This is a genomic window from Daejeonella oryzae DSM 19973, assembly GCF_000422945.1.
Classification (GTDB): Bacteria; Bacteroidota; Bacteroidia; order Sphingobacteriales; family Sphingobacteriaceae; genus Daejeonella; species Daejeonella oryzae.
Map to the genome: position 1 here is coordinate 57,672 of NZ_AUHA01000002.1, position 57,671 is coordinate 115,342.

The 57,671-nt window shown below is 37.5% G+C and carries 54 protein-coding genes and 2 tRNA genes (2 of these 56 cut by a window edge); 41 read left to right on the forward strand and 15 right to left on the reverse strand.

Features of this window, described 5'->3' with window-relative positions:
• Positions 1 to 378: the beginning of a M48 family metalloprotease gene (locus G521_RS0100325; protein WP_026896733.1), read on the reverse strand. Its footprint begins 1,089 nt before the window's first position; only the first 378 of its 1,467 coding nucleotides appear in the window; it begins with the start codon at positions 376 to 378; its stop codon lies beyond the left edge, outside the window.
• A 243-nt stretch (positions 379 to 621) separates the two neighbouring features.
• Here G521_RS0100325 and G521_RS0100330 point away from each other — a divergent pair, with 243 nt between their 5' ends.
• The 5 genes from G521_RS0100330 (at position 622) to G521_RS0100355 (ending at position 6,996) form a co-directional block, all read left to right on the forward strand.
• Complete coding sequence (locus G521_RS0100330) at positions 622 to 1,131, forward strand: GNAT family N-acetyltransferase (protein ID WP_026896734.1); 510 nt, start codon at positions 622 to 624, stop codon at positions 1,129 to 1,131.
• A gap of 500 nt (positions 1,132 to 1,631) precedes the next feature.
• Positions 1,632 to 2,399 carry a LiaF transmembrane domain-containing protein gene (locus G521_RS0100340; RefSeq protein ID WP_051189323.1) on the forward strand — a complete coding sequence of 256 codons (768 nt, stop codon included), beginning with the start codon at positions 1,632 to 1,634 and terminating at the stop codon, positions 2,397 to 2,399.
• A 67-nt stretch (positions 2,400 to 2,466) separates the two neighbouring features.
• On the forward strand, positions 2,467 to 3,501 hold the full coding sequence (locus G521_RS0100345) for a sensor histidine kinase (RefSeq protein WP_245580811.1): 1,035 nt from the start codon (positions 2,467 to 2,469) through the stop codon (positions 3,499 to 3,501).
• A gap of 8 nt (positions 3,502 to 3,509) precedes the next feature.
• On the forward strand, positions 3,510 to 4,250 hold the full coding sequence (locus G521_RS0100350; protein ID WP_036677933.1) for a LytR/AlgR family response regulator transcription factor: 741 nt from the start codon (positions 3,510 to 3,512) through the stop codon (positions 4,248 to 4,250).
• A gap of 106 nt (positions 4,251 to 4,356) precedes the next feature.
• Positions 4,357 to 6,996: a PAS domain S-box protein gene (locus G521_RS0100355; RefSeq protein WP_155975620.1), complete on the forward strand. Its 2,640-nt coding sequence runs from the start codon at positions 4,357 to 4,359 to the stop codon at positions 6,994 to 6,996.
• Positions 6,997 to 7,022: 26 nt separating this feature from the next.
• Here G521_RS0100355 and G521_RS0100360 read toward each other — a convergent pair whose 3' ends face one another.
• Both G521_RS0100360 and G521_RS0100365 read right to left on the reverse strand, forming a co-directional pair.
• On the reverse strand, positions 7,023 to 7,910 hold the full coding sequence (locus G521_RS0100360) for a flavin reductase family protein (protein ID WP_026896739.1): 888 nt from the start codon (positions 7,908 to 7,910) through the stop codon (positions 7,023 to 7,025).
• 186 nt (positions 7,911 to 8,096) lie between these two features.
• The gene (locus tag G521_RS0100365; protein WP_026896740.1) at positions 8,097 to 9,095 is read right to left on the reverse strand and encodes a fumarylacetoacetate hydrolase family protein; all 999 of its coding nucleotides are present in this window, start codon (positions 9,093 to 9,095) and stop codon (positions 8,097 to 8,099) included.
• Positions 9,096 to 9,469: 374 nt separating this feature from the next.
• On the opposite strand from G521_RS0100365, the gene G521_RS0100375 reads away from it, so the two are divergent.
• The 3 genes from G521_RS0100375 to G521_RS16130 all read left to right on the forward strand — a co-directional run bounded on the left by G521_RS0100375 (position 9,470) and on the right by G521_RS16130 (position 12,539).
• Positions 9,470 to 10,636 (forward strand): homogentisate 1,2-dioxygenase, encoded by a 1,167-nt coding sequence (locus G521_RS0100375; protein WP_026896741.1) that lies wholly within the window; start codon positions 9,470 to 9,472, stop codon positions 10,634 to 10,636.
• Between the two features lie 80 nt (positions 10,637 to 10,716).
• Entirely contained in the window at positions 10,717 to 11,841 is a 1,125-nt protein-coding gene (hppD, locus tag G521_RS0100380; protein WP_026896742.1) for a 4-hydroxyphenylpyruvate dioxygenase, read from the forward strand.
• 131 nt (positions 11,842 to 11,972) lie between these two features.
• Complete coding sequence (locus tag G521_RS16130) at positions 11,973 to 12,539, forward strand: GNAT family N-acetyltransferase (protein ID WP_036677936.1); 567 nt, start codon at positions 11,973 to 11,975, stop codon at positions 12,537 to 12,539.
• A 54-nt stretch (positions 12,540 to 12,593) separates the two neighbouring features.
• On the opposite strand, the gene G521_RS0100390 is transcribed toward G521_RS16130, so the two are convergent.
• Positions 12,594 to 13,145 carry a type 1 glutamine amidotransferase domain-containing protein gene (locus G521_RS0100390; protein WP_026896743.1) on the reverse strand — a complete coding sequence of 184 codons (552 nt, stop codon included), beginning with the start codon at positions 13,143 to 13,145 and terminating at the stop codon, positions 12,594 to 12,596.
• 138 nt (positions 13,146 to 13,283) lie between these two features.
• Between G521_RS0100390 and purN the strand changes: the two genes are divergently transcribed.
• From purN to rodA, 7 genes are all read left to right on the forward strand, one after another.
• Positions 13,284 to 13,865, forward strand: a complete 582-nt coding sequence (purN, locus tag G521_RS0100400) for a phosphoribosylglycinamide formyltransferase (RefSeq protein ID WP_026896744.1) — start codon at positions 13,284 to 13,286, stop codon at positions 13,863 to 13,865.
• 104 nt (positions 13,866 to 13,969) lie between these two features.
• Positions 13,970 to 15,496 carry a bifunctional phosphoribosylaminoimidazolecarboxamide formyltransferase/IMP cyclohydrolase gene (gene purH, locus G521_RS0100405; protein WP_026896745.1) on the forward strand — a complete coding sequence of 509 codons (1,527 nt, stop codon included), beginning with the start codon at positions 13,970 to 13,972 and terminating at the stop codon, positions 15,494 to 15,496.
• A 160-nt stretch (positions 15,497 to 15,656) separates the two neighbouring features.
• The gene (locus tag G521_RS0100410; protein ID WP_026896746.1) at positions 15,657 to 16,679 is read left to right on the forward strand and encodes a rod shape-determining protein; all 1,023 of its coding nucleotides are present in this window, start codon (positions 15,657 to 15,659) and stop codon (positions 16,677 to 16,679) included.
• A gap of 88 nt (positions 16,680 to 16,767) precedes the next feature.
• The gene (mreC, locus tag G521_RS0100415; protein ID WP_026896747.1) at positions 16,768 to 17,595 is read left to right on the forward strand and encodes a rod shape-determining protein MreC; all 828 of its coding nucleotides are present in this window, start codon (positions 16,768 to 16,770) and stop codon (positions 17,593 to 17,595) included.
• A gap of 1 nt (position 17,596) precedes the next feature.
• Positions 17,597 to 18,112 carry a hypothetical protein gene (locus G521_RS0100420; protein WP_026896748.1) on the forward strand — a complete coding sequence of 172 codons (516 nt, stop codon included), beginning with the start codon at positions 17,597 to 17,599 and terminating at the stop codon, positions 18,110 to 18,112.
• Positions 18,112 to 20,049: a penicillin-binding protein 2 gene (mrdA, locus tag G521_RS16135; RefSeq protein ID WP_036677938.1), complete on the forward strand. Its 1,938-nt coding sequence runs from the start codon at positions 18,112 to 18,114 to the stop codon at positions 20,047 to 20,049. Before G521_RS0100420 ends, mrdA begins: the two co-directional genes overlap by 1 nt.
• On the forward strand, positions 20,042 to 21,301 hold the full coding sequence (gene rodA, locus G521_RS0100430; protein WP_026896749.1) for a rod shape-determining protein RodA: 1,260 nt from the start codon (positions 20,042 to 20,044) through the stop codon (positions 21,299 to 21,301). The genes mrdA and rodA overlap by 8 nt, the downstream gene beginning before the upstream one ends.
• 54 nt (positions 21,302 to 21,355) lie before the next feature.
• Here the strand turns inward: rodA and G521_RS0100435 are convergent, their stop codons facing one another.
• Positions 21,356 to 22,291, reverse strand: coding sequence for a hypothetical protein (locus G521_RS0100435; RefSeq protein ID WP_026896750.1), 936 nt, complete (start codon positions 22,289 to 22,291; stop codon positions 21,356 to 21,358).
• 203 nt (positions 22,292 to 22,494) lie between these two features.
• Here G521_RS0100435 and G521_RS0100440 point away from each other — a divergent pair, with 203 nt between their 5' ends.
• On the forward strand, positions 22,495 to 23,070 hold the full coding sequence (locus tag G521_RS0100440; RefSeq protein ID WP_026896751.1) for a thymidine kinase: 576 nt from the start codon (positions 22,495 to 22,497) through the stop codon (positions 23,068 to 23,070).
• On the opposite strand, the gene G521_RS0100445 is transcribed toward G521_RS0100440, so the two are convergent.
• The gene (locus G521_RS0100445) at positions 23,071 to 25,941 is read right to left on the reverse strand and encodes a S8/S53 family peptidase (protein ID WP_026896752.1); all 2,871 of its coding nucleotides are present in this window, start codon (positions 25,939 to 25,941) and stop codon (positions 23,071 to 23,073) included.
• A 236-nt stretch (positions 25,942 to 26,177) separates the two neighbouring features.
• Here G521_RS0100445 and G521_RS0100450 point away from each other — a divergent pair, with 236 nt between their 5' ends.
• Together G521_RS0100450 and G521_RS0100455 are read left to right on the forward strand one after the other, a co-directional pair.
• Entirely contained in the window at positions 26,178 to 26,603 is a 426-nt protein-coding gene (locus tag G521_RS0100450; RefSeq protein ID WP_051189325.1) for a response regulator, read from the forward strand.
• Positions 26,604 to 27,098: 495 nt separating this feature from the next.
• A complete protein-coding gene (locus tag G521_RS0100455; protein ID WP_026896754.1) occupies positions 27,099 to 28,130 on the forward strand; it encodes a DUF4917 family protein in 1,032 nt (343 codons plus the stop codon).
• A 376-nt stretch (positions 28,131 to 28,506) separates the two neighbouring features.
• On the opposite strand, the gene G521_RS0100460 is transcribed toward G521_RS0100455, so the two are convergent.
• A tRNA-Phe gene (locus tag G521_RS0100460) sits at positions 28,507 to 28,575 on the reverse strand.
• A 58-nt stretch (positions 28,576 to 28,633) separates the two neighbouring features.
• Between G521_RS0100460 and G521_RS0100465 the strand changes: the two genes are divergently transcribed.
• Positions 28,634 to 29,752 carry a tyrosine-type recombinase/integrase gene (locus tag G521_RS0100465; protein ID WP_026896755.1) on the forward strand — a complete coding sequence of 373 codons (1,119 nt, stop codon included), beginning with the start codon at positions 28,634 to 28,636 and terminating at the stop codon, positions 29,750 to 29,752.
• 3 nt (positions 29,753 to 29,755) lie between these two features.
• Here the strand turns inward: G521_RS0100465 and G521_RS0100470 are convergent, their stop codons facing one another.
• Complete coding sequence (locus tag G521_RS0100470) at positions 29,756 to 30,376, reverse strand: hypothetical protein (protein ID WP_026896756.1); 621 nt, start codon at positions 30,374 to 30,376, stop codon at positions 29,756 to 29,758.
• 251 nt (positions 30,377 to 30,627) lie between these two features.
• Between G521_RS0100470 and G521_RS0100475 the strand changes: the two genes are divergently transcribed.
• The 9 genes from G521_RS0100475 to G521_RS0100520 all read left to right on the forward strand — a co-directional run bounded on the left by G521_RS0100475 (position 30,628) and on the right by G521_RS0100520 (position 42,732).
• Entirely contained in the window at positions 30,628 to 30,981 is a 354-nt protein-coding gene (locus G521_RS0100475) for a hypothetical protein (RefSeq protein WP_026896757.1), read from the forward strand.
• 359 nt (positions 30,982 to 31,340) lie between these two features.
• Positions 31,341 to 32,468, forward strand: a complete 1,128-nt coding sequence (locus tag G521_RS0100480) for an NHL repeat-containing protein (RefSeq protein WP_036677939.1) — start codon at positions 31,341 to 31,343, stop codon at positions 32,466 to 32,468.
• A gap of 776 nt (positions 32,469 to 33,244) precedes the next feature.
• Entirely contained in the window at positions 33,245 to 36,025 is a 2,781-nt protein-coding gene (locus G521_RS0100490) for a type I restriction endonuclease subunit R (RefSeq protein WP_026896760.1), read from the forward strand.
• A 9-nt stretch (positions 36,026 to 36,034) separates the two neighbouring features.
• Positions 36,035 to 37,327 carry a restriction endonuclease subunit S gene (locus G521_RS17575; RefSeq protein WP_051189327.1) on the forward strand — a complete coding sequence of 431 codons (1,293 nt, stop codon included), beginning with the start codon at positions 36,035 to 36,037 and terminating at the stop codon, positions 37,325 to 37,327.
• A gap of 5 nt (positions 37,328 to 37,332) precedes the next feature.
• Positions 37,333 to 37,971 (forward strand): hypothetical protein, encoded by a 639-nt coding sequence (locus G521_RS0100500; RefSeq protein ID WP_026896761.1) that lies wholly within the window; start codon positions 37,333 to 37,335, stop codon positions 37,969 to 37,971.
• A gap of 1 nt (position 37,972) precedes the next feature.
• Positions 37,973 to 38,299: a hypothetical protein gene (locus G521_RS0100505; RefSeq protein WP_026896762.1), complete on the forward strand. Its 327-nt coding sequence runs from the start codon at positions 37,973 to 37,975 to the stop codon at positions 38,297 to 38,299.
• A 2-nt stretch (positions 38,300 to 38,301) separates the two neighbouring features.
• Positions 38,302 to 40,080: a DUF262 domain-containing protein gene (locus G521_RS0100510; protein WP_026896763.1), complete on the forward strand. Its 1,779-nt coding sequence runs from the start codon at positions 38,302 to 38,304 to the stop codon at positions 40,078 to 40,080.
• A complete protein-coding gene (locus tag G521_RS0100515) occupies positions 40,077 to 41,564 on the forward strand; it encodes a class I SAM-dependent DNA methyltransferase (RefSeq protein WP_026896764.1) in 1,488 nt (495 codons plus the stop codon). The genes G521_RS0100510 and G521_RS0100515 overlap by 4 nt, the downstream gene beginning before the upstream one ends.
• 7 nt (positions 41,565 to 41,571) lie before the next feature.
• The gene (locus G521_RS0100520) at positions 41,572 to 42,732 is read left to right on the forward strand and encodes a DUF3800 domain-containing protein (protein ID WP_026896765.1); all 1,161 of its coding nucleotides are present in this window, start codon (positions 41,572 to 41,574) and stop codon (positions 42,730 to 42,732) included.
• Between the two features lie 10 nt (positions 42,733 to 42,742).
• On the opposite strand, the gene G521_RS0100525 is transcribed toward G521_RS0100520, so the two are convergent.
• Entirely contained in the window at positions 42,743 to 44,410 is a 1,668-nt protein-coding gene (locus G521_RS0100525) for a hypothetical protein (protein ID WP_026896766.1), read from the reverse strand.
• A gap of 341 nt (positions 44,411 to 44,751) precedes the next feature.
• Between G521_RS0100525 and G521_RS16145 the strand changes: the two genes are divergently transcribed.
• The 6 genes from G521_RS16145 to G521_RS0100550 all read left to right on the forward strand — a co-directional run bounded on the left by G521_RS16145 (position 44,752) and on the right by G521_RS0100550 (position 47,983).
• Positions 44,752 to 45,075 carry a hypothetical protein gene (locus G521_RS16145; RefSeq protein WP_155975624.1) on the forward strand — a complete coding sequence of 108 codons (324 nt, stop codon included), beginning with the start codon at positions 44,752 to 44,754 and terminating at the stop codon, positions 45,073 to 45,075.
• A gap of 123 nt (positions 45,076 to 45,198) precedes the next feature.
• Positions 45,199 to 45,666, forward strand: coding sequence for an AAA family ATPase (locus G521_RS18260; RefSeq protein WP_245580839.1), 468 nt, complete (start codon positions 45,199 to 45,201; stop codon positions 45,664 to 45,666).
• On the forward strand, positions 45,620 to 45,967 hold the full coding sequence (locus G521_RS18265) for a hypothetical protein (RefSeq protein ID WP_220096037.1): 348 nt from the start codon (positions 45,620 to 45,622) through the stop codon (positions 45,965 to 45,967). Before G521_RS18260 ends, G521_RS18265 begins: the two co-directional genes overlap by 47 nt.
• Positions 45,968 to 45,993: 26 nt before the next feature.
• Positions 45,994 to 46,977 carry a DUF3871 family protein gene (locus G521_RS0100540; RefSeq protein WP_036678334.1) on the forward strand — a complete coding sequence of 328 codons (984 nt, stop codon included), beginning with the start codon at positions 45,994 to 45,996 and terminating at the stop codon, positions 46,975 to 46,977.
• A gap of 1 nt (position 46,978) precedes the next feature.
• Entirely contained in the window at positions 46,979 to 47,224 is a 246-nt protein-coding gene (locus G521_RS0100545) for a hypothetical protein (protein ID WP_026896768.1), read from the forward strand.
• Positions 47,225 to 47,341: 117 nt separating this feature from the next.
• Positions 47,342 to 47,983, forward strand: coding sequence for a hypothetical protein (locus tag G521_RS0100550; RefSeq protein WP_026896769.1), 642 nt, complete (start codon positions 47,342 to 47,344; stop codon positions 47,981 to 47,983).
• Between the two features lie 253 nt (positions 47,984 to 48,236).
• On the opposite strand, the gene G521_RS0100555 is transcribed toward G521_RS0100550, so the two are convergent.
• A tRNA-Phe gene (locus G521_RS0100555) sits at positions 48,237 to 48,309 on the reverse strand.
• Between the two features lie 181 nt (positions 48,310 to 48,490).
• On the opposite strand from G521_RS0100555, the gene G521_RS0100560 reads away from it, so the two are divergent.
• The gene (locus tag G521_RS0100560; protein WP_026896770.1) at positions 48,491 to 49,792 is read left to right on the forward strand and encodes a (Fe-S)-binding protein; all 1,302 of its coding nucleotides are present in this window, start codon (positions 48,491 to 48,493) and stop codon (positions 49,790 to 49,792) included.
• A gap of 49 nt (positions 49,793 to 49,841) precedes the next feature.
• Positions 49,842 to 50,633: a (Fe-S)-binding protein gene (locus G521_RS0100565; RefSeq protein WP_026896771.1), complete on the forward strand. Its 792-nt coding sequence runs from the start codon at positions 49,842 to 49,844 to the stop codon at positions 50,631 to 50,633.
• A 9-nt stretch (positions 50,634 to 50,642) separates the two neighbouring features.
• Here the strand turns inward: G521_RS0100565 and G521_RS16155 are convergent, their stop codons facing one another.
• On the reverse strand, positions 50,643 to 51,131 hold the full coding sequence (locus G521_RS16155) for a hypothetical protein (protein ID WP_051189331.1): 489 nt from the start codon (positions 51,129 to 51,131) through the stop codon (positions 50,643 to 50,645).
• Between the two features lie 53 nt (positions 51,132 to 51,184).
• Here G521_RS16155 and G521_RS0100575 point away from each other — a divergent pair, with 53 nt between their 5' ends.
• Positions 51,185 to 51,676 carry a hypothetical protein gene (locus G521_RS0100575; RefSeq protein ID WP_026896772.1) on the forward strand — a complete coding sequence of 164 codons (492 nt, stop codon included), beginning with the start codon at positions 51,185 to 51,187 and terminating at the stop codon, positions 51,674 to 51,676.
• A gap of 293 nt (positions 51,677 to 51,969) precedes the next feature.
• The gene (locus tag G521_RS0100585; protein ID WP_026896773.1) at positions 51,970 to 53,211 is read left to right on the forward strand and encodes a DUF2254 domain-containing protein; all 1,242 of its coding nucleotides are present in this window, start codon (positions 51,970 to 51,972) and stop codon (positions 53,209 to 53,211) included.
• On the opposite strand, the gene mtgA is transcribed toward G521_RS0100585, so the two are convergent.
• The 4 genes from mtgA to rpsF all read right to left on the reverse strand — a co-directional run bounded on the left by mtgA (position 53,208) and on the right by rpsF (position 55,135).
• Positions 53,208 to 53,921, reverse strand: a complete 714-nt coding sequence (mtgA, locus tag G521_RS0100590) for a monofunctional biosynthetic peptidoglycan transglycosylase (protein ID WP_026896774.1) — start codon at positions 53,919 to 53,921, stop codon at positions 53,208 to 53,210. The two genes, G521_RS0100585 and mtgA, sit on opposite strands and share 4 nt — an antisense overlap.
• Before the next feature lie 122 nt (positions 53,922 to 54,043).
• Entirely contained in the window at positions 54,044 to 54,487 is a 444-nt protein-coding gene (rplI, locus tag G521_RS0100595) for a 50S ribosomal protein L9 (protein ID WP_026896775.1), read from the reverse strand.
• A gap of 16 nt (positions 54,488 to 54,503) precedes the next feature.
• Positions 54,504 to 54,767 (reverse strand): 30S ribosomal protein S18, encoded by a 264-nt coding sequence (rpsR, locus tag G521_RS0100600; protein WP_026896776.1) that lies wholly within the window; start codon positions 54,765 to 54,767, stop codon positions 54,504 to 54,506.
• Positions 54,767 to 55,135, reverse strand: coding sequence for a 30S ribosomal protein S6 (gene rpsF, locus G521_RS0100605; RefSeq protein ID WP_026896777.1), 369 nt, complete (start codon positions 55,133 to 55,135; stop codon positions 54,767 to 54,769). The genes rpsR and rpsF overlap by 1 nt, the downstream gene beginning before the upstream one ends.
• A 324-nt stretch (positions 55,136 to 55,459) precedes the next feature.
• Between rpsF and G521_RS0100610 the strand changes: the two genes are divergently transcribed.
• The 3 genes from G521_RS0100610 to G521_RS18080 all read left to right on the forward strand — a co-directional run.
• Positions 55,460 to 55,807, forward strand: a complete 348-nt coding sequence (locus G521_RS0100610) for a hypothetical protein (protein WP_026896778.1) — start codon at positions 55,460 to 55,462, stop codon at positions 55,805 to 55,807.
• A gap of 235 nt (positions 55,808 to 56,042) precedes the next feature.
• Entirely contained in the window at positions 56,043 to 56,450 is a 408-nt protein-coding gene (locus G521_RS0100615) for a hypothetical protein (protein ID WP_026896779.1), read from the forward strand.
• 77 nt (positions 56,451 to 56,527) lie between these two features.
• Positions 56,528 to 57,671: the 5' portion of a tetratricopeptide repeat-containing sensor histidine kinase gene (locus G521_RS18080; RefSeq protein ID WP_051189333.1), read on the forward strand. It continues 890 nt past the right edge of the window; the window shows 1,144 of its 2,034 coding nt (coding positions 1–1,144); it begins with the start codon at positions 56,528 to 56,530; the stop codon falls past the right edge of the window.

Sequence of the window (57,671 nt, forward strand, 5' to 3'; positions counted from 1 at the left end):
ATGTCCTAATACTCCTGCAAATTCAGCTTCATTATTAAAACTTGCCATAATTCCTCTGGTGAAGTAAACATATCCGCCGGGTACTGCAAATGCGTTTAATACATCAGAATCAACAATTTTAAATTCATACGCCAAATTTGGACGATGAGAAATAGCTGCCATTTTTTTGCCTTCTTCGGTAATAAAACTTTGAAGTGCTTTGTCCTCATACAAACCATATTGGGCTACAATCTGCGGATCTGCATCTTTACCCATTGCAATTTCCTGAGCCTCGGACATTAAAACAACTTGCTTTTTACCCGTAACAGGATTTACAGCACAGCTATTTATAAAAATAGAGGATACAGTAAAAAAGCTTATTAGAACGTATTTTTTCATTTTTTATATTGATTAGGGATGTTTAAATACCAAGCTCATTATTATTAAAAGATGAATATCTGCAAGATTAAAATAAGGTTTACAAAGATGATACCAAATGCACTTTGTATTTTTTGTTCTAATAGAATAGAAAAAATATGAACCATATATATACAATGATTTACCAGTTTCTATTTCTAATATCGCAGAATATATCTTTGTAAAATACTTTAAGCCCCTTAAAATATTTCTAAGGATAATCTCATGAAAAAAACACAATCTGAGCGTTTACTATTTGAACAATTTACTGTATATCAATTTGAATATTACATAAAATTATCAGGTGAATACGAAGTGATGAAATTTATTACCGGTAAAGCATTAAGCTTAGCAGAATCGGAAGAACGTTTTGCAAAAATGATTGAAACCAACCGTGAAAATCCGGAACTTGGTTTTTTTTCTGTAAGAAAAATTTCAGATCAGTCCTTTATCGGATTAGCCAAACTAATCAATCTTAAAAATAATCAACTGGAGATAGGTTATTCGCTGTTGCCTGAATTCTGGGGACAAGGATTTGCTTCGGAAATTGCAGACCACTTCATCAATTATTCTTTCAAATTTAAGCATGTAAAAGAAATTATTGGGGTGATAGATCCCGCCAACTCGGTATCAAAAAAACTTCTTATCAGCCGGGGATTTAAATTATACGATACGAATAAACCCGGTGAATCTGCTGCAGAATACTTAAAACTTAATATCTCTGCGAATAAGTGAATCTAATTTTATAAAATATCCTGATAACTACGTTGAACTATCCCCAATATTAAGGATCTTAAATACCAGCAAATCGATTAAAATCTCATAAAAAAAACCTGCTGAATTTACATACAGCAGGTCCATCTTCATGTGCTTAAAATAAAGTATCGGAACAAAAATTAAATATGGATATTTCCTGAATTAATCTATCAAAATACCATCACGCCCTTCGGATTTAAGCGTATTTTATATGCTCTTTATAACGGAAACTGTTATCCAGATGTTACGCAAAGTTTCAAAAATGTTTATATTCCTCTGATAAAATTAAGTAAAACTCTAACAAGCACCTTTCAAACCCTCATTTAATCAGCTAACATTCTTTTAAATTTAAATTGATTGCGATCATATAAAAATTTCACCGTTTTTTTCGTGTCGTTTACCGAGAACTTGTTGCATATTGCCTAAAGCATGTTGGTACTTACAGTTTATACATTTAGTTTAGATTAAAATTTTAGAACATGATGCACAACTTTAAAAACGCAGACAAAAAATCCGGCACAATGATCGTCGGACTTATATTATTAGGAATTGGCTGTTTACTTTTATTAAAGAGCTTTAATCTGATGTTCTTTCCGGGATGGATATTTAGCTTTCCCGTTGTTTTAATCGGAATCGGAACAATTATCGGCCTCCGCAAAGGATTCCGCAGACCTGCGCCTCAAATCCTCATAATTTTAGGAACTATTTTACTTGCACACAAAATTTTACCCGGCGATTCTGACCGCTTTATCTGGCCTGTTGCTATAATCGGAATCGGTTTATGGATTATTCTGAAACCTTCAAAATATTACGGTAAAGATTCTGATGCCTGGGATAAGCGGGTAGATCAGTCTGACCCTCTTTCAGATTCTGCCGATTATCAATTTGATAATAAAAACCAGAATTCTTTCCAGGAGCGTTTAGATGCAGTTTCTATATTTGGTGGTGTTAAAAAAAATATCACGTCCAAAAATTTTAAAGGAGGAGATATTGTAAATATTTTTGGCGGTTCTGAAATCAATTTAACGCAGGCAGATATTAACGGAACAATCAGACTGGAAGTTGTACAAGTTTTTGGTGGCACCAAAATCATTCTTCCTGCCAACTGGACTATTCACTCAGAGATGGCAGCCATATTTGGTGGCATCGAGGATAAGCGTCCGGTTCAAACAGCTGCCAATCCCGACAAAGTATTAATTATAGAAGGAGTTTCAATTTTCGGAGGAATTGATATCAGAAGCTTTTAATTAAGTTTCAGGTATCAAAATAACAGATAAGCAAATTGTAATATTATTCCATCTTAATTAGCAGGTTTTGACAAACATTAACATTCATAAATTAATCAGCATATTATCAATATATGTTGTGGCCTGTATTTTTAGTCTGTTCCAGTTTTTAATTTTAATCTGGTTCGGGTTCAGCATGCGGGTTGCTGCGTTTGATAGCATAATCAGCATCCTTCTGCTTTTCACTGCAAGTCTTCTGGTAACCAATACTCTCAAATACTATCTCCCGCAGCGAAACAAATATGTCTATATCTTAATCTGGTGTATTTTAATTTCAGCAGTCTGGCTGTTTATTTCACATTACCTGCTTAATTATTTGCTTACAGAAGATCCGTCTTACAGAGTTTTCATGTATAAATCTTTGCCCGTAAGATTTTCAGTTGGCTTGTTGATTATCTGCCTGATGGCCCTGATCAGAGTTTTTCTATATACTCAAATGGATCAGAAAGAAATGGAGCAACGTAAAGCCGAATCTGAGAAACTTGCCCGGGATGCAGAATTATATAATCTAAGACAACAACTTCAGCCGCACTTTCTGTTTAACAGCTTAAATTCTATAACAGCTTTAATTGGTAGCAGGCCTGATGAAGCCCGAAAGATGATTCATCAGCTTTCAGATTTTTTAAGAGGAACGTTAAAAAAGGAAGATCAGCAGCCGGTTAGTCTGGCAGAGGAACTGGAGCACTTACAATTGTATCTGGAAATTGAAATGGTTCGTTTCGGGCATCGTTTAACAACAGAAATCATTGCAGATGAAGCTTGTAGCAAAATGCTGATTCCGCCGATGCTTTTACAGCCAATTGTAGAAAATGCAATTAAATTTGGTTTATATGACACCACCGGAATTGTCAGCATCAAAATAATTGCAAGCTGTGTTCAGAATCAGCTTCACGTAAGTGTTCAAAATCCGTTTGATCCGGAAACCAGCCGGCCTAATCATGGAACCGGCTTTGGTTTAAGCGGCGTTAAAAGAAGATTACATTTATTATTTGGTTATACCGATTTGTTGGAAACAAACTCTGATAGCCATATATTTACTACCACAGTAAAAATTCCACAATAAAAATCCACATGCGAGTAATTATAATAGACGATGAACCTTTGGCAAGAATGGTTATTAAAGATTATCTGGCTTCCTATCCTCAGGTAGAACTTTTACAGGAATGCAACGATGGTTTTGAAGGTGTAAAAGCCATCGCTCAGCATCAGCCCGATTTGATTTTTTTAGATATTCAAATGCCCAAAATAAATGGCTTTGAAATGCTCGAACTGATTGATGAACCGCCAGCCGTTATTTTTACAACTGCATTTGATGAATACGCCATAAGAGCATTTGAAGAACATGCGGTGGATTATCTTTTAAAGCCCTTTAGCAAGCAACGATTTGACAAGGCAATGAGTAAATGGATTGAACAGCATCAAAACACAGAAACTGCTCAGAACACCCGTCAACTGCTGGAAAATCTGCCCTCTGCTTCTCCTAAAAATGAAAGGGTTGTTGTTAAAACCGGCACCAAAATCAAAATCATTCCGGTTAAAGATATTCTGTATTTAGAAGCCGATGATGACTATGTAAAAATTCATACTTCAGAAGGTTCTTTTCTTAAAAATAAAACCATGGCCTATTTTGAGCAGATGCTTGATCCGGGAGAATTTATCAGAGTACACCGCTCTCACATGATTCGCATCCAGGAAATAACCCGAATCGACCCATACGAAAAAGAAAATCACATCGCCATTTTAAAATCGGGTTTGAAAGTACCTGTAAGTAAAACTGGGTATGGCAAATTAAAACAAAGCTTAGGTTTGTAAAATTTTTAAATATTAAGCAGATAAAATACAATAACTATTACTATAATTACTGCGTAAGAGGTACTTGCTATTATTGTAATTGTTCCAATTAATTGGGGAGAATAAATTGGAGACAAAAAATGTGATTTCAAGCGGAATTTCCGGTGAATTTAAGTTATTATTTAACCTTTCACAGGATATGATCTGCGTTATGAATGCAGATGCATGTGTTCTAGAGGTTAATCAAAAATTTAAAGAGATTGTAGGTTTTACAGCGGCAGAGCTGCCCTGTAATGCGTTAAACTACCTCCTTCTTTCTGAAGATTACTATCCTGTACTAAATCGGATTAATACTGCTCACCCAGAAAAACAGTTCAGTTTTTTAACCAGCATATTTTGCGCTGATAACACATATAAAAAGGCTGAGTGTTTTGCAGTTAAAAATCCAAACGGACAAATCATTCTGAGCTGGAGATTATCCGGGTCCGAAAAAAGTTCAGTTATTGAACAAAATCAAGCAAAAATTCCTAATAAAAATTTGACCGAACCTGAAAACATCAATGAAAGGCGGTTTAAAGTTTTAGTACAAAACGGCTCTGATCTTTTGGGAATTCTGACTGTGGAAGGAGAATACAAATACGTCAGTCCTTCGGTTAGTCATATTTTAGGGAATGATCCTGAATTCTACATTGGTAAAAATGCATTCGAATTTATACATCCCGAAAGTATTGACTATCTCTTAAAGGAATTTGAGACCATTAAAGATCATTATAAAATAGAATTAAAGCCCTACAGGTTTTTAGATTCTGATGGCAACTGGCGCTGGCTTGAAACCGTAGTTACCAATTTACTTAATGACCCGGCTGTAAACGGAATTGTAGTCAATTCAAAAGATATAACAAGCAAAAAAGAATTTGAAGATGAAAAAAAGCAAATTTCTGGCCGCTTAGATAATGTACTTGAGAATTTCACAGATGGCTTGTTCATAATTAGTAAAGACTGGAAAATTACTTTTTTCAATCCTGCAGCACAGAAAATACTTAGAATACCAGCTGATAAATTTATAAACGCTGATTACTTCGACATTTTTCCGGAAGCTGTTAATCTTAAATTTTATAGAGAATACAAACGTGCTTACGAGCAAAATGTAAGTGTAAATTTTCAGGAGTTTAATCCCGTATTAAACAGGTGGTTTGAGGTTAATGCGTATCCATACGATAATTCTCTTACCGTTATTTTTAGAGATATTACTGAATTAAGAAATAAAGAGCTAACTCTTGCCCTGGAAAAGGAGGTTCTTGAAATGAACATTTTCTCCAGGTTCAATTTAAAAGAAGCAGTAGATCATTTATTAAAAGGCATAGAGAATATTTATCCCGGAATGATTTGCTCTGTATTAAAACTTGACCCCGAAGGCAAAAAAGTTTATCATCTTTCCTCACCCTCTCTTCCTCAGGAATATATAGACCTGATAAACGGGTTAGAAATAGGCCCTGATTCCGGCTCTTGTGGAACTGCAGCATTTCTAAAAAAAGAAATTATTGCTGACGATATAGAAAATAATCCCTGCTGGCAAAACTATAAACATATAGTAATTCCTTTAGGATTAAAATCCTGCTGGTCTTTCCCGATTATTACCTCAGATGGAAAAGTGATAGCAACATTTGGCGTATATCATTCGGCGATAAAAGCCCCTTCTGATTTGGAGGTAAAAGCGTTTGAAAGAGTTAGTACTATTTTACAATTGCTCTTGGAAAACGATAAAAACCAAAAAGAAATTGAAGTTAGTAATGAGCGGTATAAATACACTATAGCCGCAACCAATGATACCATTTGGGATTGGGATATGGTTTCAAAACAGCTTTACCGAGGAAAAGGATTTGAAAAATTTTTCAATCATGACATCGGTGTAGAAAATGAAATTTCTAAAAATTGGGAATTTAACATACATCCCAAGGACCGGCAGCGAATTATAAACAGCCTGGAGGAAGTTGTTAATAATCCTGAAAAAATTAAATGGAGCGAAGAATATAGATTTAAAAAGATAGATGGAACCTATGCAACCATACTGGATAAAGGCTATGTAATCCGAGATTCTAATAAGCAGGCCATACGAATGGTTGGAGCAATGCAGGATATTACGGAGCGCAGAAAAAACACCGAAGAACTGCGTCAGTCGGAAGAAAACTATAAAATGTTATTCTCAAGTAATCCCACTCCAATGTGGACTTATGATCTTGGAGCCGGAAAATTTTCTATGGTGAATGATGCGGCACTTGCATTATACGGATATACACGGGAAGAATTTTTATCACTCGATTTATTTTCTATCCGGGTTGAAGAAGAACACGCCCGCTTGAGGAAGCAGTTGAATTCGAAAGCCTTTCATGAGGATTATACTTTTACCAGCGAATGGAAATACATCAAAAAGGATAAAACCATTGTGATTGTTGAAGTGATTTCTAACTATTTTGAAATTAATGGAGGCAAATACAGACTGGTTGCCATTAAAGATGTAACTGAACAAAAAAATGCGCAGATTGAGATCACTGAACAAAACACAAGACTGCGTGAAATTGCCCAAATCAGCTCTCATGAATTTAGAAAACCGGTTGCCAGTATATTAGGACTTGTAAAATTATTCGATAGAGAGAATTTAAACTCGAAATTTAATGCAGAGATTATTGACTATCTGGAAATAACTGCCAATGATTTGGATACGGTAATTCACACCATAGTTAAGAAAACCTGGAAAGAAGAGAACTAAATAACAATCTTTTTTCAGGCTTGAATTTAACTCATTAGAATACTCCATGCAGTTTGAACATCTCCTTTTTCCAAAAAATCTTTGGCAAAAGAATGAAGCTTTAACTCCCGATCTGGAGAATTCTCAACAAGACCTTTTAAAAAATCATGCACTTGCGGATTCTTATTACATTCTTCAATTTCCTGCAGGGAAGGTAAATGTTCAACATTTCCCAACTGACCCAGATTATTGCCGGTGAGTATTTTAGAATATCTGATGTTCTCCGGAAGGGAATCAACACCAATGCCAATTGTTCTTACGGGCTTTGCAACCTTAAACAAATTCTCTTTGGTTACTCGGCAATACCAATCGCCTCCCAAGCGGGCCACCAGATCAATTTTTTCCTGATTTATTTTACCATCGGCATCCAAAATTTCTTCATTAATATGGATCAATTTAATTTCAGCCAGTATCAAATTTCCGGCTCCCGCATTTTTCCCAAGAGAAATAACATCATTCACTACACATTCAAACTGAACCGGTGCCTCGGCCACACGCGGTGGTTTAACCAGTTCTGACTTTAATTCAGTAAAACCTGCTTTTTGAAATTCATTAATCCCTTTTGAGTATTCCACACTTGCCAGTGATGTTTGCTGAACCATATCATAATTTACAATATTGATCACGCATTCCGGCACTTCCAGTACATTTTCAAGAGTATGTTTTGTTGTATTATCACGAACTCTCCTTGCGGGAGAAAAAATACAAACCGGAGGATTGGTACTAAACATATTGAAAAAACTGAAAGGACTCAGATTTACATTTCCGGATTTATCAATAGTGGAAGCAAAACAGATGGGACGTGGAGCAATGGCATATTGCAAATAATTTTGCAACTCGGCAGTGCTAAGGTCAGAAATTTTAAGGCTAAGCATGAATGTAATTTTTCCTAATTGGACATTGATGAACTAACTGGCTTTCCGGTTTTGTCAATGTAATATCTCCCCCGGAATTAATACAGAATATATTATTGACAGCATTTTCTTTCAAAAAAACTTATCATAATATATCCTGTAAAGAGGCCCGGAATCCTGACGATGGTAATTTATATGGATAAATGATTAATTTTTCTTCAGGGCCATTATTGAAAAATCACTCTCTGATTTTCTAATAGTATTACTTAAGTGACCTAATCCGGTAATTTCCATTTCTACAACGTCACCCGGCTGAAGCCACTGTGGTTTAAAGTTGGGATCATTTAACAATCCGGTTCCGTTTAATTCTAAAAAGCAACCCGTACCTACCGTACCAGAACCTATAACATCACCCGGTAAAATATCTACACCATAAGCGCAGCGTTCAATTATTTCAGCAAAAGTCCAGTCCATATCTCCTACCGAGCCGGAAGAAACTTCAATTCCGTTTACCCAGCATTTCATTTTAAGATCGTAGCGGTTTCCAACATGACCTTCCTTTGCAGCAACTTTATAAGGCTCAAGTTCATCAGGTGTAACCAACCACGGACCAATAACGGTAGAAAAATCTTTACCTTTTGCAGGGCCCAGATTTAAAACCATTTCTTCCATTTGCAGAGCACGGGCACTCATATCATTCATGATCATATATCCTGCAATGTATTGGTCGGCTTCTGAAGCTTTAATATTGCGTCCTTTTTTACCTATAACTACTGCGGCTTCCAGCTCAAAATCAAGTTTCTGAAAATGATCCGGCATACATTCTATATCGCCGGGCCCTTGTATAGCATTATGATTAGTAAAATAAAAGATTGGATATTGGTCGAATTCTGGAATCATATCTACTTTACGGTTGCGGCGGGCAGAAGCCACATGCTGACGAAAAGCATATCCATCACGACAAGATGTTGGATGAGGTACAGGGGCTAACAGTTCGAAAAATATTTCTTCCTTTGCTTCCAGCTTTCCTGACAAAATTTCTTCATTTACTTTCTTTGCCCTTTCCATCAGTTCCTCACCACCGGTCAGAAATTCATTCATAGCATCAGGAATCAATTTATCGCATGAATTGAGGTTAAAAATATGCCCGTTAACCGAGATACCTAAATGTTCACGGTCTTCTGTTTTATAGGAAACTAATTTCATATGGGTTAATTAAGTAAATATCTTTTTCAAAACTAAGAAAAAAATAAAGCTTAGCTAACCCGCCGCCTGTATATTGAAAATCTTTTAATAGGATTTCAATCCCATTTACAAAATTAAAATCGGGTGTAAAACCCGACCTAATTTCAATAAAAAGTATACCTTAGCATGGCATAATGAACCAATCAAATTATCATCTTCAATATATAATTTCAGCGAATGCATTGGCAGCTTTCAGATATGCCATGCTTTCTAAGATTGTTTTCGCCCAATATTCTTTTTCCTGCATTACCTTCCGGACGATAGTCTAAAACACCTTATCAAATATTTTATCGTTAATTTTATGAATGATTTTACAAATTCATTAAACTAGTTTTATGCCTATATATCATACATTAGGTACCATTCCGCATAAGCGACATACGGTTTTTCGTAAACCCAATGGCGAATTGTATGCCGAGGAACTGGTATCTACAGAAGGTTTTTCCAGTTTATATTCACTGGTTTACCATACCCATCCTCCCACAATAGTAAAATCTCTGGGCGAGCCGTATTCGGTGGAACCAAAAATTGCAAGGGAAAAACATCTTCGCCACACCAGTCTTATAGGTTTTAACATTCAGCCAGAAGATGATTATCTCGAAAGCCGTAAACCTGTATTGGTAAATGCAGATCTCCATATATCGCTGGCTGCCCCACGTAAATCTATGACTGATTATTTTTACAAGAACAGCCAGGCAGATGAAGTGATTTTTATTCATGAAGGAACGGGGACATTGAAAACAGGCTTTGGAAAAATCCGTTTCGCATATGGCGACTACCTGGTAATTCCCCGGGGCACAATTTATCAAATGGAATTTGATACTGAGAAAAACAGGCTTTTTATCACAGAAAGTTTCAGCCCTATCCGCACTCCCAAGCGTTACAGAAACGAATGGGGACAATTAATGGAACATTCGCCATTTTGCGAACGTGATATTAAACGACCAACAGATCTGGAAACAATTGATGAATTCGGGAATTTTAAAGTACTCATAAAAAAGCAGGGTATAATTTATCCGTATACATATGGCACTCATCCATTTGATTTTATCGGCTGGGATGGTTTTCATTATCCCTGGGCTTTTTCAATCCATGATTTTGAGCCCATAACAGGAAGAGTTCATCAGCCGCCTCCGGTACATCAAACTTTAGAGGGTCATAACTTTGTGATCTGCTCCTTCGTTCCCCGTAAATATGATTACCATCCGGAAGCAATTCCTGCACCTTACAATCACAGCAATGTAGACAGCGATGAGGTATTGTACTACGTTGACGGCGACTTTATGAGCCGGAAAAGTGTGGTGAAAGGTCAAATCACCTTGCATCCCGGCGGGATTCCGCATGGACCGCATCCGGGTACGGTAGAAAAATCAATAGGTAAAGAACGGACTGAAGAATTAGCCGTTATGATAGATCCTTTTAAGCCTTTGATGCTGACAGATTATGCAATCAGCATAGAAGATGAAAATTATCATAAAAGCTGGCAGGAGAATGTGGAATAAGAGATCCTTATAAAAGCAAGAAAAATATATTCAAAAACGTAGGTCTAAATGCAAAGTACCTGGTACTAAATAGTAATAAAATGGAAACACAATCAGCAGAAACAAAAACTCAAATCACCGATTTTTTACCCTTAAACGGTACTGATTTCGTTGAATTATATGTTGGAAATGCCAAACAGGCGGCTCATTTTTATAAAACAGCTTTCGGTTTCCAGAGTATGGCGTACGCCGGACCGGAAACGGGGGTAAAAGACCGTGCTTCATATGTTCTTGTGCAAAACAAAATGCGTCTGGTGCTGACTACGCCATTAAAGCCAGATCATGAAATCAGCGCTCATTTAACAAAGCATGGCGATGGCGTTAAGATTATAGCTTTATGGGTTGACGACGCTTATGATGCATTCGAACAAACCATAAAACGTGGTGCACGCCAGTATATGGAACCAAAAACGTTAACAGATGAGCATGGTGAAATCCGCATGAGCGGAATTTACACCTACGGCGAAACTGTTCATTTATTTATAGAAAGAAAAAATTATTCGGGACCATTTATGCCCGGATATAAAAAGTGGGAAAGTCATTATAACCCGGAGCCGGTTGGATTGCTTTACGTAGATCATTGCGTAGGAAATGTGGGCTGGAACCAGATGAACAAATGGGTAAAGTTTTACGAAGATGTAATGGGCTTTCGTAACATTTTAACTTTTGATGATAAGCAGATTTCTACAGAATATTCTGCCTTAATGAGTAAAGTAATGAGTAATGGAAATGGATATGTTAAATTTCCAATTAATGAACCGGCTGAAGGCAAAAAGAAATCGCAGGTAGAAGAATACCTTGATTTTTATGGCGATGAAGGTGTTCAGCATGTGGCCATTGCAACTCATAATATTGTAGATACCGTAACACAGCTTCAAAACCGCGGAGTTGAATTTTTAAAAGTTCCGAATACCTATTATGATGATCTTGAAGCCCGTGTTGGAAAAATTGATGAAGATGTAGAACCATTAAAAGAACTTGGAATTTTGGTTGACCGCGATGATGAAGGATATCTTCTACAGATCTTTACCAAACCGATAGAAGATCGGCCAACATTATTTTTCGAAATAATACAACGTAAAGGAGCAAAATCGTTCGGAGCCGGAAACTTCAAAGCACTTTTTGAAGCTTTGGAACGTGAGCAGGATGCCCGGGGGAACCTATAACAACCCTAATTAGTGAAACTTCTATTTTCTGTAATCATTTTTGTCCTGAAGGTATTCCCAACGATCTGAAATGATTACAGAAAATAAATAATACCAAAAATTATCCTCTTAGAAATTTAGCTTTTAAAACCATGCTTCCCGAACTTCAGACTTTCAGAACCTGTTTAAAACCGCTAAATTTTTCGCATGCCCCTCAAATTTTCGATCTTCGTTCCAATACCGAAGTAATGCGGTATATGGATTCTGAAAGTTGCCGCAATCTGGAAGATGCTGAAATGTTTATTTGCCGGCAAATCGAAGCCAATAAAGAAAATGAAGGAGCCAACTGGGGGATTTTTTTAAGAGATTCAGCGCAGCTAATTGGCTATGCCGGATTTTGGAGGATAAATAAAGAACATTTCAGGGGAGAATTTGGCTATGCTCTTCACCCCGATTTCTGGAGAACCGGCTTGATGCTGGAAGTTCTGAACGACATCGCCTGTTATGGGTTTAAAAATCTGGGGCTTCATAGTATAGAGGCCAATATAAATCCTAAAAATTCGGCTTCGGCCGGTTTACTATTAAAGCTTGGATTTAAGCTTGAAGCTCAATTTTCCGAGAATTTTTATTTCAATGGCATTTTTCATGATAGTCATATCTATTCATTACTGGAAAAAAACTTTATTCAATCCTGCATTAATGAAAAATCTGAAACATAAAAATGCCGGAAAAAATCTGTTTAATTAAACAAACATTTCCCGGCAATAGATCTGCTAATGCTGAGGAACTCCTGCAGCAAATTCCTTAACAATTTTTGCGTTAAAAGCCGGCAAATCCTCAGGTGAACGACTGGTAGTCAAGCCCTGATCTGTTACCACTTCTTCATCCACCCAGTTTCCGCCTGCATTAAGTAAATCTGTTTTAACAGAAGGAAAAGAAGTCATTTTTCTCCCTTTAACAACACCTGCTTCGATTAAAGTTTGTGGCCCGTGGCAGATTGCCGCTACCGGTTTCCCTGCATCAAAAAAATCTTTTACAAATTTTACTGCTTCTTTATTCCCTCGAAGCTGATCCGGGTTGATCACTCCTCCGGGCAGTAAAAGTCCATCGTAATTTTCTGCCTTTGCTTCAGAAAGAGTTACATCTACACTATAATTCTCTGACCATTCATGATCTTTCATTGCTCTAACCTTATCCTTTTGAGGAGAAATTATATGCACCGTAGCGCCGGCCTCTTCCAAAGCCCTTTTTGGACTGATCAATTCTGATTCTTCAAATCCATTTTCGGTTAAAATGGCAATTTTTCTATTTTTCAATATTTCCATAAGTAGTAAATTTTAAAGTATTCGCTCCATAAACTACATTGCATAAAGCCGAATTGTTTATTAAAACCATATTTTATTGGGTTTTCATTTTGATGAACCTCACAAAATAATATCTTTGATGAAGTTAAAATCTCAAGTTTGAAGAAACACATCGCTATTTTCGCATCAGGTTCTGGTTCCAATGCCCAGAAAATAATGGAGTATTTCAAAAAGCATCCGGAGGCGGAAGTAACCCTCGTTTTAACCAACAATCCGGAGGCCTATGTTTTACAGCGTGCTGATAATTTCGAAATCCCTTCCCATATTTTTGACAGGAATGAATTTTATCATACAGACAATATTGTAAATCTTCTTAAAAACCTGCAGATAGACATTGTTATCCTTGCGGGATTTCTGTGGCTCATTCCTCAAAATTTATTAAAAGCTTTCCCCAATAAAATCATCAATTTGCACCCGGCATTACTTCCAAAATATGGCGGTAAAGGTATGTACGGAGATAAAGTGCATACTTCTGTTCTGGAGGCCGGCGAAACCGAATCAGGAATTACCATTCATTTTGTGAATGAAAATTTTGATGAAGGAGAAATCATCCATCAATCCCGGTTTCATATTGATAAAAACGATGATTTGAAAATGGTTAAATTCAAGGGACAGCAGCTGGAACACCTCCATTATCCAAAAGTGATTGAAAATCTTTTAAAAAAAATGAAAGAGATCTAATCTAATAATTCTTAAAATTCTCAGAAATTCAGAAGCAGTTCTGGCTATAAACGCTAAAAATCTGATCAAAAAACCTATCTTTGCGGCTCCAAATAAAATTTCCGATGAGCCATCCTGTAAAGATTAAAAACGCTTTAATATCCGTTTATTATAAAGATAATCTGGAGCCATTAGTGCTTCAGCTTCAAAAACTCGGAGTTACAATTTATTCTACCGGCGGAACAGAAAAATTTATCCGCGACCTTGGGGTTGAAGTTATTGCCGTAGAAGATCTTACCGGCTATCCGTCTATTTTAGGTGGCAGAGTGAAAACTTTACATCCAAAAGTTTTCGGCGGAATTTTAACCCGCAGAAACCATAAAACTGATAATGCGCAAATCTCAGAATACGAAATTCCGGAAATCGACCTGGTTATTGTAGATCTATATCCATTTGAAGAAACGTTAAAATCGGGAGCTTCAGAAGAAGATATTATTGAAAAGATTGATATTGGCGGAATATCGCTTATTCGTGCCGCAGCCAAGAACTTCCAGGATGTGGTCATTTTATCTTCCAAAGATGATTATCAAAAATTAAGCGATATTTTAACTGAGAATCAGGGTTACACTACTTTATCAGACCGTAAGAATTTTGCCCGTCAGGCATTCAATGTATCATCTCATTATGATACTACTATATTTAATTATTTTAATACCGAGGAACCTTTATCAGTTTTTAAATACAGCGAACAGAAGGCAAACATCCTGCGGTATGGAGAAAACCCTCATCAGAAAGGATACTTTTATGGCGATCTGGAGGCTATGTTCGAAAAACTGAATGGAAAGGAACTTTCATATAACAACCTGGTTGATGTAGATGCAGCTGTTGCATTAATAGATGAATTTACTGAACCTACATTTGCTATTTTGAAGCATACAAATGCCTGCGGAATTGCAAGCAGAACCAGCATTTTAGAAGCATGGAAAGATGCTTTAGCCTGTGATCCGGTTTCGGCTTTCGGAGGCGTGCTGATCAGCAACAGGGAAATTGACCAAACTACGGCATCAGAAATTAATTCTTTATTTTTCGAAGTACTTATTGCACCTTCATTTACCGCAGAAGCTCAGGCTATTCTTTCGGCTAAAAAAAATCGCATCTTATTAAAAAGAAATAACGTACAAATGCCAGCGGTGCAATTTAAAAATTTACTGAATGGTGTTATTGTACAGGATAAAGATTTACAGATTGAAGGAATCGAGCAAATGAGCCCTGTAACAGACCGGAAACCTACAGATCAGGAGTATGAAGACCTGGTTTTTGCCAATAAGCTGGCAAAACACAGCAAGTCAAATACAATTGTATTGGTAAAAAATGCATGCCTCACTGCGAGCGGAGTGGGTCAGACATCAAGGGTTGATGCTTTACAACAGGCAATTTCTAAAGCAAAATCATTTGGATTTAGCCTAAACGGTTGCGTAATGGCCTCTGACGCATTTTTCCCTTTCCCTGATTGCGTTGAAATTGCTGCAAAAGCCGGAATTACAATGGTTGTACAGCCGGGAGGATCTATTAAAGACAAAGAATCAATTGATATGGCCAACAGTAAAGGCATAGGCATGGTCACTACAGGAGTCAGACATTTTAAACATTAATTCAGCATCGCGAAGCTTAATTTTTAGAATATCCGTTAAATAGATTCGTTAGAATCAGGGTTTGAAAATATATGTAAATAATTGCGCTATAACTGCAGTAATAACATAGGATTACCAAAAAGAAATTAACTTTGCATACATTTTACAATAGAATTCACAAATGGGTTTATTTAACTGGTTTACACAAGAAATAGCAATCGATTTAGGTACTGCAAATACCCTTATAATACATAATGATAAAGTTGTAGTTGACGAACCGTCAATTGTTGCTTTTGACCGTACAACCAATAAAATTATCGCGATAGGAAGACAAGCCATGCAGATGGAAGGTAAAACGCACGATAATATCCGTACGGTTAGACCTTTGAAAGATGGTGTTATTGCTGATTTTAATGCGGCAGAACACATGATTCGCGGCATGATCAAAATGATCAACAACGGAAAAGGATGGTTTTTCCCATCTTTACGTATGGTTATTTGTATCCCTTCCGGAATTACCGAAGTGGAAAAACGTGCCGTAAGAGATTCTGCCGAAATTGCCGGAGCAAAAGAAGTATACCTCATCCATGAGCCGATGGCAGCAGCTGTAGGAATTGGAATTGATGTTGAAGAACCTATGGGAAACATGATCATTGACATCGGCGGTGGTACTACAGAGATTGCTGTAATTGCTCTTTCGGGAATTGTGTGTGATCAATCTATCCGCGTTGCCGGAGATAATTTCGACAGTGATATTGTTCAGTACATCCGCCGCCAGCATAATATTATGATTGGTGACCGTACTGCTGAGAAAATAAAAATTGAAGTGGGATCTGCATTACCAGAACTTTCTGATCCGCCTGCAGATTTCGCTGTTCAGGGACGTGACCTGATGACCGGCGTACCCAAGCAGATTACCGTATCCTATACTGAGATTGCTCATTGTTTAGATAAATCAATTTCAAAAATTGAGGAAGCAATTTTAAAAGCATTGGAGATAACTCCCCCAGAGTTATCAGCAGATATTTACCAAACCGGAATTTATCTTACAGGCGGAGGGGCATTATTGCGTGGTTTGGATAAGCGTGTAGCTTCAAAAACTAAACTTCCGGTACATGTTGCCGAAGATCCTTTGCGTGCTGTAGTACGCGGAACAGGAATTGCGCTTAAAAACATTCATGGCTTTAAATTCTTAATGCAGTAAAAAGATTTGAGATACGAGGTTTGAGATTTGAGATTTACAGCTCAGATTTCAAACCTCTACTCTATTTTCTAAATTCTAAAATCAAACTATGCGTAACGTCTGGATATTTATCAGCAAGTACAACGCATTTTTTCTGCTGATCATCTTCCTGGTCATTTCATTTATATTGCTTGTAAATAACAATTCCTATCAGCGGGCAAGTACTTTAAATTCATCTAATCAATTGGTTGGAACAGCTTATGAACGGATAAATAATTTCACCAATTACCTGAATCTGGGCAGTACAAATGATAGCCTGGCTGCTGAAAATGCAAAACTCAAAGCTGCCTTAAAAGAATCTTATTTTAATGACAGTATAGTTCAGGGAGAAGTAAAAGACAGTGTTAAATTACAGCAGTACACCTACATTGTTGCTAAAATAGTGAACAAATCCATTCATCAGAAAAACAACTACATCACCATAAATCGCGGTAGCAGGCATGGAATTAAAAAAGGAATGGGCGTAATCAGCTCTAAAGGAATTGTAGGAATTATATTAAATGTATCCCCAAATTTCTCTACCATTCAGTCTTTATTACATAATGATACGCGGATAAGTGCCAGCGTAAACAATAATATTGGTTCACTAATCTGGGGCGAAGGAAACTACGATTCCCGTCTGGCGATTTTAAAAGATATCCCAAATCATGTATCGGTTAAAAAAGGAGATTTGGTAACAACTTCAGGATATTCATTGTTCCCTGCGGGCCTTGAAATCGGCCGTATTACCAAAACCGGAATCAAGGGTGGCGATAGCTTTTTGGATATTGAAATTCAGCTTTCAACAGATTTTTCGACACTTCAATATGTGTATGTTGTAAATAATTTACTTTCCGGAGAACAAAACGAACTGGAATCTCAAAACAAAACCGAATAAAATGGGCAGGGTCATTCTGGTTAATTTAATCCGCTTTATAGTACTTATCTTTCTGCAGGTATTTCTGCTTAAGAACATGGGCTATTATAACCTGGCTGTACCATTCCTTTACATTCTGTTTATCCTGCTCCTGCCCTTTAAAATACCCAACGGACTTTTGTTTTTACTGGCATTTTTTACAGGATTAACTGTCGACGTTTTTTATGATACGCTTGGCTTAAATGCCGCCGCCTGTTCTGTACTGGCGTTTGTAAGGATCATTTTTATTAGCCTTACGGTACAGCGGGATGGTTTTGATAATGAACCCGACCCGAGTTTAGGAATTATGGGATTCAGGTGGTTCATTTTTTATGCGATCATTCTTACTTTCTCTCATCACTTAATACTGTTCACGTTCGAAACCTTCAGCTTTTATGAATTTGGATATACACTATTGCGTGTAATTTTTAGTTCTTTATTCACGGTGATATTAATGCTGCTTGCCGAATTTATATTTTTCCGTAAGAAAATGCGATAATGAATAGATTTTTTGCCAGAAAGTTTGTAATACAGGGAATATTTATTGCTATCGCGATTATATTGTTAGCAAGGATTTTTTATATCCAGGTTATCAGTGATCAATACTTTCTTTCGGCCAATAACAATGTTCTTCGCAAAATTCTCATTTATCCAGCAAGAGGTATAATTTTGGATCGTAATGAACAAATACTGGTTCAAAATGAACCTGTATATGATTTAATGGTAATCCCACGAGAGGTGCAGCCCTTTGATACCTTACTATTTTGCAGTCTGATTGGTATAGATAAAGCTGGTTTTGATAAGCGATTTAAAAAGTCAACCAATTATTCACCCTACAAGGCTTCTATTTTCGAAAAGCAATTATCTGCTCAAACGTATGCCAAATTCCAGGAGCATCTTTTTGAATACCCCGGTTTTTTTGTCCAGAACCGTACGGTTAGACGATATCCGGATAGTACTGCAGCACAGTTTCTGGGATACATCGGCGAAGTATCCGAGAAAGTTATTGAAAGTTCCAATGGATTTTACAGTCAGGGAGATTATATTGGCATCAGCGGAGTTGAAAAATCTTACGAAGAATTATTAAGAGGCAAGCGTGGAGTTCAGAACTTAATGGTTGATGCTTTGAACCGTCCCAAAGGTCATTTTGCAGATGGGAAATATGATACCTTGGCCGTATCGGGTGAGCAGATGATTTCATCCTTAGACAAAGAACTTCAGAAATTTGGCGAAAAGCTGATGAAAAATAAAATCGGAAGTATTGTAGCTATAGAACCTTCAACCGGCGAAATTCTTTCTTTTGTCAGCAGTCCGGGATATGATCCGAACATGATGGTGGGGCGCCAGAGAGGAAATAATTACATGAAGTTGTTGAATGAACCTTCAAAACCAATGTTCATTCGTCCAACCCAGGCAGAATATCCTCCCGGATCTATTTTTAAAGTAGTCAATGCTTTAGTGGCTCAGCAATTTGGATTAATAAATCCCAATACAACTTATTATTGCCCGGGCGGTTATCGTTACAGCAGCCGCGGGGTGATGAAATGCACGCACGTTCACGGCTCTGTGAACCTGGAAAGATCGATAAAGGAATCTTGCAATACGTATTACGGATATACATATAATCTGATGATCGATAAGGCGGGAATGAGACCGGTTAATGCCTATAAAAGATGGCGGGGTGCTGTTTCTAAATTCGGTATCGGCGATAAGTTAGGAATTGATCTTCCGGCCGAACGCAAGGGAATGCTGCCTACTGCTGATTATTACACCAAAATATTTAAAAGCGATAAATGGGGCTCCAGCTTTAATATTTCACTTTCAATTGGCCAGGGAGAATTAGGAATAACTCCGCTGCAAATGGCCAATGTGATGGCAATTGTAGCCAACCGTGGATATTATTACAAGCCCCATCTCATTCAGGCTATCGGCGCAAAAAAAGTAATTAAAGCAGAATACACTAAAAAGAATGATGTAGGTATTGATCCGAAATATTTTGGTAGTGTAATTAATGGTATGAGCCAGGTTGTTAATGAACCCAGCGGTACCGCTATTTATTCAAAAATTAACGGCATTGAAATGTGCGGAAAAACCGGAACTGTTCAAAATCCGCATGGAGATGATCATTCAGTATTTGTTGCTTTTGCTCCGAGAGATAATCCTAAAATAGCCATAGCTGTAGTAGTTGAAAATGCCGGTTTCGGTTCAACCTGGTCTGCGCCAATTGCAAGCTTAATGGTCGAAAAATATATTCGTAAGTCTATAACCCGGCCCAAAGAATATCTAGATCGCTTATTTGAAGCCAACCTTTTACCAGGCGCTTTATTAAAACCTAAAGCTCCGGTTAAGCAAAAGCCGGATACCAGCAAAAAGGACACGGTAACTCCAAAAAAAATAAAAGCAGTAAGTACAAATTCTATAGCGGTAAATGAATAATCAGCGCAGCCCTTTTTTTAATGTAGACTGGATAGTCATACTGGTTTTCCTGGCGCTGTGTATCATTGGCTGGTTTAACATCCATGCGGCTGTATATAATCCGGAAAAGCCCAGCATCTTCAATCTGGATACCAATTACGGTAAACAGCTGATTTTTATTGTATCAGCATTAATTATTGGGTTGGTTATATTACTGATGGACAGCAAATTTTTCAACACGTTCTCTCCTGTATTTTATGGCATTACCCTCCTGCTGCTTATACTGGTACTTATTGTTGGCCGAAATGTTGGAGGAAACCAGGCCTGGATCCCGATTGGAAGCTTCAGGCTGCAGCCTTCTGAATTTGCCAAATTTGCTACCTGCCTGCTATTAGCCCGTTATCTAAGCATGAATAATGTCAAGGTTCAGGATTTAAAAACAAAAAGTATTTGTGCCGCCATTATTTTGCTGCCCATGGGTTTGATTATGCTGCAGCCTGATACAGGTTCTGCACTTACCTTTTTCGCCCTTATTTTCGTGCTTTACCGTGAAGGACTATCCGGATATTTTCTAATTATCGGTGCCTTATTTATCGCCTTGTTTGTGCTGGTGCTTTTAATCAGTAAATTATATCTGATTCTTGCCCTCGTGGTTATTGGCGCATTACTCATCTATAATTATAAACGAAACCGATCTTTTATCAGAGTAGTTATTGTTGGATTTTTAATCTCTGTGGCATATATTTTCACGGTAGACTTTGCCTACAATAACATTCTTCAATCTCACCAGCGAAACCGTATTGACGTATTATTAGGAAAAGTTCAGGATTTGCGTGGCGAAGGCTACAATGTGAACCAAAGTAAAATTGCCATTGGTTCCGGCGGATTGCTGGGCAAAGGCTACTTAAAGGGCACACAAACACGGTATGATTTCGTTCCGGAACAAAGCACAGATTTTATCTTCTGTACCATCGGAGAGGAATGGGGTTTTGTTGGCAGTTTTGTGGTAATCGGCCTGTATCTTTTTCTGCTTTTGCGGATCATTAATATCGCCGAAAGGCAAAGATCATCCTTTTCAAGAATTTATGGCTACGGGGTTGCATCTATCCTCTTTTTCCATTTCTTCATCAACATCGGCATGACCGTGGGATTAGCTCCCGTAATTGGTATTCCGCTTCCATTTATCAGCTACGGTGGATCATCATTATGGAGCTTTACAATCTTATTATTTATCCTGTTAAAGCTTGATTCGAACAGAATGGGAATTATTTAGTTTTGAGTTTAAAGTCCGTATAAAAGCATCCCAAGGAAATACCAAGGTATAACATTAACTAAATCTCTTGTTTAAAACTTCATACAGCTTATCCACGCTGTGCTGTTTTTCGGGCCAGCCATTTTTAGCTGCATAATTTTGCTGAAGAAACTTATCAGCATCTTCAAAATTATCAAAGCGGTTAACCAGTTCAATAGCTTCACTGTATGCAAGACTATATCCGTTAAACAAATCTTTAACAAACAACAACTTGTCGTTTAAGCTGATAATGCTTTTAAGGTCATTTATACTGTTGGTTCTGAATTGTGCGGAAACGGTATTTTGTGCAGACCGGCCCGATAATAAATCATTAATGGTAGGAACTTTATGAGTTATATCAGCAACTTCAGGAATTACTATTTCCCTAACTATCTCAGGTAAAGCCTGCTCCTCTTCCCGATTGTGCCCATTACCGAAGTTTGAAGATTGTATATCTGAGTAATTATCTTGTTTACTTTCAGAAAAATCACCGGCATCCACACTAGTTTTGTCCATAATAAAGGGAATCTGATCTTCAGAAAGTTCCATTTCTGAATCTTTCATTTCTGATGGAATTATGAAATCTACCTTTTCTGTAGTTTCAATTTCCGTATAGATTTCTTCTCTCTCTTGCTGTAAATTTTCAGATTCCAGTTTAAAACTCCAGTCGGTAACGGATTCCTCCGTTTTAACTATTTCCGCTTCTTCTTTGTAAGCTTCTTGAGGTATTTCAAGGATAACAGTTTCTTCGGGAATCGAACTGGTTTCAGAATTCAGGACAGCAGGTGGCTGACTTTGGGCATTGATTTTATTAAGAATTGAAATATGCTCTGAAAGGAAATGCGAATTAGCCACAAATAATTCAAGCTCCAGTTCATTCAAATTCTCCGGATTTTCTGAAAGATATTGATATTGTTCAGTGATTTCGGAGATTATATATCCAATTTTCTTAAAAATTATTTGCTTGTTCATCATTAAAAATAACGGTAATGAATTTTAATTATTGGCAGATTAGCAATAAATAAACCGATCTGGCTCTGCTGTTTATCGCTGATAAAGATAGAGACAATTATTTAGCCAATCCCCTTTGGGCTGAATATTGTTGAGGAAAAAACGCCCAATTTCATCTGAATTGTTGATATTAGTCGCGAAATAATTACAATCATTACCCAGGCATGCTGTTTAGCGAACACAATTTTAAGCGCAGAAAAGAATTAGGTGGAAGTATAGAAGTAATCTGCGGATCTATGTTTTCGGGCAAAACAGAAGAATTAATCCGAAGGTTGAGACGAGCTCAGATTGCAAAGCTAAACGTAGAAATATTTAAGCCCAAAACAGATGTAAGATACGACGATACCGAAGTGGTTTCTCATGACAGAAATTCCATCCACTCAACTCCGGTAGAAAATGCGGCATCTATTTTATTACTGGGAGCCAACACAGAAGTTGTTGGTATTGATGAAGCCCAGTTTTTTGATGATGAACTTCCGGACGTGTGCAACAAATTAGCCAACCGGGGTATTCGGGTAATTATTGCAGGTTTAGATATGGATTTTCAGGGACGGCCTTTTGGCCCCATGCCTGCACTTATGTCCATTGCAGAACTGGTTACAAAAGTGCATGCAGTATGTGTTCAGTGCGGTGCGCCGGCAACATATTCATACCGGACAGCGGCAAGCGATTCAAAAATTCTGCTGGGTGAAAAAGAGAGTTATGAACCCCGCTGCCGAATTTGCTATCACCTGCAATAACTAGCGGGCCACCATCAATTTTAGAGTTTTGGATTTATTTCCGTATTGCATTTTGTAGAGATAAATTCCGCTTTCAAGCTCCTGCAAGTTTACTGCAATTTTATACGCACCCGGATTTAAGTTTTCACTGAGCAGCGTTTTAACCTTTTTACCCAGAATGGTATACAGTGATAACGTAACTGCCGACTCTTCCGGAATATTGAATTCTATATTCGTTTCATCAGCACCCGGGTTTGGATAATTTTGCTTCAGCTCAAACGAAGCTGCGCTTGGATCTACCGGACTTAATCCTGATAAAATATTATATTTATTCTGCGCTGCCACCGCACTGTTTTGAATATCTTTAAGATCATCTCCGCCAATAAAAGCAAAAGCAGTTTTAACAGATCCGTTTGCCGGGATATTAAAGGGTCCGGCACCAATTACAAACATTACATCGTAGCCATTTGCTGAACTTTCGCCCAAGCTGCTTGCCTTTATCCCGCTTGAAAGGGTTTGGTATTTTTCGGCAATGGTAAATCCTCCGCCGGTCTCAAGCGGATCGCCCGAAACCTGGTAAGATAAAGGATAGTAACTCGCTTTATCTATATTGGTCAATAGTTTTACAGCAGTAAATGGAGTTCCTCCATTTTTTCCAAAAACGTAGCCCATCCCATTTATAGCATCGTATTTAGTTACATCTCTCCCATTATCATCCACATCCCAATCGGTAAATAATCCGATATAAACACCCGAAAGATCTGTTGAGCCGGTATTCTGAATATCATACTCCGCAATTGTATATTTATCATCGGGCGCATTTGCATACGCCAGTTGCCGGTGTTTTACATATACGTTTAAAGGATTAGGGTTTCTGGAATCGTTAAATTCTGAATTTGCTACAAATGCAGCTGTTGAATTCACATTTCGGGTTACTCTTAAGCGTTTGGCAAAATGTTCATCACTCGATCCGGAATCATTTCTTGTATTATTTGAAACTTTGGTAGCCGAATTTCCAATCATTAAAGAAGCTTCATATAATAATGATTCCGTTTTATAAATAAATCCCAGTCCGTTTTGAGCTTCGGCAGAACTGTAGCCTACCCGCCCGTTACTGGTCATGGTGGTTGATATCTGATTTACTTCTACATTCTGGTAATCTCTGGAAACAGTAACCTGGAATTGTTCGAAATCTGAATAGGTATTATTATTGGCTGAGTACAGTATTTTAAAAATAATATCTCTGTTATCCGGTGTACCATTTTTTACAAAAACCCTAAATGGTCCCACATTATTACGGCTTTCAAGCGTCATTAAATTGCCGGTGCTCACCTGATTATCAATTACCTCCACATCGGTGCTGGTACTAGAAAGATTCAACGTTAAGCCATTCGCGGGCGCCAGAAAGTTTTTAATATTAAAAAATATCCTCAGGGTATCACCTGCCGGGATAGATCCGTTTGCTTTATCAGCCAGTATAATCTGCTGGTTTCGTACAGAAGGACTGCTCTCGGTAACTGCTCTTAACACATTCACCCGTCCTTTTCCCAATTCACCTGTAAAGCCGGGATTCAGCGCATCTATATTATCAGCAGTTACCCGCATTTGTTCTCCAACCTGCTGCATATTCAGATCAGGAAAGCGAGCTTTAACCAGTGCAGCCACGCTGGCAATCATTGGAGCCGACATGGAAGTTCCGGATTTAGAACCATATCTATTCCCGTTCAGCGTATTATATATTCCTGAACCCGGGGCCGAAATATCCACCTGGGGACCGAAATTGGAAAAACTACTTTTTACGTCATTGGCATTTACGCTGGCTACAGAAAGTACGCCGCTATATGATGCCGGATAATCCGGTTCATCCGTATTATCATTACCCGCAGCCGCAACAATCAGGCAATTTCTGCTTAAGGCGTAGGCCACAATATCCTCACCAAATGCACCTCCGCCCGGACCACCCCAGGAGCAGTTAATAATCTGGGCACCGTGATCAGCAGCATATTTTATTCCTTCATATCCCCTGTAAATTGCTGTCGGGTTGTTATCGGCTCCCACCTTAACTATTAAAAGTTTGGCATTAAAAGCCGCACTGGCCACCCCTACTCCATTATCCGAAACTGCCGAAGCAATGCCGCTGACATGCACACCATGGTCAGTACTATCACTTGTAACCTGGGGATTATTATCTTCTTTGATATTTCCGGCATTATTACCTATCAGATCCCAGCCTCTGTAATTATCCAGATATCCGTCACGGTCATCATCCAATCCATTAACAGGATCGGCCTGATTTAAATATATGTTAGCCGCAAGGTCCGGGTGAACGAGATCTGATCCGGAATCAACAATTCCGATAACCACATTTGATGAATTTTTAATGATATCCCAGGCCTGGGGAGTTTTTATCTGATTTAAATAATTCTGCCTGACAGAAAAAAGAGCGTCATTGGGAATATATTGATGATAATAAATATAGCGGGGCTCCGCGTATTCCACATTTTTATTCTGAAGGATATCATTGGCAAGCTCTTCAATATTCAGACTGTCAGAAAATTTCACTTCATAAATCCGGTCTAATCCGTTTGTAATTCCCGCAAATGCAGATGTGGATGCAGAACGGGTATTGGGGTTATTTATAGTTTTGAATACTTGCTGGATTGATGTAATAGCAACGGATCTATTTGAAAGAGTTAATGCTCCCATCGGATTGGTAAATACCTGGTTTTCTGCTTTTGCAGAAGCTTTAAATTTAACAATCAACATTCCGGGAACGTAGTCTTTTGAAGTTACTCCTTTAGGAAGTTTAAAAAGTTTATTTTTGAATGGATCATCTTTTGAATATGCAAAATTTGCAAGCAGCAGAAATACAGACAATAAAACTTTTTTCATGAGCGTTGCAATGATAATGATGTATGGATTGATGAATTTTAGACCTTTGTAAATAAGTTACGGGTTTTAAATACTTTAAAACAATAATACTTCTTAATGCCCTAATGTCAAAAGTTAATTTTCGGGATAATCAGATAAACATTATGAGCTCTGAAATGTATTAAGGGTTGTATTAAAGCTTAAAAATTTAGTATATTTTATTAAGCTAATCATTTTGAATTAAAAAAGTTAATTTTATGCAGTTCGCAAGTACCGCCCAAGACATGGAGATTAAACAAAAAATATTGATCATCGATGACAGTCAGATTGACTTACCGGTAAGTGCGCTATTATTAAAGAACAGGCTCAATACGGCTGATATTCATCTGGCAAACAGCGGGGCAAACGGACTTAGCTGGCTTGTTGAACATCAGGATGAATTAGAAAAAGGTTTGATTATCCTGTTGGATGTTAGAATGCCTGATATGGATGGTTTTGGATTCCTTAACGAATACGATAATTTACCTGAAAAAATCAAAGAGAAAACCCGGATCATTATGCTTTCTTCCACCTTAGATCCCTACGATATTCAAAAGGCCAATCACAATCCCTATGTTGAAACGGTACTGAACAAACCCCTGCCGGTAAATGATCTGATCGGTTTATTAAAAGATATGCAATAAAGTAAAATCAGTATAAAAGACATAAAGTGCACAAAAAAACCTCAAATTCTTTGAGGTTTTTTTGTGCGTTCTTACTTGTTTTTTGCTATAACTTTTAACAGAATTTAACTGTTTTAAAAACGAGCTTCATTTAATTCAGCACTTTATAAGCCGTCTGCAACTCTAGTAATGCGAGACTCCGAATCAGCCTCTTCGTGCTGTCATAGATTTAAATCTTTACACTTTAATTTCTTATCAAAACATAAGCCTCCACTCATGTTCACAAAGAAGAATATATCAAGGTATCGCCTTTCAGTTTCATCTTATTTGACTCTCTTTCAGCTCATAGAGATAGGAATGCTAGAAATCAATTAATCTCCGAGCTTTTAATGAATTTAGTTTTACCGTTCCCTCAATAATACCTACCGTTCACCCTTTTATCTTAATTTAATGATATGTCTTAAATATTAAGAAGTTACATTTAAACATGAATTCTATTAAGTACTTATAATTCAAATGCTATCAAATAAACAGCTTGAGTCTATAGGCATATCCCAATGGCCTGACTACGGAAACACCTTCGACAATACTGACATTTTCATAGGCAATGGCTTTTCCATCAATCTATTTCAAGCACTATCCTATAATAGCTTGTTTACTAAGTTTTCTGAAGATTGCGGATCTGATGTCATTAAATTGTTTAAAGCTTTCAATACATCAAATTTCGAATACGTAATGGAAGCTTTGAACAATACACAGCACGTTGGTACTATACTGGGTTTAGATTATTCTGCGATATCACCTGTCGTCGAAAGACTAAAAGAAGGGTTAATAAGAACGATTGGTGAGACTCACCCTTTGTATAGAGATGTTAACCCTTCAATATTCAGATCTCTAGCCGTAGACTTCATGCCATTTAGAAATATCTTTACGACTAATTATGATGTTTTCTTATACAAGATAATATTAGCCAATAACAACTTAATCGACCTTAAATTAATACAGAGTGCATCTTTTCAAGACGAGTTTTATGTCGATATGGGTAAGCACAGGTTAGGTATTGGTGATGATTATGAAAATTGCAGAAAAATATATTACTTACATGGAGCATTATTTTTATACCACGACCGTGGCATGACATATAAATTTAGAAAAGGTGGTGAGGATGATGAATATATTAGGATGCTAAGAATGGAGATCGCAAACGGGAACATCCCTTTGTTTGTCTGTGAAGGAAAACCTGATGATAAATTTAATGCTATAAATAACAACTATTATCTCAGATCCTGTGGTAATGCTTTAAAGAAAAATGACAAGTCTGACTTAGTAGTATATGGATCGGCTTTTCAATCATCCGATAAACATATTGTTGACTGGATAAACCAAGCAAATCCTAATAATTTAATAACATCACTGTATGTGCATGATAAGTCTGAAGAATCTTTAAAATCTGAGATTTCAAGGATTACAAATTTATTCGGTAACATAAGCGTTTCATTTTATGACTCTACCTCATTATTTAGCTTTAGCGAAAAACATAAATTTTAAAGAATATTGTTTGTACCAAATTACGAATACATTATTCCAGAACGATGGCCATTCTTACTCTTTAAAATGTTAAGCTCTGAGGAAATACGAAATATTTCAAGCCCATTGAAAAATGAATCAGGGCTAATGAGGCAGTGGCTCATTTTAGATCACATCATACTGACCAGTGAAAGATTTTATAGGTTTACGAATGAGGGGAGGATGTAAAAATGCGTCAAATATGCGTCACTTGCGACTTAACTAAAGCTGAAAATAACTTTAAAAGATTATTTATCTAATAGATCCATAGTCTTGAAAACGGTTAGTAAGGAAGTTTACAGTACATTTTAAAGGCGTAAAAACAAAAAAACCTCAGATTTCTCTGAGGTTTTTTTTGTGGTGCCAGCTGGATTCGAACCAGCGACACAAGGATTTTCAGTCCTTTGCTCTACCAACTGAGCTATGGTTTAAAACGGGTTTTTATGGTTGTAACGTTAAAACGGGCCACGTAACGTGCCAAATCAATGTACACAGAACCCAAAATTATTACCAGTAATAGTCTTAAAACCAGGTCTTATATCACGTTTTACTTTAATGGGAAGAGAGTAAGAGAATTTAACGGCCACAGACTGAATCTGAACATCAACCCAAATCATACTAAGTCTATACAGGATAGGGACAGGCTCCTGGAAGAGTTAAGGTTTAAACTGAAGAATGCTCTAAAAAACAACTCCTACCCTGCTGTTAAACCGGATACCGTAACTCCTTTAGCTTCCACTCTGACTGTACTGATGGATGTTTTAAACAGGAAATTGGATTCAGATCTCAGTGATTCCTATAAGACAGATCTTCGCTCTATTTATAATCACTTCATGGAATTCCTAACGGATGCGGAGAAAATCGGTTCTATAACAGAGATAACACTTCCAAGGATTGAACTTTTCCTCACCCGATACAATTCCTCGGGCACCTATTACATGAATAAACGAAGAACTCTGGGCGTACTGTTTAATTCGGTAGGCAAAACCATTCAGAAAACGATAGAAGTAGTTCGGGAAACTTCTGTAAGGAGAACCACTTCAAAACTCCACAGGATCTATGAGAGAGAACAACTACTCAAAATCTTAGATTATCTAAAGACCCATCACTTTAACCTATATCTATGTTGTCTGATCAGTTACGGTTGCTTCCTGAGACCACATCAAGAAGTCAGATTACTTAAGGGAGTTCACTTCAAAAATGACTTTCGCGAAATACATCTCTCAGGAAGTGAGAACAAGGGTCGGAAAGTAAGAGTGGTGTATGTCCCGGACTATGTAAGATCTGTTTTACAATTGATACCCGGTTTACTACATGATACCAACTTGTTTACTTTATCTACAGATTATTATAACCCTTCTTACTTTAACACAGCCTGGTCGAGAGCCTGGAAAAATATGTACAAACAGGGTCTTGTACAAAAGAACCATACCATATACTCCTTTAGACATACCGCAGCAGTGGATGTTTTCCGGAGAACGAAAGATATCTACTTACTGCAAAAGCTTTTGGGTCATTCAACTATCGTAGTAACCCTAAGATACTTAAGAGGACTTGGTGAGTATAATTCAGAAGAACTCAGGGACGCCGCTCCAAGATTGTAAGTCTTAGAATAAGCTTGTATCGTCATCTAATTTCTTCATTTCTAATAACCTATCATTGGCTGCCAATCTGATATGTGCAAGAAACGAATCACGTTTTGAGGTAAAAAAGTCATCAACCTCCTTTTGATTGGTATTTATCAATTCCACAACTTGGTTTTTCTCCCTTTGTATGTCCTGAGCTACATCTTCTGGTTCTCCTTGAAAATAGTAATGCATAAGAAGTTTATTGGAAATAAAGCTAATAGGCAATTCCCTACTATTGTATTTAACTGTATTATCCAGACATGACTTTTCCCCGGTGGTGTCGAAAGAGTATTCAAGATGGTACACTTTAACTTCATTGGAATTCATAGGAGTTTTAAATGCTTTTCCTACTAATTCCCTACCTTCATTTATAGACACCATAGTATGTTCTAGCTTTCTTCCTGTAGAATCTGCAATCACTTGGAAGGTCTTCTTTGGAAGTAAGTCATTTAAAATATCAAACGATATACTTTGTAAATCAACTGTATTTGTAACAGACGAGATCCTTTTCAAATGTGGAGAATTTGAAGCTGCTATTAATAACTGTCTATAATTATCATCAACTCTACTGAAAAAAACTCTCTTAGCTTCTCTTTTCATATTTTTATTTTTCGTCAAATATATTCGTTTTAGTTAAATTTTCAATATGAACAACTTGCGTTCCACAGGTTATGCTGTATTATGCTTTACTACTTTGATTTGAGACGGTTTAACCTGTTCAAATAAAAACCACTGAAATGTAAAGTAGATTTTAGTACCCTCTTCTATTTATAAAACCTTATCTAATAAGCATTCCTGATATCTTCTATTTAAGACATAGCTGACACTAATATTTTTAGTAATTTTGAACCATGGCAGGAAAGTACAGAGACGACAGCAGGCGATCGAGTTTTGATCACGATTTTACCCAGGTACCTGCGGATGAGCGACCTATTATTAAGTCCTGTTCTCAGATAGTACAGGAGGCGTTATCCAAAAAGTATTGGATTTTCGATCCGCAAGACCGGCACTGGTACACTCCCGAAGAACTATTAGATAAATACGGAAGAATTACAAAGGGGGCTGAAGACTTCTTTAAACGTTTACAGATTAGAGACCCTCTTGAAGGTCTGAAAGCTGGTCATCAAAAAGCAGAGGATTTAAAGGTGTTAGTAGAGGCTTTATCCATTCGAGTAGTTGAGTATTATAAGAACAAAGTTAAATGAGTTATTAATAGTCAAAACTTATTCTAAGAGTTAGTTGTGCAAGACTGCGGATCAATTAGCTTCCTTCTATAAAGGCATTTGAAATTCAAGTGCACCTACCTATTTTATGATTTCCCTCGCGATTACATCTTCGTAGGTGAACCTATTTAAGGATCGCATTTCATTTTCTCTTTTTCTACCCTCCATCAACTCAAAGGCGGCTAGCAAAATGGGATTAGTAGATAATCGCATTTGGTAGTTCTATTACCGTTCCCTCAAAAATACCTACCGTTCACCCTTTTTTTAGTGCAAAGCATGTACGTATAAGAATCCTTTGTGTAGCTTGATGAAATCTAACTACAACAAAAATCATTAAACCTATGAAGCATTCAAAATCAAATCTTTACAGCGTACTATTAATCTGTCTTTTGTTCATTTGTTCTTGCCAAAAGGAACCCGAAGCTGATATCGAACCCCAGGAAGAATCCATCCTAAAAGTGTATGCTGGTTCAACAACGGGCTATAAAGATGGACCTGCATTAGAAGCACAGTTTGAAAACCCTACTCTTCTAGCGGTTGGCCCGGATAAATCATTGTTTGTCGTGGAAAGCAGGAGACCCGAAAGTATTTACCCAGGTTATCGAATAAGGAAAATTACTCCTAGTGGCATAGTTACTACATTCTTCGATGCCAAAACATCTTCACATGGAGTTAGTAATATTAGTGGTATCGCAATTGAAAAAAATGGATGCGTTTTGATATCCGACGGGAATCAAATTAAAAGAATAAGCAGTGATGGAAATTTAGTTACTGTTGTAGCTGGAGATGGAACAAGCTTAGTGATGAAGGATGGTGTTGCGTTAAAAGCAACTTTCTATCAACCACATGGGCTAGTTATTGACAAGAATGGTTGTGTTTATATCATGGACACTGGAAATAATGCCGTTCGTATATTGTCTAATGGAAAGGTAAGTACGCTTGCAGGCGGTGATAGGACTTTTGATCCACAATTTGATAGTGAAACGGGCGTCATCGGCCCTGAGCCAAAAGATGGAACCGGGAGTCAGGCAGAGTTTAATAATCCAGAATTTATTACGCTTGATCCATCTGGAAATATATACGTCAGCGGAGGTTATGGACCAAGCATTCGTAAAATTACTCAGAAAGGCGTCGTAACTACAATCAAACGTGGGCCATGGTGGGAAACAGACTTTTTTATGACTGTAAGAGGTATTACAATTCATAAAGATCAGATTTATTATAATGATACCGATGCAAGGTATGTTCGAGCTACATACACCTTTAAATTAAATAGCTTATCACTTCTGACTAATCAAACTACAAATTTTGTTTCTAATATATGGGATACGGACACCCATGGAGACGGTGGATTGCCACCTGTGACAACCGATGGATTGAATTTCCCTATGGGCATGGCAGTGGTTGACAATATATTATATATATGCAATAATGGAGAAAACAGGATTCGCAAAATGGAATTAAACTAAATCAACTCATATATATATATATCTAGTCAAAACGTAAACCTGAACAAAGATTAAAGTCAATAAAACATAACAAAAAACGATCAGTAACAAGTTAGGAGCTTTAAAACTTGCCAAGTATCAGAATACTTCCAGAGCTTGTAAAGTGATTGACTACCCAAAGGACAGTTTTACACCAGCAAAGGGTCATTTGAGTTATATGTTGAATTGAGCTTTCCGGATCTGACCAAGCGAACCTATAGTTGAAAACCGAGTTAAACAACTCAGCAAAAGTCGATTGTAGAACTTGATACTGAGCGGAAGTATTCTTAGTTGAGGTATTTAAATGAAATGACAAAACCGGGCATTCTTATTCCTCCTGGAGAACGAGGTATTTTGCTAAGGCATGATTTACCATCATCTATGGGTCAAGGCAGAAACAATAGTCACTACAAAAGAAATGAGGATGCAGTCTTTTACACTGGTAGTGTATTATTAGTTTTCATGCTAGTAATCATTGTTTCTGCTGTGTCGCCAGAGGAGTGGATTCTACAATTTACGGAACTACTTTTCGTAGTGGTGAACTGATTAGATATTAGCGAACCTTCCTTGATGGGGCGAGTGTCCCAAGTTGGAGGTACCACTACTTAGAGTGGGTTCCAGAAGTAATAAAAGGGTTTTAACTTTATAAAGATTATAACAACTAGGATTACTGGTTAGTAAAGATTTCTTCTGATATAACAAGGTTATATTCTAAGTTAATTTTTTAATTTTACTCTATCTATACCAAACAAGACGTTTTGAACCAAAATCCTGAACAAATATCCCGTGACAATATTGACCGTCAGCTAACACAGTGTGGATGGATCATTCAGTCAAAGAAAAATATTAACCTTGCCGCAGGACTTGGTGTAGCAATAAGAGAGTATCAGACCGATGTAGGTCCTGCGGATTACTTACTATTTGTAGATAAAAAACCCGTTGGGCTGATTGAGGCCAAAAGAGAGGAAGAGGGATACCACCTTATAGAGGTAGAAGACCAATCCACCAATTACGCAAATGCGAAACTGAAATACTGTAATCATGATCCGCTTTCTTTTGTATATGAAAGCACTGGGGTTATTACCCGTTTTACAGATTACCGGGATCCAAAACCTCGGTCAAGGGAGGTATTTACTTTTCATCGCCCGGAAACTTTTTTAGAGTGGATCAAACATGGCAGATCTTTACGAAGCCGTTTACAGGATATTCCCGATTTACCTACGTCCGGTTTAAGGGATTGTCAGGTGACAGCGATTCAAAATCTCGATGTCTCTTTTAAGGAAAGCAGACCCAAAGCACTGATACAAATGGCAACGGGTTCCGGAAAAACCTTTACTGCAATCACTTTCGTGTACCGCCTTTTAAAATATGCGAAAGCAAAAAGAATTCTGTTTCTGGTTGATACGAAGAACCTGGGAGAACAAGCCGAGCAAGAGTTTATGGCCTATGTTCCGAATGATGATAATCGGAAGTTTACGGAATTATATGGTGCCACCCGTTTAAAGAGCAGTTTCATTACGCCTGATAATCAGGTTTATATCAGTACCATCCAGCGGATGTATTCAATCTTAAAGGGAACAGAGTTGGAGGAAAGTGCTGAAGAAACGAACCCTAATGAGTCCGGGTTTATATCGAAACAACCACTTCCGGTAATATATAATGAAAGGATATCACCGGAGTTCTTCGACTTTATAGTCATTGACGAATGCCACCGCAGCATTTACAATCTTTGGAAACAGGTGCTGGACTACTTTGATGTATTCCAGGTCGGTTTAACAGCCACCCCTGATAACAGGACTTTTGCATACTTCAATCAAAACCTGGTGTCAGATTACGGCTACGAAAAGGCCGTCATTGATGGGGTATTAGTTCCATACAATGTATTTACTATACAAACCAAGATCACTAAGGATGGAAGCAAAATCGTTCTGGGCGAAAAAGTAGATAAGCGGGAACGATTAACCCGGAAAAAGTTTTGGGAAAACACAGATGAAGACATAGAGTATGCCGGTAAACAGCTCGATCAGGACATTGTAAATCCCAGTCAGATCCGTACGATCATCAGAGCCTTCAGAGAGAACCTACCATATATGTTTCCGGACCGAATGGATAAAGAGGGACTGTTTGAGGTCCCCAAAACGTTGATCTTTGCCAAAACCGACTCCCATGCAGAGGATATTATTGATATAGTTCGCGAGGAATTTGCGGAAGAAAACAAGTTCTGTAAAAAGATTACTTATAAAAGCGAGGAAGACCCAAAAACCGTACTTAGTCAGTTCAGAAATGATTACTATCCTCGTATTGCCGTAACTGTTGATATGATAGCGACCGGTACGGATATCAGACCCCTGGAAGTGTTGGTCTTTATGCGGGATGTAAAAAGTCGCAGTTACTATGAGCAAATGAAAGGGCGTGGTACCCGAACCTGTTCCTTAGAGCAGTTAAAAGCAACCGGTACTCCCGCAGCAAAATATACGAAAGATCACTTTGTAATCATTGATGCTATAGGAGTTGAAAGTACACAGAAAACCGATAGCAGACCTTTGGAGAAAGCACCCTGTATATCCCTTAAAGATTTGCTTCATCATGTTTCGATGGGTAATACTACCGAGGAGATCCTTTCCACTTTAGCCAACCGGTTGATCAGGTTAGACAGGCAAATCAATGATAAGGAACGTATCCGGTTTGCGGAGAATGCAGATGGTTTTACCATCAATCACGTGGTCCGGCAGCTATTGAATGCTCATGATCCGGATACCATAGAGCAATTGCAACAAAAAGTTAGAAAACAGATGCTCGGTAGTTCCCCTGAAAGTATTGAACAAGCCATTGCAGAACAAAAGCAAGTGCTGATTAATACTGCAGTTGATGTGTTCAATAGCCCTGAGCTGAGAAACTTTATTGTTGTTGTGCGGAAAAAGTACGACCAGATCATTGATAACCATAATATAGATGAAATTATCCAGATAGGATGGGTAAAAGATCAGATTGAAGCTGCTCAAACGCTTGTAAATAATTTCACACAGTGGATAAAAGATAACCGGAACGAGATTACTGCCTTACAGTTATTTTATGGTCAACCATACCAAAGAAGAGAGCTTACCTACAAAATGATTAAGGACTTATATGAAAAACTATCTACCAGTTCACCTAACTTAGCCACCCTCCCAGTTTGGAGAGCGTATGAGCAACTGGAACCTACCAATGGATCACCAAAAAATGAACTGGTAGCACTCGTAAGTCTGATCCGGAGAGTATCGGGTGTGGATACTTCTCTTACAGATTATGATAAAACGGTAGATAAAAACTTTAAAGACTGGTTATTTAAGCAGCAAGCCGGGAGTTTGAAATTTACCGAGGAGCAAATGACGTGGTTACGAATGATAAAAGATTACATAGCAAATTCCTTCCATCTTGAGAGGGAAGATTTTGAGTTAGATCCTTTCAATAAAAGTGGGGGATTGGGTAAGATGTGGCAGCTCTTTGGAGATAAAACGGATGGCATTATTGAGGAGTTGAATGAGGTATTAGCAGCATAACATTTAAATATGTACAAAAGTATTCCCGATAACTGGGAACTAGTTAAGTTAAGTAATTTATGTGACCTGCAAAATGGTTATGCGTTTAAGTCTAATGATTACGTAGAGCATTCTAGCACGTCGGTCTTTCGGATGAGTCAATTAAGGAGAGGTGGCAAATTGGATTTAGATCATAACTCCAAGTATTTACCAGACGTTTTCCGCTCGTTTTACGATTCCTATCTTTTAAGAGATGGAGACATAGTTATTGCTATGACCGATTTGGCTACTGAAACTAAGATCCTTGGGGTCCCCACATTCTTCAAGTCTGACGGGAGAAGCTTTCTCTTGAATCAACGGGTTGGGCGGTTCTTTAACATTAACCTAGACAGGTTGGATATCCAGTATCTAAGGTATGTGTTGTCTTCACCTACTATAAGAAATTACTATAAATCATTCGGAAAAGGAGCAGTACAAATCAACCTTAGTAAAGGGGATATATTAAACGTCACAATCCCCCTGCCTTCACTTAAAGCTCAACAAACGATAGTCTCGAAAATCGAAGAACTCTTTTCTGAACTGGATAAGGGTATAGAAAACTTAAAAGCAGCTCAGCAGCAGTTAAAAGTTTACCGGCAGAGTGTGTTAAAGTGGGCGTTTGAGGGAAAACTTACTAACGACAACGTAAACAATGGAGAACTACCAAAAGGCTGGGTATTCCTAAAAGTTCAAGATCTGGCAATAAAGATATTTGATGGTCCCTTTGGCTCAAATCTAAAAAGTATAGATTATAAACAAGAAGGTGTAAGAGTAATACGGTTAGAAAATATTGGAGTATTACAGTTTAGAAATGAGTATAAAACATATGTATCTGAAGAAAAATATTCCACTATTGATAAACATACTGTAAATGCGGGTGATATTATATTTTCTTCTTTTATCATAGGAGAAATCCGCATAGTGGTACTTCCAAAAGGCATAACTAAAGCGGTTAATAAAGCTGACTGCTTTTGTATTAGAGCTAATCCTGATAGAGTCAATGCCAGCTATCTTACTTACTATCTTTCAACTAAAGATGTCTACAACCAACTTGTAAAGGAAGTACATGGAGCTACAAGGCCAAGGATCAATACTTCCCAGTTGAAAGCTTGTCAAGTACCAGTATGTGCTCTTGCGGAACAAAATAGAGTTATTCAGGAAATAGAGTCCAGACTATCGGTTGCTGATAAAATGGAGGAAACCATTAACCAAAGTTTGCTTCAGTCTCAGTCCTTAAGGCAGAGTATCTTAAAGAAAGCATTTGAAGGGAAACTTGTTCAATAATCATCATGGATCATACTACGAAACAAGAGGTACTTGCACGACTAAAGGACATAGACCGTCTACCTGTTTCAGATACTTTGAACTGGCCGAATGCTTACTGTAAAGATCCGTCAAACATAAAAGCCATTGTACTTGGATGTGATCCCAGTAATACCCATGACAAGGAACTGAAATATGCCTTCGGTATAGAGACTGAAACACCATTATTGAAAGGCTTCTTTGCGGGTATTCTCAAAAATCTAGCAGTCATTGGTATGTCCCTAAATGATGTGTATGTACAAAATCTTTGTCAGAACTACTTTGAGGAAGAAACTTCTAAAAACAAGAGTTGGAACAAAGCTGCTGCGGTTTGGATACCTTATCTAAAAGCAGAACTAGATCAATTACCAATAAGTAAAATTGTACCGGTGTTCTTAACAGCTGCACCATTGTACCAGGTGTTAACAGCAGATGGAATAAAAAAAATTAAACCTAGGGAACTTTATACAAAACCAGAACTACTTCCGGTAAAAGTTTCTGATAATTATCTGGAACGTCCATTATTCCCACTCTATCGGGGAGGACGGGGTGCTTATCAACTGGACCGTGAAGAGTGGAGTTTGTATGTTAAAAATATTCAATCTTATTTCAGTCATAACAGTTAATATGAAAAACAGTAACCTCTACTATCCTCTTTGGTTGAAATACTCCCCGGTTTTTGTAATGCTGCTTAAGAAAGCAGTAAATGGAACTGAGACACTCAGTCTAAATAAGAACGACTTTGAAACTTTAGGAGATAGAAAAGTATCAGATTACACTTTCAACTTGGAAATCAAAAACACTAAGGTAATTAATAATATAAGTGGCACTGCGGTAGCAAGAGATCTGTATGATGTCTTAGTAAATAACCCCAAAACAAAAGAACTCTTACAGGACAAGCACTATAAACTGAGTCTGGGTAAAGAATATATTTTAAGAATATCAATCATATAAATATGAACATAACTCCAAACAAATTAAGTATTGCTCAATTGTTTGCTACTCCGAATGAACAATTTATTGTACCTCCTTATCAAAGAAGATATGCATGGGGATTTCAACAATATTTGGCTCTGTATGAAGATATAGACATGTTAAAAGATGATGATGGACATTTATTTGGAATGGTAATTCTACATACAAGTTTTCATACGGCAGGCTTAAATCAACCCGAGTTAGTCGACGGACAGCAAAGACTTACTACACTCGTCATCCTCTTAAGAGCTTTGGCCGACGTATTTTATAACCTAGACAAATTTGAGAAGTCAACGGAAATAGAAAAAATGTTATCCTGTAATGGTTTAGATGATGTGAAAAAACCAAAGATTAGATTGGGAGAACTGGATAACATTGATATAGAGAACCTGTTACTACATAAAAATTCTACAAATATTTCAAACCCAAATATCCTTGCTGCATATGAAAGTTATAGGGAATGGCTGAGTGAACTCACATTCGAAGAAGTTAATAGATTTTATTTTAAGTTGACAAATACAGCTGTTATCATCCGATTGGATGTAGGCATGGCCCAGGATGCCTATAAGCTGTTCGAGACCATTAATAACAGGGGATTGAGGTTGACTGCCACAGATGTAATCAAGAATTTCCTACTAGGTCACGCAGCTAAAATAAATTCTGACCATACCCTGGATAAAGTCAAATCCTTATGGTCTGAGATTATAACAAATCTGGATCAACTGGATTCTGATGACTTTCTCCGACATTTTATGTGTGCCACGCTTAAACATAAGTTAAGCATGAGCAAGTTAATCTATGAATTCAAAAAACATTATCTCCGGAACGTCGAGAATGCCGACCTCCTGGGAGAGTATGGATACTATGATTATGGTGTGCAGGATGACGACGAGGATGACGTTGAGACAGGTTCTAACTCTGAAGATACTATCTCTAACAAAATTAGTATTATAGAATTCCTTACTGGTCTATGTCATTTATCTGAAACTTATAAACAAATTTCAAAGGAAACTTTCAAAGACGTAAAAATTAATAGAAGAATAAGCAATTTGAATAACATATTATCAAAGCCCTCGTACATTTTCTTAATGTATTTTTTGCAAGATCCAAAGTATGTACAAAAAACAAAGCTACAGGTTCTGGAATATCTTGAAAGTTTAATGCTTAGGAGACATATTTGTGAAAACAGGACCAGTGACAATGATGATATATTTTCAAAATTGGTTCAATTCCTGGGCAGTGATGACTTATTAAATGAAATAAAACAATTTATTGGAGAGAATGACTACATGCCTGATGATGAAGATTTTGCCTTGAGCTTCCCTAAGTATCAATTTAAAGGAAGACTGGTTGACAGAGCAAAATATATCTTAGCTACAATTGAATATCATTTAAGAGGAAATACCAATGAACTTATAGTTTCGTCAAGCGGTGAGGTAGAACTTGAACATATCATACCCCAAACAATTGAGGACAAAAAGTCAAAGATATTGTACGGTAATTGGGAAGAATACTTAGGAAGTTACGCCCTCCCAAAGCATAAAAAACATGTAAACCTGATCGGCAATATGACTTTATTAGGAGAGTCATTAAATATCCAAGCATATAATAACCCCTTTGCAAAAAAGAAAAATAGCTACAAAAATTCTAGTTTTCTGATTACTTCCGAACTAGGCAAATCGAATGACTTTAAATTTAACAATGTCATAAAAAGAGGGGAAAGCTACTCTGAATTGGCCTTAAAAATATGGAAATCATGAGTAACAATTCTTCTAGTATAGTTAATAAAGTATGGGCATTCTGTCAGACTCTTAGAGATGACGGAGTAGGTTATGGGGATTACCTGGAACAATTGACCTATTTACTGTTTTTAAAAATGGCAGATGAATATACCCGGCCACCGTACAACAGAACGATGCCTATCCCTGCTGAATATAGTTGGGAAACCTTAACATCTAAAAGTGGAGCTGATCTCGAATCTCACTATACGATTCTACTTAGAGAGTTGGGACAGGATAAAGGTATTTTAGGTCAGATTTTTACTAAAAGTCAGAATAAAATACAGGATCCTGCTAAACTATATAAGCTGATCAGCCTGATCGATGCGGAGCATTGGGTGATGATGGGTGTAAAAGACAAAGGTGATATTTACGAAGGTCTTTTAGAAAAGAATGCAGAAGATACCAAGAGTGGTGCAGGGCAATATTTTACCCCGAGACCTTTAATAAAGGTGATGGTAGAATGTCTTCAGCCGGAACCCATGAAAACCATTGCCGACCCTGCATGTGGAACAGGTGGTTTCTTTTTAGCTGCGTACGACTGGCTCACGGATCACAAGGATCTGGATAAAGAACAAAAGGAGTTTTTAAAATACAAGACTTTTCATGGAAATGAAATCGTCGCCGGAACCCGGCGTTTAGCGTTAATGAACTTGTTCCTCCATAATATCGGTGACATTGATTCAGATACGGCAATTTCTCCAACTGATTCGTTAATAGCAGATGCTGGTATCCGATATGACTATGTATTAGCTAACCCTCCCTTCGGAAAGAAAAGCAGCATGACTTTCACGAACGAAGACGGCGAGCAGGAAAAAGAGGATCTGACCTATAACCGTCAGGATTTTTGGGTAACTACCAGCAACAAGCAACTCAATTTCGTCCAGCATATAAAATCTATGTTAAAGACCACCGGTCACGCAGCCGTGGTGCTACCGGATAACGTGCTGTTTGAGGGTGGTGTGGGTGAGACTGTACGGAAAAAGCTTCTGGAAACCGCCGACCTGCATACCATTCTAAGATTACCTACGGGGATTTTCTATGCAAATGGGGTAAAAGCAAACGTATTATTTTGGGATGCTAAGCCTTCCAGTAAGAGTCCCTGGACCAAAGAAGTTTGGGTTTACGATTACCGGACGAATGTGCACCACACCCTAAAGAAGAATCCCTTAAAAATGGATGATCTAAAGGAGTTCATTACTTTATATAATCCCGGAAACCGTCATAAAAGAGCCGAAACGTTTAATGCAGATACAAATCCTGATGGTCGGTGGAGAAAATTTTCGTACGATGAAATCATAGCCCGCGATAAAACTTCCCTCGATATAACCTGGCTTCGGGACAAATCCCTTGCAGACCTTGACAACCTTCCGGATCCGGATGTACTGGCTGAAGATATAGCTGAGAATCTGGCAGCAGCATTGGAGAATTTTAGGACTATTGTTGTAAGTTTAGACTCAAAGTGAGAATAGGTTGAAAAAGTTATATATCTACTTTGATGAGTATGGTCATTTCAGTCCCAACACTGGAAAAGTAGGATCTTTCTCACATTTTATCTATACCGGCCTGATTTTTCAAACTCTGGTAGATAAAAACTTGTTTGAGGAAAAAGCAACTGAGATACTTAAGAAAAGGTTTAATGGAAAGTTGTTCAAGGCCAATAAGGTTAATATTAAGTCCAAACTAGATATCTTAGCAGAGTTATTGAACCTTAACTGGACACTATCTATCCTGGTTGTAGACCAAACCAAAACTGAGGGTGCGTTAAAAGAGTACGAGAAGAGTTTTATCAAGTTCATTCAGAAAACCTTCTTGAAAGAAACAACTGAAAACTATGACCGGTTTGAAATAAACTTTGACAGAACGGGTAGTGAACAATTCCAAAAGTCCCTGATAACATACATTGATCAACATGTGGTTAAAAGAGACCTATTCAGTCAGGACAAATCATATACTTTACATGATGAGAAGAAAGACCAACATGTTCTGTTGTGTTTTACAGATCTTTTTACCAACCCTATTGGTCAGTATTTTTGCAAAAGTCATTATAAGGAGGAAAGTAAACTCTTTCTAGAGAAAATAGTAGATCGCCTTCAAGTAACTCATTTCCCTTATAAAGCCCTCTATGACCCAACTTACTTAGGTACAAAAGATCCCGTAAAGGACTCCATAATACGGGATGCTGCTAACTCTTTAGCTGCTGAAAAGCTATTAGAGCTAAGCCATCACGAAGAGAAAAAAGAACACCAGATATTATTAGAATACGTTTTATTAGCAAATCATATAAATCCTAATCGCCTGCTCCCACTTCAGGTAATAACCGACCACCTCAAACATTACTTCCCGGGTATCAATGATGACAGAACTAAAACTATAATTACTGACCTAAGGAATATGGGAGTTATTATTATCAGTTCAAAAGGAAGGGCCGGATATAAGCTACCTAACACGCATGCGGATTTTGAGATGTTTTTTAAGAGATATCTTGATAGTATAGTACCCATGATAAAGAGAATAAACCAGTCTCATGATATTCTGTTTAGAAAATCAAGGACTGACATTGATCTCCTTAACACAGTTTCTGATTCTAAACTACTTAGGGATCTTATAGCAGTAATTAAATCAGTAAACTGATGTCGATGAACTATTCTAAATCACCAAGAGTATTCTCAGTCTCCTCATTATCTGAAAGGTAACGTGTACTTAAAATTTGTCTGTCACCTAGTTTTGGCATTCTATCTATAAGATGACGTCTTTCTTCCACAGAAAATTCAACATTTAAATTGGTATTAAGTTCGTTATAGTCTTCCTCTACTGTCTGGGGCAGTTCATCTAGGGACTTCTGTACTGAGAAGTCATCAACCTTTAATCCCACAGGAATTCCTGTTAACCTAAGGATCACACTTTCCATGATTTCTTTCACCTGTTCAACATGCTCAGGGGTAGTTAAAATTGAGTCATGGATCGGTATAAGAGGAGCATCAGGAAGTCTGTTATTGATTTCCTTACAAACAATATCCAATATGATCCGGCTCTCCAGTCTTTGAAGCAATATAGGGAGATAGTTTTCATCATCTCTGGTTGACACCTCATTGAAAATCTCCATCAACTGAGCTTCAAGGGGAAACAACTGTTTAAATCTTATAACTGCAGGATAATACTTCTTCTGAGGATCTTTAGAATACAAGATGATCATTATTAGTTTTTTAACTGTCGAACGGTCCTTAAAAATAAGATCAGTTGTACAAAAAACCTTTTTCTCTGCCAGGATAAGGTCATTATAGAAATCATCCGTCCAAACTACCTTCAAAAAAGACAATTCAACCTGTTGATTATCAGCACCTTTCTGTTTATCTACACACATAAGGATATCATTAATCTTAAACTTGATATTACCTTCTTGTATAGAGGTATGTAACTCATGGTATAGAGAATGTATATCCAAACCACTTTCTGACTCCTCATAGCTTTCCTTCATTAGAAGCCGGGTAAACAGATATGGCTGACTAGACTTAATATCTATCCCTACCAAAGGTTTGTTATCATACGTCAGAAACCCTCTCAACTCTTTTTTGAGGTTGGTAATCGAAGAATGAAGTCTCCTATCTTTACCAGTCCTACTTAACTTGAAATCTCCTTCTTCTATTCTCTTGATGGCTTGCAAAGAATTGTTATATCGTAATATAGTTTTGTTTTTTATAATATCCCTATGTTCCGGTTTCTGGCTATCTGCATATTTTAAAAGGTCCTTACGGTAGAACTCGATATAATCATGAATTGCATCAACGTTAATCTTCAACATCCCGGGATCAAACCATTTAGTGATATGAGGGATCTTTCGTAGTTCTAAATTATTTCGCTCAACCATTTCGGTCCTCACTTTTAATACCCTGTCCTTAATAGGACCCTCTGGCATTTCCCTAACTTTAGTCTCCCCGGAATATGGTCCTGACAACCTATATCCTTTACTATACCTTCCTTTAGAGTAACTTTCGTCAACTTCAATTATTCCATTGTCACGGAGGAAATCTAGGGCCTCTGAATACCTTTTACCACACACACTGTTTAATATGGAAGAACTCAGCCGATAGTATCCGTTACTTTCAAAATCGTCCTTGACCTGCCTGTTATCACTCCGATGAATAATGGTATGTAGAATATAGTAAGAGGCAGCTTTAAGAGTTTTTTTTACCGTTTCACTTACTTTCCTCTTCTCAAACAACAATTCATCAAAGTCATAAGCTAGTGGTATTGTCATTGGACAAACCTCCTTAACAATTCTCCCGGCTTTTCTTTTAGAGGAATGACTCATAGTGTTTTTATTGGATTCTCTAATATAAACCATTTCAGGGTTTGGACAATACTTGCGGGTTAGCGTATGAAGGTTTACCGTCATGGATTGTTTTATAACAACCCACACGGCCTATCGGATCACTACAGAAGTATTATAATTATATCTTAATAGCTATACCTACTTAGTGTGGGTCAAAAATAATTTTTTTCCAAAAAAAATCCTGTGTGCAATACACTGTGTAGGATTACTAACTAACAACTCCCCTCCCTTCTTTTACTGGATAGTACCCCCCGGGTGCAGCAGGAATTAACTCATTTTTTCACTTAAATAAAAAGAAAATGGTAAAGATTAATGGCTATGTGATTCGTCAGAGAAAAAGCGACGGAGAATCATTTGTTTGTTTAGAAGTAGCAGGAGGAGTAGAAATTGTCCAAAGTCAGATCACAGGAAAAATGTATGCCACCATCAGGCACTGCAGTATCCCTTGTACGTTCGATGAAGCTACAGCAAAACAGATTGTAGGTAGTGAGCTGCCAGGAATTATTGTCAAACAGGAAACCGATCCTTATGAATATGTCAACAAAAAGACCGGAGAGGTGATGATGCTCAACTACTCCTACTCCTATCAGGCAAGTCCTCAATCTGAGTTGATTGGTAGTTCTAAGGATTTCCAGAGCGCCTAAAGTACCAGGAAAAAACCTTTAAGGGTTAGCCGTTATGGTTAACCCTTTTTTTAAACTTTTATCATTTAATACATAAACCTTATGGATTTAAAACAAGCACAACGAAAGTTTGCTAAAATCAGGATGGCTTTACAAGGTCCGTCCGGTAGCGGGAAAACCTATTCCAGCTTACTTTTAGCATATGGGATCACTAAGGACTGGAGTAAAATAGCAGTTATCGATAGTGAAAACCATTCCGCAGAGTTATATTCTTCTCTAGGACCATACTATGTCTGTCCGTTAACTAGCCCGTTTACACCGGAGCAGTATATGGATGCGATCAGGCTATGTGAGAAATCAGATATCGAAGTTGTAATAATAGATTCGGTCACCCATGAGTGGGAACATCTGCTGGATTATCATGCTAACCTTCCCGGAAACAGTTTTACGGCATGGGCCAAAGTAACTCCGAGACACAATGCATTTATACAGGCGATCATGCAGTCGTCCTGTCATGTTATCTGCACGGTAAGAACTAAACAGGACTATATATTGGTAGAGAAGAATGGAAAACAGGTTCCCGAAGGTTGGGTTAAAGTCTATCCAGCGTGACGGGTTAGAATATGACTTTACATTAGTATTCGATTTGGACATCAAAAACTATGCATCTCCCTCAAAAGACCGCACCGGAATTTTCACAGGGAAGCCCCAGCATGTAATCACCGTATCTACTGGTGAAACGCTGTTCCATTGGTGCAATTCAGTAAGCCCAACAGCAGAAGACATTATTGAGGATATTTCAAAAACCCATACCCTACAGGAGCTACTGAAGCTTTTCAATCAAAACCCTGCATTACAGGGATCCCTTAAACACAAGTTTGAAGAACGAAAACTACAGCTTCAGGCTAAATGAATTCACAAACCCTAAAACGCATAATCATGGAGAATACCATCATTCGACTGGATCAAGTCCAGACTAACCCTTCTGTAAAAGGGCAACCCATCAGTTCCTTTATTACAGCCAACACAACATGGTGTGCTATTGAAGAACTCCGGCATATTCATCATATTCCTGTCTTTGTAAAAGATAATGAACCGGTCATCAGTCAAGTGGACTTTATCGATACCACTGTAAATCTGATCTCTGATCTTTTTTACGGAGAAACTATATCAACCCCGCAGATTCGATGCTCCCATCCAATAAAAGGAAGGATTGCAGAAGCGAAACACAAATCAGCCAATGAGCTGGAAGAACGCGAAAAAACAATTTATTATGAACGGATGGCTTTTGTAGTGGAGATACCCTCCATTACGGAAAAAATCAATGGTAACCTCTTATCTCTTACGGTGGGCGGCGTAAAAGCCTATAACCTGGATAACCTGTACAATAGAAAAGGAGCAGATGAAAGTTTTAAAGTCTTTATCGGCTTCCAGAATAAAGTTTGCACCAATATGTGCGTGTGGTCTGATGGATTTATTGGCGATCTGAAAGTTAAAAATCGTCAACAGCTCAAGGCGTCCATAGGTATGTTAATACAAAGCTATTCCGCTGCAGAACATCTGAAGAACCTGAAACAACTTTGTGATCACAGTCTAACCGAGCAGCAGTTTGCTCAATTGGTCGGAAGATGCCGGATGTATCAGCACCTGCCGAAATCCTACAGGGAAAAACTGGTTTCAGATACACTAGCAATGACCGATACCCAGATTGGCGCAGTTGTCAAAGATTTTTACCACGATCTGGATTTTGGAGGAGATCAGTATAATACCATCTCTCTATGGAACCTATATAACCTTTTTACAGGAGTGAACAAGACCACTTATATCGATAATTTTCTGGATCGATCAGTAAATGCCTACCAATTCGTTAAAAACCTTCAATATGGTCTGGAAAACAAATATTCTAACTGGTTTCTGAACTAATATGGACTATAACGAGAAGTTAACCTTTTATGATGAACGTACACTGCTGGTTGTCAATCCCAAAGGACTTCTAAAACAGCTTCATGTTCCGTTTCAGGTAAAGTGCATTATTCCTTCCGGCCTCATCAAGACGAACACTATGGTTTACGTTGATGCAGTAGCTCAACACCAGAAGTTCAGGATTATGTACCGGGTACTCAACCAATGGATCCCGTACCAGCATTTTCAGATAATGATCAGGTATTAACAACATGTCCATCAGTGAGAAATTATTGATGGACATTGTGTAGTCAGTTGTTCCCTGAATAAGAATTCATCCCGAAGACAAACCCTATATTTAAATTAATGTCTATTACCTATAACTATGAAAAACATTTTAAAGAAAACAGGTATAAAAGGAATGTTTATTCCTCTTTGTTTCTCCCTCATATTGACTTTTAATTGTAAGAAAGAGTCATCCGATCCGGTTCCCGATGTTAATACTTCCAGCTCTATAACTATCCAGTTCAAGGGAAAGACGTTTGTGATACCTTATATTAAGCCTCAAGGTGGGTTTCCAAGTATAGAAGGAGACACGTATTCAAGAAATGAGAACTTGGGATCAACACAACAACCGGTTTCATCCGTTGGAGTAGCAGGTTTCAGTAATGAATTGATAATAGATATAGGAGGTAACAGAAGAGGGGAACCAATTGGTGTTTACAAGTTTGAGAAATACACTCAAGATTCAAATACATTCTACTTTGGGGTTTATCTTCAAGCGAATGCCTCTATAAGTTACCTTGGAGGATCTATGTTAAATCAAAACACTTATACGGATGACTTCCAATTTGGAACCTTTACAGATTTAACTGACGGAAGTAAAGACTGGGAAATTATACATAAAACCAGTACAATAGCCGTAACAAAGAGTGATGCCAAGAAGCTGGAAGGTTCGTTTTCATTGGATCTGAAGTATGCAAATTTGACACAAAAAGCCACAGGGGTATTTGATATTTACAAGTAGTCTGTCAAACTCATGTTTAGTGAAGCTTAGCTAAAGAAATAATATATTCTCGTCATCGATTTCTTATCTCAAACGTGCCAGCTAACGTGCCAAAAGTACCAGTAAAAACTTTTATATTAGAGAATAATAAACCGGTCTTAAAAACTTTACACAAAGAACCTGGATTACCTAAAGTAGAATTACAAACCTTCTTAGCGTATTCTAAACCTAATTAAAAACAAAAAAACCTCAGATTTCTCTGAGGTTCTTATTGTGGTGCCAGCTGGATTCGAACCAGCGACACAAGGATTTTCAGTCCTTTGCTCTACCAACTGAGCTATGGCACCAAACCATATTCCCTTGTTGGGTCTGCAAATGTAGCGTCTTTTTTGACTTCTGAAAATATTTTTTGAAAATAAATGATTTTTATTTTTCACTAATTTAAATTGTGTCTAAATCACTAATTCGGGCGCATCTTTTAGAACCTATTAAACTTAATAACTATTTTAGCCCAACTAACCTTAAAAGATGATCGCTCAGCTTATATTTTTATTATTCACCATCGCGGCAGTTGTACTTTTTACAATCAATGTCCGCAAAATAATCCGGAACATCAATTTAGGCCGCCCGCTCAATCGCTCCGACCGCAAGGCCGAGAGATTGATGGTCATGTTAAAAGTGGCCTTCGGTCAAACCAAAATGACCAAAAAACCCGTTGCGGCTATTTTACACTTTTTTGTATACGTCGGGTTTATTATCATTAACCTCGAAGTTTTAGAAATCATCATTGATGGTTTATTTGGAACTCACCGGATATTCGCTGCACCTCTTGGTGGAATATATTCATTTCTGATTGGTTCATTTGAGATTTTGGCAGCATTGGTTTTAGTTGGAGTGATCGCATTTTATGCAAGAAGAAACTTCATCAGGTTAAAACGCTTTACAGGCGTGGAGATGACATCGTGGCCAAAATCAGATGCGAATTACATTCTGATTATTGAAACGCTGTTGATGGCCGCATTTTTAATTATGAACGCTGCGGATTACAGATTACAGCAATTGGGTTCGCTGCACTACATAGAAGCCGGGGCATTTCCAATCAGCGGCTTAATCGCACCTTACCTTCCTTCTTCAGAATCGGCACTCATCATGATCGAAAGATCATGCTGGTGGTTTCACATCCTGGGAATTCTGGCTTTTTTAAATTACCTCCCCTATTCAAAGCATTTTCATATTCTTCTGGCTTTTCCAAATACCTATTATTCCAATTTGGAGCCTAAGGGCGAATTTTCAAATATGGCCTCAGTAAGTAACGAAGTAAAGGCCATGTTAGATCCTTCCTATACTCCTGAACCTATTGCAGAAGGTGGCAAGTTTGGCGCTAAAGACATCAATGACCTCAGCTGGAAAAGTTTGATGGAAGCGTATACCTGTACCGAATGCGGAAGGTGTACTTCGGCCTGTCCGGCTAATATGACCGGGAAGCTTTTGTCGCCACGAAAAATCATGATGGATACCCGTGACCGAATGGAAGAGGTTGGGAAAAATATTGATAAACATGGGAAAGATTTTAAAGATGATAAATCTCTGCTTGGAAATTACATCAGCCAGGAAGAAATCTGGGCCTGCACTACCTGCAACGCATGTACAGAAGCCTGCCCGGTTAATATAGATCCATTATCCATAATAATGGAATTAAGACGATTCTCTGTAATGGAAGAATCTCAGGCACCGGCAAGTTTAAATGCTATGCTGGGAAATGTAGAGAATAATGGAGCACCATGGAAATATTCTCCTGCCGACAGACTGAACTGGGCCGAAACCAAATAGTCAATTGACCCAGCAGTATTTCACAATTGACAAATCAAAGAATTGACAAATGAACGAATTAAACATACCAACAATGGCCGAGTTAGTGGCCAAAGGAGAAGAACCGGAAATTTTATTTTGGGTAGGATGTGCAGGCAGTTTTGACGAAAGAGCTCAGAAAATTACACGCGATATCTGCAAAATACTTCAGCATGTAGGAATTAAATTTGCAGTTCTCGGAACAGAAGAAAGCTGTACCGGCGATCCGGCGAAACGTGCAGGCAATGAATTTTTGTTCCAGATGCAAGCCATGACTAATATCCAAATTCTCGACGGATATAATATCAGCAAAATAGTTACCGGTTGTCCGCATTGCTTTAATACTATTAAAAACGAATATCCCGGACTGGGAGGAAATTATGAAGTAATTCATCATTCGCAATTAATTCAGCAGTTAATTGATGAGGGAAAATTGAAAGCCGAAGGCGGAGAATCTTTCAAAGGCAAGAAAATCACTTTTCATGATCCCTGCTATTTAGGTCGCGGAAATAACGTTTACGAAGCTCCGCGGGCTGCACTTGAAATTCTGGATGCAGAGCTCGTTGAAATGAAACGTTGTAAATCGAACGGTTTATGCTGCGGCGCAGGCGGAGCTCAAATGTTTAAGGAACCGGAAAAGGGGATCAAAGACATAAATATTGAGCGTATTGATGAAGTTTTGGATTTAAACCCAAATATAGTAGCTGCCGGTTGCCCATTTTGCATGACCATGCTAAGCGATGGCATAAAAAATTACAATAAAGAAGATGAGGTTAAAGTACTGGATATAGCCGAGATCACCGTTAGGGCAAATGGTTTATAACTTGCCGCTTTAATTTTTCTCCAGCTCTTTTTTGATCTGCATTAAATTGGTTTCAATAAAATGCAGATCATTTGGCTCTACATTTTTTAATGGCAAATTTAAGTACCGGCTCATAGAATCCATATTTCCTTTCGGATCATTAAATGTTTGCACAATCACATCATCGTCCATTGTAAGCAAAACCAAATTTCCGCTTTCGGTATTACCTAAATATTTCAGATCCTTATAGCGGTTTAAATTGAATGAAAAATATTCCTGCTTGCCGCTTGCAGAGATTTTCTTGTACCGGATAAAACCATCGTCGGTAATGAGAAGTTCAAATCTTTTAAGTTTAAGTGCTTCTGTATCCCCATTATAAAATTGATTTAATTTTACCTGAGTTTCAAATGCCAGATCGTGGATTGTTCGGTCAGTTTTAAGTGAAAAGCCTGACAGGAATAATACCGGGCAAATTAAAGACATGGCACTCGCAGCAATTACAACCTTACGGGAAAACATAAACAGGAGAAATAAGTTCCTTCGAAAATATTAAAATTCAATAGCTTTGCAACATGAATATTTCTGAAAATTCAAGAATATGGATCTACCAGTCTGACAGGGTTTTAAATTCAGTTGAGCAGCAGCAGATACAACAGATATTAGATACTTTTACAGCTGGCTGGCTGGCTCATGGTCATCAGTTAGCGGCACAGGCAGAAATCTTTCATCAGCGTTTTATTATATTATCTGTTGATGAGCAGGTAGCAGGTGCCACGGGTTGCTCCATTGATAAATCTGTCAAATTACTCCAGGATATCGAAAATCAATTTCACATAAATCTTTTCGATCGTTTTTTAATTGCTTACCGCAATGGAAGTTCTATTCAAAGCTGTAACCGGCAGGAATTTGAGAAACTGATCGAAAACGGATCCGTTACCAGCGAAACCATTGTTTTTAATAATATGCTTACTAAGCGTTTTGAAATAAAAGATAAGTGGGAAGTTGCCTTGAAGGATAGCTGGCATGCGAAGGTTTTCCAGGTTAGTGTAGCCCAAAACACTTAATAAACCGATGGGTCTGTCAGCTATACTCCTCTTTTTTGAAATTATCCTTGCTCCCTTATTGTTGGCGCTAATCGCTCCGCAATTAATAGCGGCATTTTACGCTAAACAAATTGGCCGGAGTTTTTGGTTCTGGTTTTGGATATCGTTCATCCTTCCCATAATTTCTTTAATAATTTTAATGTATTTGCCAGATAAACAATCTGAAACAGAATCCAACTAATCCCCATCTAAACTGTTTAAATCTTTTTCCGACATAATATGTTGGTTTGTAGAATCAATTTATTGAATAAAAAATGGTTGACCAGTGGCTTCGCAAAAAATTTAATTCAATTATTAGTAGCATTGCTTTTTACCCCGCACTACTGGCCGCAGGATTCCTCCTGCTGTCTTACGTCATGCTTGAAATTGACTTTTCAGAATTTGGGAAAGATCTTAAAACACGGTTTACCTTTTTTAGGCTAAGGGATGCCGCGACAGCCCGCACAATTACCGCAACTATTGCCGGCAGCGTCCTTTCCCTTACTGTTTTCAGCTTTTCAATGGTCATGATCCTGTTGGTACAGGCTGCTACAAATTTGAGTAACAGAATGCTGGATACCATGATCGGGAATCGGCTTCAACAGGTTATCCTAGGCTTTTATATCGGAACTATCGTTTATGCGTTGTTTATTTTAAGTACTATTCGAGATATTCAAAGCGGAATTAATATTCCGGCAATAAGTATTTATATATTAATTTTCTTAACTATCATTGATATTTTTCTGTTTATATATTTTCTGCATTACATTACAGATTCGGTAAAATACCAAACCGTCATCAACAGAATACACCAAAAAACGATGCTCTCTTTACGGAATGAGGCCGAACCTGAAGAAAACTTACGCTTTATAAGACCACCGGTCGACTTCCAAAAAAATGAAATAAAAGTCAAAGCAGCCAATTATTATCAAGGTTTTGATCACAGTAAACTTTTAAAGCATTGCCATGAACAAAATTATTATATCGAAATTGTCGAAAAATTGGGTAAATTTTTATTAAAGGGAGAAGCGATAGCATGCCTCTATTCAGAAAAAAAACTTACAATGGATGAAATGAATAAGGTGAATTCATTCTTTGATTTTTATCACGGTCAGCCTATCAATGTAAACGCCGACTATGGTTTTAATCAAATTACTGAAATTGCGATAAAAGCATTAAGCCCCGGAATTAACGACCCGGGAACGGCCATATTAAGTTTAGAAGCTATATTTGATTTGCTGCATTTCAAATTATCTCATCTTGAAAAAAACACATCCCTTGATAAGGAAAACGTAGTACGGATTTTATGGCATTCAAAACAATTTAAGGAGTTATTTAGACAAAGCCTTATCCCGATTTGGGAATATGGGAAAAATGATTACCTCGTTCAGCATTCCATATCTCAATTACTTCTTCAATTAAAATCCAAAAGCGAAAATCATCAAGAAACGGATTTGATTAATCAGCTCTATTTAATTACTTCTAAAAAAGTGAGTAACAATATTCTGAATAATTAGAATTTTAAATGATTCAATCTTCTCATATTTCGCAAAATTAAACTCCTTTTGTAATAAATGTAAGGAGTGGGTTTTGCAGGAGACCACTTGCGTGGATTGGGCAGAACCGCGATTAATAAGGCTGCCTGCGATTTAGTAAGACTTGTTGCAGACTTGCTGAAGTATTGCTGTGTTGCAGCTTCCGCTCCGTAAATTCCGTCTCCGGTTTCTATTACATTTAGATAAACCTCCAGAATGCGTTCCTTGCCCCAAAGCAGTTCGATTAAAGCTGTGAAATAAGCTTCAAATCCTTTACGGATATACGATCTGCCAGGCCAAAGAAATACATTTTTAGCGGTTTGCTGACTGATTGTACTTCCTCCTCTAATTTTTTTACCCGACTTATTTTTTTCAAAGGCTTTTTCCATCGCCTTGAAATCAAAACCGCTATGCTTTAGAAAATTAACATCTTCTCCGGCAATTGCTGCGACCTTAAGGTTAGTAGAAAGTTCATCATAACTCAACCACTCCTTTTCAATTTTCCAGGGTTTGTCATCAGCCTTACGCTCAAATCCACGCAAAACCATTAAAAACGTAACAGGCGGATTGATAAACCTCAGCAAAACAACCCATATAATGCTTACAGCAAAAAACCAAATAACAATTTTGCCAATTATGCGCCCAAACTTATTCCCCTTTCGTTTTGGTTTTAAAGATTTTTTACGTGGCATTTTTTATTGAATTTGATAGAAGAGGCCGATAGAGCCTCTAAAATTTTCACTAAAAAAAAGTGCTTCCTGAATTTCAGAAAGCACTATAATAATCGTTAGCTAAACTCCTCAGAGTTGCAGGCTTACTCAGCTACAACTTCAAAAGGAACCTGAACTTTCACTTCTTTGTGTAAGTTTAAGTTAGCAATATATTCACCTACAAACTTAGGTTCAGTTTCAAACGTAATACGTCTGCGGTCAACTTCAAAGCCTTCTTTCTTTAAAGCATCAGCAACCTGGATTGTATTAACAGATCCAAAAATCTTTCCACTTTCGCCGGCTTTAGCACCAATAGATAATTTAACACCTTCCAAACGAGATGCGATAGCCTCTGCGTCTTTCTTGATTTTATCTTGTTTAAAAGCGGCTTGCTTTAAGTTCTCAGCTAATACTTTCTTTGCAGAAATAGTAGCCATTGCTGCAAAACCTTGAGGGATCAGGTAATTACGACCATATCCAGCTTTTACTGTAACTACATCATCTTTCTCTCCGAGATTTTTGATGTCTTGTTTTAAAATTAGTTCCATTTCGCTTATCTCCCTCTTATTTTAATGAATCAGTAACATAAGGCATTAAACCGATATGACGTGAACGTTTGATAGCCTGGGCTACTTTACGCTGGAACTTTAACGAAGTACCTGTTAAACGACGTGGTAAAACTTTACCCTGATCATTTACAAACTTCAACAAAAAGCTGGCGTCTTTGTAATCGATAAATTTGATTCCGTTTTTCTTAAAACGGCAATATTTTTTACGGCTATCGTCCACTTTGGGAGCGGTAACGTATTGAATTTGATCTTTTGCCATTACTTTGCTACTCCTTCTGTTTTAGTTTCTTTCTTTTTGTTGAAAGCACCGCTACGTTTTTTCTCGCTGTAAGCCATTGCATGCTTATCTAAAGAAATCGTTAAAAAGCGCATCACACGTTCGTCACGTCTGTATTCAACTTCAAGTTTGTTAATAAACTCACCCGGAGCCTTAAATGTAGTTAGGTGATAGAACCCTGTTGTTTTCTTTTCAATAGGGTACGCTAATTTTTTCAAACCCCAATTATCTTCATCGATAATTTCGGCTCCGTTATCTGTCATGAGTTTGCTGAATTTGGTTAAAACCTCTTTCGCAGCCTCTTCTGATAACAACGGGGTAAGAATGATCACTGTTTCGTACTGTTGCATTGTTGCTGTTTAATTATAAATTTTTCCGCTCTTATAGCGGAGCGCAAAAATAGGGATATTTTTCTATTTATCAAGGGGTTTATCCAAATGAAAATTCCAAATTTAAATGCATTAACTATTCTACTCTAGAAGCAGATCTTTTTATTGACTATGGAATTTAAGTTCGAAATCCGGGTATCCTCCAAAACTTTTTTCATTTAATTTCTGCAGCAATTATCACTGATGAATTAACATGTATTAATAATTAATTATATTTATGTAAGGTCTTCTACTTTAAAAGAATTTTTTTATTCAATTATCATTTCACCTTTTAAAATTTGAAATATGTTGACTATTCATATTGTTGATGGCAATCCGGAGAACGGAATTTTAGAATTTGATGTTAATGGAAATCGGGGTAATGGAAATGGTGACGCGAAAAGAACCTGGCAGGTACATTGGATCGTAAAACCTGGCAGCGCTGTTTTAGGCATAACTAATATCAGCATGAAATCAGTACCCGGCAATACTGATATATTCACAAACGATCCACCGGCACAGCAAGGTAATGGACGACAATGGAAAGCAAAAGTGGATGATAATGCCCCCATCGCTGACTATTATTATGACATTGAGTGGGAAAGTGAATCAGGCGTAAAAACACACGATCCCAAAATTTCTGTCAAACCCTAATTCAGGCTTATACAGTTGCTTATAATTTATTGTGAGATATCTATCCGGGCTGGGTCTTCAGTCAAAATAGAATTTTTGCATGCGATGGATATTATTCAATTCTAAAATTGTAAAGTTTTTTGGGTAATAAACTGTCTATTATTATCCAAAAACTATCCATTAATATTCATATTTTTAATATAATTCTGCGGCTATCTCAAACACTAGTAAAATCTCACCTTTAAAAATAATCGCTATGGCTACAATTGGAATAATAAGCGGCAATCCTTCCACTCAGCAACTTAATTTATCTGACCACGGTCATACCCATGAGAATAAAGGAAAATCAATAAAATGGAAAATTGAGAAAAACTCAAATGTCGCATCCATTGAAAATATTGATTTGAAGCCTGGCTCTCCAAACATATTCTCAGAACGCCCGAAAAATGATGGTAAAAAATGGAAAGCCAAAATTGATAAAAATGCCAGCAATTATGCTGAAAGCGAGTATTTTATAAAATGGATGGACTTTAATGGACATCTGTACACACACGATCCAAAAATTTCTGTAAAACCATCATTCATGGCTCTAAAATGGCTTATCGTATGTATCGTTGGCTTATCGGTTGCCGAGCTACTGCGCAGGCAAATAAGTAAGAGGTAATTAATGAGATGATTTTGAGAGGCAATTGCATTTTACATTAATAGAAACAATACATTCTAAATTTTCATCTGCCATAAATGGCTTACAAAAAGGTTTTTACTTTTCTTTTTGGCTTATTTTGGATTAATATATCTCCGGTTTTTTCACAGGAACAGAAAATAGCCGATAGTCTGGCATATATCTATCAGCAAAAAACGCTTACTGATACAGCAGAATTGGAGCTGCTGTTAAATCTGTCTTTTAACGAATTAAGAGATTTAAATAAAGGCTTGAAGTATGCCGAAGAACTTATTAGCCTGGCCAAACAAAGCGAAAACAGCAACTATTTGCGCAGGGGTTATTTCCTGAAGGGAACAAAAGAAAGATCTCTTGGGAAGTTAGAGGAGGCTTTATCAGCGTACTTTATGAGTGCGGAAATAGCCCGAAAATCCAAACATTTAGGTGCCGAAGGAGAATCTTACGGTGCCATTGCTGATGTTTACTCAGTTGGCAACAATCACGTTAATGCCATTAATTACTACAATAAAGCAATCAGTATTCTTCGGCAGACGAAAGATTCAATTAGCCTGGCCTCTTCACTTCTTAACGCCGGCGACGAGCTTCTCAAAACTAAAAAATATGATATTGCGCTTAAACATCTTCAGGAGGCAAAATTAATTTTCAACAAGTTTAATTATGAAAGCGGACAGGGATACAGTTTGGGCGGCTTAGGTATGCTGTATGCAAGTATCGGGAAAAACAGTCTGGCTGAGAAAAATATAAATGATGCAATCCGTATTCTGGAGAAGGCTCAGGATTATTATCCCATTTGTGATTACCTTATCTCCATGGCCGATATTTACTCTAACAAAGGAGTTAATCAAATAGCCCTGAATTATGCCTTAAGGAGTTTTCATCTTGCAGAACAGTATGGATTAAAAGAGCAGATTGAAAAAGCCAGCCTTAAACTATCGGAATTATATGAAAAAGACGGAGACATAACGGAGTCTTATAAATATTACAAAAAGCATATCGCCTACAGAGATAGTATTCACAATATCCAAACTGTGCGGCAAATGGCCGACCTGCGCACAAATTATGAAGTTTCTCAAAAACAAGCAGAGGTCAATATGCTTAACCGGCAGAAACAAAATGAGCGGTACTTAATTATTGCAATGGGTATTATTCTCGGCTTAACCATCTTTATAATAGCCACTTTATTAAAAAGTAATCAGCATAAGC

Bases quoted from the DNA above. Each gene is read 5' to 3' on its own strand.
- purH (WP_026896745.1), top strand. From the start codon at position 13,970: ATGAGCCATCCTGTAAAGATTAAAAACGCTTTAATATCCGTTTATTAT.
- G521_RS0100505 (WP_026896762.1), top strand. From the start codon at position 37,973: ATGAAAAACAGTAACCTCTACTATCCTCTTTGGTTGAAATACTCCCCG.
- G521_RS0100350 (WP_036677933.1), top strand. From the start codon at position 3,510: ATGCGAGTAATTATAATAGACGATGAACCTTTGGCAAGAATGGTTATT.
- G521_RS0100375 (WP_026896741.1), top strand. From the start codon at position 9,470: ATGCCTATATATCATACATTAGGTACCATTCCGCATAAGCGACATACG.
- G521_RS0100450 (WP_051189325.1), top strand. From the start codon at position 26,178: ATGCAGTTCGCAAGTACCGCCCAAGACATGGAGATTAAACAAAAAATA.
- hppD (WP_026896742.1), top strand. From the start codon at position 10,717: ATGGAAACACAATCAGCAGAAACAAAAACTCAAATCACCGATTTTTTA.
- G521_RS0100340 (WP_051189323.1), top strand. From the start codon at position 1,632: ATGATGCACAACTTTAAAAACGCAGACAAAAAATCCGGCACAATGATC.
- mrdA (WP_036677938.1), top strand. From the start codon at position 18,112: ATGAATAGATTTTTTGCCAGAAAGTTTGTAATACAGGGAATATTTATT.
- G521_RS0100410 (WP_026896746.1), top strand. From the start codon at position 15,657: ATGGGTTTATTTAACTGGTTTACACAAGAAATAGCAATCGATTTAGGT.
- G521_RS0100330 (WP_026896734.1), top strand. From the start codon at position 622: ATGAAAAAAACACAATCTGAGCGTTTACTATTTGAACAATTTACTGTA.
- G521_RS0100545 (WP_026896768.1), top strand. From the start codon at position 46,979: ATGGACTATAACGAGAAGTTAACCTTTTATGATGAACGTACACTGCTG.
- G521_RS18260 (WP_245580839.1), top strand. From the start codon at position 45,199: ATGGCTTTACAAGGTCCGTCCGGTAGCGGGAAAACCTATTCCAGCTTA.
- G521_RS18265 (WP_220096037.1), top strand. From the start codon at position 45,620: ATGGAAAACAGGTTCCCGAAGGTTGGGTTAAAGTCTATCCAGCGTGAC.
- G521_RS0100475 (WP_026896757.1), top strand. From the start codon at position 30,628: ATGGCAGGAAAGTACAGAGACGACAGCAGGCGATCGAGTTTTGATCAC.
- G521_RS0100610 (WP_026896778.1), top strand. From the start codon at position 55,460: ATGTTGACTATTCATATTGTTGATGGCAATCCGGAGAACGGAATTTTA.
- G521_RS0100365 (WP_026896740.1), bottom strand. From the start codon at position 9,095: ATGAAATTAGTTTCCTATAAAACAGAAGACCGTGAACATTTAGGTATC.
- G521_RS0100615 (WP_026896779.1), top strand. From the start codon at position 56,043: ATGGCTACAATTGGAATAATAAGCGGCAATCCTTCCACTCAGCAACTT.
- G521_RS0100510 (WP_026896763.1), top strand. From the start codon at position 38,302: ATGAACATAACTCCAAACAAATTAAGTATTGCTCAATTGTTTGCTACT.
- G521_RS0100585 (WP_026896773.1), top strand. From the start codon at position 51,970: ATGGTTGACCAGTGGCTTCGCAAAAAATTTAATTCAATTATTAGTAGC.
- G521_RS0100455 (WP_026896754.1), top strand. From the start codon at position 27,099: ATGCTATCAAATAAACAGCTTGAGTCTATAGGCATATCCCAATGGCCT.
- G521_RS0100500 (WP_026896761.1), top strand. From the start codon at position 37,333: ATGGATCATACTACGAAACAAGAGGTACTTGCACGACTAAAGGACATA.
- rpsR (WP_026896776.1), bottom strand. From the start codon at position 54,767: ATGGCAAAAGATCAAATTCAATACGTTACCGCTCCCAAAGTGGACGAT.
- G521_RS0100440 (WP_026896751.1), top strand. From the start codon at position 22,495: ATGCTGTTTAGCGAACACAATTTTAAGCGCAGAAAAGAATTAGGTGGA.
- mtgA (WP_026896774.1), bottom strand. From the start codon at position 53,921: ATGCCACGTAAAAAATCTTTAAAACCAAAACGAAAGGGGAATAAGTTT.
- rplI (WP_026896775.1), bottom strand. From the start codon at position 54,487: ATGGAACTAATTTTAAAACAAGACATCAAAAATCTCGGAGAGAAAGAT.
- G521_RS0100565 (WP_026896771.1), top strand. From the start codon at position 49,842: ATGAACGAATTAAACATACCAACAATGGCCGAGTTAGTGGCCAAAGGA.
- G521_RS0100525 (WP_026896766.1), bottom strand. From the start codon at position 44,410: ATGAGTCATTCCTCTAAAAGAAAAGCCGGGAGAATTGTTAAGGAGGTT.
- G521_RS16130 (WP_036677936.1), top strand. From the start codon at position 11,973: ATGCTTCCCGAACTTCAGACTTTCAGAACCTGTTTAAAACCGCTAAAT.
- G521_RS0100360 (WP_026896739.1), bottom strand. From the start codon at position 7,910: ATGCTTAGCCTTAAAATTTCTGACCTTAGCACTGCCGAGTTGCAAAAT.
- G521_RS0100575 (WP_026896772.1), top strand. From the start codon at position 51,185: ATGAATATTTCTGAAAATTCAAGAATATGGATCTACCAGTCTGACAGG.
- G521_RS0100480 (WP_036677939.1), top strand. From the start codon at position 31,341: ATGAAGCATTCAAAATCAAATCTTTACAGCGTACTATTAATCTGTCTT.
- rodA (WP_026896749.1), top strand. From the start codon at position 20,042: ATGAATAATCAGCGCAGCCCTTTTTTTAATGTAGACTGGATAGTCATA.
- G521_RS0100515 (WP_026896764.1), top strand. From the start codon at position 40,077: ATGAGTAACAATTCTTCTAGTATAGTTAATAAAGTATGGGCATTCTGT.
- G521_RS0100435 (WP_026896750.1), bottom strand. From the start codon at position 22,291: ATGAACAAGCAAATAATTTTTAAGAAAATTGGATATATAATCTCCGAA.
- G521_RS16155 (WP_051189331.1), bottom strand. From the start codon at position 51,131: ATGTTTTCCCGTAAGGTTGTAATTGCTGCGAGTGCCATGTCTTTAATT.
- G521_RS0100465 (WP_026896755.1), top strand. From the start codon at position 28,634: ATGTACACAGAACCCAAAATTATTACCAGTAATAGTCTTAAAACCAGG.
- G521_RS0100550 (WP_026896769.1), top strand. From the start codon at position 47,342: ATGAAAAACATTTTAAAGAAAACAGGTATAAAAGGAATGTTTATTCCT.
- G521_RS17575 (WP_051189327.1), top strand. From the start codon at position 36,035: ATGTACAAAAGTATTCCCGATAACTGGGAACTAGTTAAGTTAAGTAAT.
- G521_RS0100560 (WP_026896770.1), top strand. From the start codon at position 48,491: ATGATCGCTCAGCTTATATTTTTATTATTCACCATCGCGGCAGTTGTA.
- G521_RS0100420 (WP_026896748.1), top strand. From the start codon at position 17,597: ATGGGCAGGGTCATTCTGGTTAATTTAATCCGCTTTATAGTACTTATC.
- G521_RS0100445 (WP_026896752.1), bottom strand. From the start codon at position 25,941: ATGAAAAAAGTTTTATTGTCTGTATTTCTGCTGCTTGCAAATTTTGCA.
- rpsF (WP_026896777.1), bottom strand. From the start codon at position 55,135: ATGCAACAGTACGAAACAGTGATCATTCTTACCCCGTTGTTATCAGAA.
- mreC (WP_026896747.1), top strand. From the start codon at position 16,768: ATGCGTAACGTCTGGATATTTATCAGCAAGTACAACGCATTTTTTCTG.
- G521_RS0100390 (WP_026896743.1), bottom strand. From the start codon at position 13,145: ATGGAAATATTGAAAAATAGAAAAATTGCCATTTTAACCGAAAATGGA.
- G521_RS0100470 (WP_026896756.1), bottom strand. From the start codon at position 30,376: ATGAAAAGAGAAGCTAAGAGAGTTTTTTTCAGTAGAGTTGATGATAAT.
- G521_RS0100540 (WP_036678334.1), top strand. From the start codon at position 45,994: ATGGAGAATACCATCATTCGACTGGATCAAGTCCAGACTAACCCTTCT.